38 protein-coding genes (1 of these 38 running past the window's edge) are annotated in these 57,671 nt (G+C 41.9%); 25 read left to right on the top strand and 13 right to left on the bottom strand.

The features are described from left to right. The 16 genes from AC27KT_RS17525 to AC27KT_RS17600 form a co-directional block, all read left to right on the top strand. The coding region (locus AC27KT_RS17525; RefSeq protein WP_487132108.1) for a sulfatase/phosphatase domain-containing protein at positions 1-1,006 on the top strand (1,006 nt) is incomplete at its 5' end. A 164-nt stretch (positions 1,007-1,170) separates the two neighbouring features. Further along, a complete protein-coding gene (locus tag AC27KT_RS17530) occupies positions 1,171-2,136 on the top strand; it encodes a sugar kinase (protein WP_487132110.1) in 966 nt (321 codons plus the stop codon). A gap of 2 nt (positions 2,137-2,138) precedes the next feature. Next, the gene (locus tag AC27KT_RS17535) at positions 2,139-3,134 is read left to right on the top strand and encodes a TRAP transporter substrate-binding protein (protein ID WP_487132112.1); all 996 of its coding nucleotides are present in this window, start codon (positions 2,139-2,141) and stop codon (positions 3,132-3,134) included. Continuing rightward, a complete protein-coding gene (locus AC27KT_RS17540) occupies positions 3,131-3,634 on the top strand; it encodes a TRAP transporter small permease (protein ID WP_487132114.1) in 504 nt (167 codons plus the stop codon). Before AC27KT_RS17535 ends, AC27KT_RS17540 begins: the two co-directional genes overlap by 4 nt. Next, on the top strand, positions 3,631-4,923 hold the full coding sequence (locus AC27KT_RS17545) for a TRAP transporter large permease (RefSeq protein WP_487132116.1): 1,293 nt from the start codon (positions 3,631-3,633) through the stop codon (positions 4,921-4,923). The genes AC27KT_RS17540 and AC27KT_RS17545 overlap by 4 nt, the downstream gene beginning before the upstream one ends. Before the next feature lie 25 nt (positions 4,924-4,948). After that, on the top strand, positions 4,949-5,722 hold the full coding sequence (locus tag AC27KT_RS17550; RefSeq protein WP_487132118.1) for a glucose 1-dehydrogenase: 774 nt from the start codon (positions 4,949-4,951) through the stop codon (positions 5,720-5,722). Positions 5,723-5,766: 44 nt separating this feature from the next. Next, positions 5,767-6,597 carry a 5-dehydro-4-deoxy-D-glucuronate isomerase gene (gene kduI, locus AC27KT_RS17555; protein WP_487132120.1) on the top strand — a complete coding sequence of 277 codons (831 nt, stop codon included), beginning with the start codon at positions 5,767-5,769 and terminating at the stop codon, positions 6,595-6,597. Positions 6,598-6,728: 131 nt separating this feature from the next. Further along, positions 6,729-7,526: a DeoR/GlpR family DNA-binding transcription regulator gene (locus tag AC27KT_RS17560; protein WP_131094859.1), complete on the top strand. Its 798-nt coding sequence runs from the start codon at positions 6,729-6,731 to the stop codon at positions 7,524-7,526. A gap of 358 nt (positions 7,527-7,884) precedes the next feature. After that, complete coding sequence (locus AC27KT_RS17565; protein ID WP_487132123.1) at positions 7,885-9,276, top strand: FGGY-family carbohydrate kinase; 1,392 nt, start codon at positions 7,885-7,887, stop codon at positions 9,274-9,276. A 163-nt stretch (positions 9,277-9,439) separates the two neighbouring features. Continuing rightward, a complete protein-coding gene (locus AC27KT_RS17570; RefSeq protein ID WP_487132125.1) occupies positions 9,440-11,632 on the top strand; it encodes a bifunctional rhamnulose-1-phosphate aldolase/short-chain dehydrogenase in 2,193 nt (730 codons plus the stop codon). Positions 11,633-11,641: 9 nt separating this feature from the next. Continuing rightward, positions 11,642-12,937, top strand: a complete 1,296-nt coding sequence (gene rhaI / locus AC27KT_RS17575) for an L-rhamnose catabolism isomerase (RefSeq protein ID WP_487132127.1) — start codon at positions 11,642-11,644, stop codon at positions 12,935-12,937. 118 nt (positions 12,938-13,055) lie between these two features. Beyond that, entirely contained in the window at positions 13,056-14,201 is a 1,146-nt protein-coding gene (locus tag AC27KT_RS17580; protein ID WP_131137682.1) for an alpha-hydroxy acid oxidase, read from the top strand. Positions 14,202-14,307: 106 nt separating this feature from the next. Beyond that, positions 14,308-15,105, top strand: a complete 798-nt coding sequence (locus tag AC27KT_RS17585) for a hypothetical protein (protein WP_487132130.1) — start codon at positions 14,308-14,310, stop codon at positions 15,103-15,105. A gap of 149 nt (positions 15,106-15,254) precedes the next feature. Beyond that, entirely contained in the window at positions 15,255-15,782 is a 528-nt protein-coding gene (locus AC27KT_RS17590; RefSeq protein WP_487132132.1) for an RNA polymerase sigma factor, read from the top strand. Between the two features lie 52 nt (positions 15,783-15,834). Next, on the top strand, positions 15,835-16,851 hold the full coding sequence (locus AC27KT_RS17595) for a FecR family protein (RefSeq protein ID WP_487132134.1): 1,017 nt from the start codon (positions 15,835-15,837) through the stop codon (positions 16,849-16,851). Positions 16,852-16,905: 54 nt separating this feature from the next. Continuing rightward, the gene (locus tag AC27KT_RS17600; protein WP_487132136.1) at positions 16,906-19,794 is read left to right on the top strand and encodes a TonB-dependent receptor; all 2,889 of its coding nucleotides are present in this window, start codon (positions 16,906-16,908) and stop codon (positions 19,792-19,794) included. A 44-nt stretch (positions 19,795-19,838) separates the two neighbouring features. On the opposite strand, the gene AC27KT_RS17605 is transcribed toward AC27KT_RS17600, so the two are convergent. Both AC27KT_RS17605 and AC27KT_RS17610 read right to left on the bottom strand, forming a co-directional pair. Beyond that, on the bottom strand, positions 19,839-22,583 hold the full coding sequence (locus tag AC27KT_RS17605) for a TonB-dependent receptor (RefSeq protein WP_487132138.1): 2,745 nt from the start codon (positions 22,581-22,583) through the stop codon (positions 19,839-19,841). Positions 22,584-22,594: 11 nt separating this feature from the next. Further along, positions 22,595-23,662 carry a Ca2+-dependent phosphoinositide-specific phospholipase C gene (locus tag AC27KT_RS17610; protein WP_487132140.1) on the bottom strand — a complete coding sequence of 356 codons (1,068 nt, stop codon included), beginning with the start codon at positions 23,660-23,662 and terminating at the stop codon, positions 22,595-22,597. Positions 23,663-23,859: 197 nt separating this feature from the next. Between AC27KT_RS17610 and AC27KT_RS17615 the strand changes: the two genes are divergently transcribed. After that, entirely contained in the window at positions 23,860-25,650 is a 1,791-nt protein-coding gene (locus AC27KT_RS17615) for a metallophosphoesterase family protein (protein WP_487132142.1), read from the top strand. A 178-nt stretch (positions 25,651-25,828) separates the two neighbouring features. Here AC27KT_RS17615 and AC27KT_RS17620 read toward each other — a convergent pair whose 3' ends face one another. After that, positions 25,829-27,088 carry a right-handed parallel beta-helix repeat-containing protein gene (locus tag AC27KT_RS17620; RefSeq protein ID WP_487132144.1) on the bottom strand — a complete coding sequence of 420 codons (1,260 nt, stop codon included), beginning with the start codon at positions 27,086-27,088 and terminating at the stop codon, positions 25,829-25,831. 36 nt (positions 27,089-27,124) lie between these two features. Next, a complete protein-coding gene (locus tag AC27KT_RS17625) occupies positions 27,125-28,306 on the bottom strand; it encodes a glycoside hydrolase family 88/105 protein (RefSeq protein WP_487132146.1) in 1,182 nt (393 codons plus the stop codon). A 476-nt stretch (positions 28,307-28,782) separates the two neighbouring features. On the opposite strand from AC27KT_RS17625, the gene AC27KT_RS17630 reads away from it, so the two are divergent. Further along, on the top strand, positions 28,783-30,291 hold the full coding sequence (locus tag AC27KT_RS17630; protein ID WP_487132148.1) for a sulfatase-like hydrolase/transferase: 1,509 nt from the start codon (positions 28,783-28,785) through the stop codon (positions 30,289-30,291). Positions 30,292-30,644: 353 nt separating this feature from the next. Next, complete coding sequence (locus tag AC27KT_RS17635) at positions 30,645-31,925, top strand: BNR-4 repeat-containing protein (protein ID WP_487132150.1); 1,281 nt, start codon at positions 30,645-30,647, stop codon at positions 31,923-31,925. Between the two features lie 56 nt (positions 31,926-31,981). Here AC27KT_RS17635 and AC27KT_RS17640 read toward each other — a convergent pair whose 3' ends face one another. The 4 genes from AC27KT_RS17640 to AC27KT_RS17655 form a co-directional block, all read right to left on the bottom strand. Next, positions 31,982-33,700 carry a GMC oxidoreductase gene (locus AC27KT_RS17640; protein WP_487132152.1) on the bottom strand — a complete coding sequence of 573 codons (1,719 nt, stop codon included), beginning with the start codon at positions 33,698-33,700 and terminating at the stop codon, positions 31,982-31,984. Next, positions 33,697-34,257 carry a gluconate 2-dehydrogenase subunit 3 family protein gene (locus AC27KT_RS17645; RefSeq protein ID WP_487132154.1) on the bottom strand — a complete coding sequence of 187 codons (561 nt, stop codon included), beginning with the start codon at positions 34,255-34,257 and terminating at the stop codon, positions 33,697-33,699. The genes AC27KT_RS17640 and AC27KT_RS17645 overlap by 4 nt, the downstream gene beginning before the upstream one ends. Before the next feature lie 171 nt (positions 34,258-34,428). Continuing rightward, positions 34,429-36,069: a LamG-like jellyroll fold domain-containing protein gene (locus tag AC27KT_RS17650; protein ID WP_487132156.1), complete on the bottom strand. Its 1,641-nt coding sequence runs from the start codon at positions 36,067-36,069 to the stop codon at positions 34,429-34,431. Further along, the gene (locus AC27KT_RS17655) at positions 36,066-36,581 is read right to left on the bottom strand and encodes a sigma-70 family RNA polymerase sigma factor (RefSeq protein WP_456252767.1); all 516 of its coding nucleotides are present in this window, start codon (positions 36,579-36,581) and stop codon (positions 36,066-36,068) included. Before AC27KT_RS17655 ends, AC27KT_RS17650 begins: the two co-directional genes overlap by 4 nt. A 272-nt stretch (positions 36,582-36,853) precedes the next feature. On the opposite strand from AC27KT_RS17655, the gene AC27KT_RS17660 reads away from it, so the two are divergent. The 4 genes from AC27KT_RS17660 to AC27KT_RS17675 all read left to right on the top strand — a co-directional run bounded on the left by AC27KT_RS17660 (position 36,854) and on the right by AC27KT_RS17675 (position 46,592). Next, entirely contained in the window at positions 36,854-39,697 is a 2,844-nt protein-coding gene (locus AC27KT_RS17660) for an alpha-L-rhamnosidase (protein ID WP_487132158.1), read from the top strand. Between the two features lie 55 nt (positions 39,698-39,752). Further along, positions 39,753-42,110, top strand: a complete 2,358-nt coding sequence (locus tag AC27KT_RS17665; RefSeq protein WP_456252765.1) for an alpha-L-rhamnosidase-related protein — start codon at positions 39,753-39,755, stop codon at positions 42,108-42,110. 15 nt (positions 42,111-42,125) lie between these two features. Further along, positions 42,126-45,173 (top strand): sulfatase, encoded by a 3,048-nt coding sequence (locus AC27KT_RS17670; RefSeq protein ID WP_456252764.1) that lies wholly within the window; start codon positions 42,126-42,128, stop codon positions 45,171-45,173. Between the two features lie 159 nt (positions 45,174-45,332). Further along, complete coding sequence (locus AC27KT_RS17675; protein ID WP_456252763.1) at positions 45,333-46,592, top strand: glycoside hydrolase family 88 protein; 1,260 nt, start codon at positions 45,333-45,335, stop codon at positions 46,590-46,592. Positions 46,593-46,975: 383 nt separating this feature from the next. Here AC27KT_RS17675 and AC27KT_RS17680 read toward each other — a convergent pair whose 3' ends face one another. From AC27KT_RS17680 to AC27KT_RS17695, 4 genes are all read right to left on the bottom strand, one after another. After that, entirely contained in the window at positions 46,976-48,706 is a 1,731-nt protein-coding gene (locus AC27KT_RS17680; protein WP_456252762.1) for a DUF262 domain-containing protein, read from the bottom strand. 270 nt (positions 48,707-48,976) lie between these two features. Beyond that, entirely contained in the window at positions 48,977-50,605 is a 1,629-nt protein-coding gene (gapS1, locus tag AC27KT_RS17685; RefSeq protein WP_456252761.1) for a GapS1 family protein, read from the bottom strand. A gap of 323 nt (positions 50,606-50,928) precedes the next feature. Next, a complete protein-coding gene (locus tag AC27KT_RS17690) occupies positions 50,929-52,350 on the bottom strand; it encodes a cellulase family glycosylhydrolase (RefSeq protein ID WP_456252760.1) in 1,422 nt (473 codons plus the stop codon). 178 nt (positions 52,351-52,528) lie between these two features. Further along, positions 52,529-54,010, bottom strand: a complete 1,482-nt coding sequence (locus AC27KT_RS17695; RefSeq protein WP_456252759.1) for a BNR-4 repeat-containing protein — start codon at positions 54,008-54,010, stop codon at positions 52,529-52,531. A 259-nt stretch (positions 54,011-54,269) separates the two neighbouring features. On the opposite strand from AC27KT_RS17695, the gene AC27KT_RS17700 reads away from it, so the two are divergent. Together AC27KT_RS17700 and AC27KT_RS17705 are read left to right on the top strand one after the other, a co-directional pair. Next, on the top strand, positions 54,270-55,781 hold the full coding sequence (locus AC27KT_RS17700; protein ID WP_456252798.1) for a BNR-4 repeat-containing protein: 1,512 nt from the start codon (positions 54,270-54,272) through the stop codon (positions 55,779-55,781). 79 nt (positions 55,782-55,860) lie between these two features. Beyond that, entirely contained in the window at positions 55,861-57,324 is a 1,464-nt protein-coding gene (locus AC27KT_RS17705) for a tetratricopeptide repeat protein (RefSeq protein ID WP_487132163.1), read from the top strand. Positions 57,325-57,462: 138 nt separating this feature from the next. On the opposite strand, the gene AC27KT_RS17710 is transcribed toward AC27KT_RS17705, so the two are convergent. Then, a protein-coding gene (locus AC27KT_RS17710) for a sulfatase (protein WP_487132165.1) crosses the window boundary here: on the bottom strand, positions 57,463-57,671 show its end. Its footprint extends 1,249 nt past the window's final position; 209 of the gene's 1,458 nt are visible here — the last part of the coding sequence; its start codon lies beyond the right edge, outside the window — the gene reads right to left on this strand; its stop codon occupies positions 57,463-57,465.

The following is a 57,671-nucleotide window of genomic DNA, read 5'->3' on the forward strand; positions in this document are numbered from 1 at the left end:
TTATTTCAAACCTCTTCTTCAGTCGAAAACTAATGAGTGGGATGGTGAGCAAATACCACAAACACATTACATTAGAAATCTTGCGAGTGAATTTATTAAGCAAGCATCAACAGAAGATAAGCCATGGGTGTTGGCAGTAAATTTTTGGAACCCCCATGCGCATGACGTAGATAAAGTAGACCAGTTCCATTATCCGCCAGAATTTGAGCCTATGTACTCGGATGTAGAAATTGAAAAAGCCAATGTTTCTGATGACACAGCTTTTGAAGCGCTCCCTGATTTTCTGAAAACATCTATGGGAAGAATTCGTTGGGAATATCGATTCGCAACCGAAGAAATGTATCAAAGAATAGTGAAACGACATTATCGAGCTATTAGTAGCGTCGATGATGCAGTTGGCTCTTTAAACGAGCTTCTTAAGTCTCTCCACTTGGATGATAACACGATTATTATCTACACTGGGGATAACGGCTACGCACTGAACGAACGCCAATTGGCAGGGAAGTGGTTTGGTTGGGAAGAGGACTTACGAGTCCCCCTCATCATTAAGGACCCTCGCGGTCTGAAGCATAAAGAAATAAGCGAGCTTGCACTAAACATTGATATTGCACCAACAATACTCGACTTTGCTGGTGTATCTATTCCATCTACGTATCAAGGTAATAGTTTAATCCCATTAATTGGAGGAGAGAAAGTTACTGAGTGGCGCGATGAATTTTTCTTTGAGCATATGTATCAACCGAAACGTGCTCCTATTCCGCCCATGTATGGTTTACGAACAGCACATTGGAAATTTGTGAATTTCTATAAAAATGACTATTTGCAACTATACGATCTGGAAAACGATCCGCTAGAAACTACTAATCTTGCGTATGAAGAAAAGTACCAGTACTTAACTAATGGGCTTTTGAAACGAGCAAATGTGTATATAGAAAAGTACGAAAATGCACGAAGTGAAGAAGTTAAATCAAGAAAAAGTTTCGAGAACGCTCACCTGCAAAATTAAATCCTCAATACTTATGGCTCTTCCTCGCTAGTTGGAGGGAGAGCCATCACCTAATAATTTCAAACTTCCCATAACATCAAATTAAACTTGTGTGATTGTTTTTGAGTGTTGATGATTGCTTGATGTTCATATACAATCATTTTACATTTATTTAAAGGCTCTTGATGAGCGTTACAGCCTGTGAATTTCATCGCACAGAGTTTAAGGGATGGAGAGAAAGAGAAGTGAAGTTAGCTATTATTGGCGAATGTATGATTGAGTTATCTAACAGTGATAGTGAGCTTTATAAACTCAATTATGGCGGAGATACACTTAATACCGCTATTTATCTCTCTCGCTGTGGGGGCGACGTCGAGTATGTAACGGCACTGGGCGATGACTCGTTTAGCAGTAAAATGCTTTCGCTTTGGCAAGAGGAAGGAGTCGGCGTTAAGCATGTGAAAATATTGGAAAACAGTGTGCCAGGTTTGTATTTGATTGAAAATGAGCCCAATGGCGAACGTCATTTCCACTATTGGCGTTCTAATTCCCCAGCAAAATACCTATTAGATAAATTTCCAGAAACGTTAGACGAGATTAAAGATTACGACGCTATCTTTTTAAGCGGTATAACGCTTTCAATCTATTCTGAATCAACCCGAAAAGCGCTTTATGATTTTCTCAGTGAATTTCGCATGCGTGGCGGCAAGGTTATTTTTGACAATAATTATCGAGAAAGGAACTGGCTGTCGCTGAGTGAAGCATCAAAAGCGTTTAACCAAATTATGAATCTTACAGATTTGGCCCTTTTGAGTATGGAAGATGAGATAAGCCTACATGGAGAGCACTCAATGGAATATTGTATTGAGCGCTGGCTAAAATGTGGTGTTTCTGAAGTCATTGTTAAAAACGGCGCTAGCGGCATTCTTGCGGCTAATAAAGATGGGAAGTTTGAGTTTGACGTTCCTAACGTTGTAGATCCTGTCGATACTACAGCAGCTGGTGACTCTTTTAACGGTGCATTTCTAGCGGCCAAGGCGAAGGAAGAGAGTCTAGAGAAATGTATCCGTGATGGTCAGTTTTGCGCAGCACAAGTGATCATGCATAAAGGAGCGATAGTTCCTAAAAGCATTTCACTCAAAGGAGCGTAAATATGGCAATAAAGCACTTTCTTAAAATTCTTTTATTGATTCCGTTAGCAGTATTGCAAGGGTGCGGCACTGATACCGAAGACGAAACTTATATTATTCGCTTAGGGCATCAGTTAGATATAAATCATCCTGTACACAAAGGTCTTGTATTTCTAAAAGAGGAACTAGAGCGAAGGTCTAACGGTTCGATGTCTATTGTCATTTATCCTTCATCACAGGTAGGTGACGAAAGGGAGGTGCTAGAACTCATTCAAATAGGGAGTATGGGAATGACGAAGGTTTCTGCGAGTGCGCTAGAAAGCTTTGTGCCTGAAATGAAAGTGTTTAGCCTTCCTTATCTTTTCAATAACCAAGAGCATTATTGGAAAACGTTAAACGGCAATGTTGGTAAAGAGTTACTTGCCGCTGGTCAACCATATCGCTTCAAAGGGCTAGGCTATTTTGACGCCGGTTCTAGAAGCTTCTACACGACGAAGAAGCAAGTGGTTACGCCCGATGATCTACAAGGGCAAAAAATAAGAGTCATGAATAGCCAAACTGCTGTTTCTATGGTCAATACTATGGGCGGTGCGGCCACACCAGTAAGTTGGGGGGAACTGTATACATCGCTCCAGCAGGGGGTGGTGGACGGTGCTGAAAATAACCTCCCGAGTTTTTACTATTCAAAGCACTATGAAGTTAGTCAGTACCTTATTTTAGATGAACACACCTCAATACCTGACGTGATCATCATCGGTACCCATGTCTGGGAACAGCTAAATACTGAACAACAGAAGTGGTTGGAAGAATCTATGTTGGCTGCTACTGACTTTCAACGAGAGCTGTGGGCCGAATCAACACGAGAATCCTTAGAAGTAGTAAAGAAAGCCGGTGTGGAAGTTATTGAGGCCGACAAAAGTGTATTTCAAAAGAGTGTACTCCCTGTCTACGAATCTTTAAAAGGTAGCGATTTGGAAGCGCTTGTTAAGCAGATAAAGTCGTTAGGAGTAGAACAATGAAGACACTCTCAGGAATCATTCCTACGCTAAATAAAGCGTTGCGAGTGTTATTAGCAACAATGATGGCTCTGCTAGTACTAAATGTAACTTGGCAGGTGATAACGCGTTTCGTTTTACCTCACCCAAGCTCCTTCACAGAAGAGCTTGCCCGCTTTTTCTTGATATGGATTAGCTTGCTGGGCAGTGCTTATGCTTTTCATACCCATAGCCATTTGGGGTTCGATTACTTAACTAAAAAGATGCAGAGTAACGCTGCGGTTACAACGGCAAAATTAGGATATGTACTAGTAATATTGTTCGCTGTAGGCGTTCTGGTTATAGGTGGGGTCAATCTTACTTACATCACCTTTCTGCTAAAACAAGAATCCCCTGTACTTGGTATTCCTATGGGGTATGTTTATCTGGTAGTGCCAATTAGTGGGTGTCTGTTTATCTTGTACGGTGTATGGGGGCTTCTTGAAGTAAAAGACCCCCGCAATCTAAGGGAGCATGCACTATGACTTCACTAGTACTTTTTGGGGTGTTTTTCATCCTGCTTTTGATAAACGTACCTATCGCAGTGAGCATCATTGTAGCGACTTTAGCGACTATGCTCTTAACAATTGATACGCTTCCTGCGTTAACTACACTAGCGCAAAGGCTAGCAGTAGGAGTTGATAGCTTTGCATTATTAGCGATTCCTTTTTTTGTCCTATCTGGGTATTTAATGGGTCAAGGTGGGATAGCTGTCAGACTGATTGAATTCGCCAAAGTGTTGGTCGGAAAGCTCCCAGGAGGCCTAGCCTTTGTAAATATTATCTCTTGTGCTCTTTTTGGCTCGATTTCGGGGTCAGCTGTTGCGGCCACATCTGCTGTCGGCGGTTTTATGGTCCCTGCAATGGAAAAAGAGGGCTACAGCAGGCCGTTTAGTACGGCAGTCACTGTAACCGCTGCAACAACAGGCATGCTAATTCCTCCCAGTAACATTCTTATCATCTATTCATTGGCTAGTGGCGGAGTATCAATAGCAGCCCTGTTTATAGCCGGATACTTACCAGGCCTTTTAGTTACAGCTTTTTTAATGATGGGGGCAGCATTTTATATCAAGCGAGCCGGAATTGCCGCGGATAGCAGTATAGAAGTAGGAAAGTTTTGGCCCAGTTTATTCGGCGCTATCCCTTGTTTGTTCTTAATTGTGCTAATCATTGGTGGGATCATTGGAGGCCTATTTACGCCGACGGAGGCTGGGGCCATAGCAGTTTTATACTCCCTGGTGTTGGCCCTTGGTGTATATAAAGAGTTGTCAATAAAAGACCTTTACCCAATTTTATTAAAAACCGTAGGTACAACAGCGATTGTTATGTTTCTAATTGGTGCCTCGGCCTCAATGTCTTGGCTGATGTCCTATGAGGAGATACCGCAAGCTATCAGCAACTCGCTACTATCGGTGTCTGAAAATGCCATCATTATACTTCTAATAATGAACCTTATATTGCTTGCTGTAGGCACATTCATGGATGTCACCCCAGCAGTACTGATATTTACCCCCATATTTTTACCCATTGCGGAAATGCTGAATATATCGCCTCTGCACTTTGGGATTATGATGATTTTAAATTTATCTATTGGCCTGTGCACACCTCCTGTAGGAAGTGTTTTATTCGTGGGATGCAGTATAGGAAAAGTATCTATTAGTGAGATCATGAAACCTATTCTTCCGTTATACGTTGCGATGATTTTTGCACTAGCGCTTACCATTATTTTCCCAGAAATCAGCGAGTTTTTACCTAAGCTTCTGGGTCTCATTTAATTTCAATAAAGTTAGGAGACATGACGTGTCTGATTATTTAAGTAGACAATTTGGCCTACATGGAAAAGTTGCAGTCGTTACTGGTGCGAGCAGAGGGCTAGGGCAGGGCATTGCTTTGGCGCTAGGTGAAGCGGGAGCGACAGTAATTGCGATTGGCTCTTCGACGAAGAGCGTAGAATCTACCATTGACTTGCTGGTAAAGAAAGATGTTGAGTGTGCTGGCTATGGGTGCGATCAATCAGACAACTCCCAAATTATCGATACCGTAAATAAGATTATTGAAAATCATGGTCGAATTGACGTTTTAGTTAATAACGCTGGGACAATTAAGCGTTCACCTGCGCACGAGTTTTCCGATGAAGATTGGAATGAAGTAATAAATGTTAACTTAAATGGCGTATTCACATTTTGTCGAGAAGCAGGCAAGCAGATGCTTAAGCAAGGCAGCGGGAAGATAATTAACATTGCATCATTACTGAGTTTCTCTGGTGGAATAACAGTACCAGCCTATGCAGCAAGTAAAGGCGGCGTGGCTCAGTTGACAAAAGCACTTGCTAATGAGTGGGCTAACCAAAACATCCAAGTTAATGCAATTGCCCCCGGCTATTTTGAAACAGACAATACTTTTAATATTCGTCAAGACAAAGATAGGTTTGAAAGTATTAGTAGCCGAATTCCTGCGGATAAATGGGGGCAACCAGATGATCTGGCAGGTGCAGCCATTTTCCTTTCCTCAAAAGCGTCATCATATGTTAACGGGCACGTATTGCTTGTTGACGGTGGCTGGATGGCTCGCTAAAGCGAGCCCATTCAAATTTTCACCTCACGATAAAAAGGTATCGCATGAATTTTCTTTTCTCTACAAATAAACGCAGCTACCCCAGCATGACTAATGAAGAGCTTAGAGAGGCTTTCTTAACTGAACCTCTTTTCGTTCCTGGTGAGCTTTCACTTACGTACACAGATGTTGATCGGGCTGTTATTGGTGGCGCGATGCCGACAGGCTCACCTATTGAGTTACCTACACATAAAGAGTTAGCGGCCGATTATTTTTGTGAAAGGCGAGAACTTGGCATCATTAACATCGGTGGTAAAGGCGCTGTTAAAGTTGATGGCAATGATTACACGATGGCGCAAAAAGATAGCTTATACGTGTCGAGAGGAAGTAAAAAAGTTACTTTGTCATCGGATGACCCAAATGAGCCTGCAAAATTTTATATGGTTTCATACCCAGCACACCGTGTAACTAAAACAGTTCACGTACCTAAAGCCGACGCAAAACACATCGAGCTTGGTTCTCAGGAAACATCGAATGAAAGAACGATTTTTCAATCAATCCGCCCTGGGATAGTGGATAGTTGTCAGTTAGTGATGGGGATTACAGAGTTAAAAACAGGCAGTGTCTGGAATACTAAACCGCCTCATACACATTTTCGTAGAACTGAAATATATATGTACTTCGACCTCGACCAAAGTGAACGAGTATTTCACATGCTTGGTGAGCCTAAAGAAGTCAAAACTCTACCTTTAGCCCCTGAAGTTGCAATTGCATCACCCAGCTGGTCTATTCATAGTGGAGTTGGTACGAAAAACTATAGCTTTATTTGGGCGATGGGCGGTGAGAATCAGGAATTTGATGACATGGACCATATCGAAATTTCTTCTCTAAGCTAGATAATCTACTGAAAATAGCTATCAAGTATGTAAATTATATCAAAATCAATCACGAAATGAGTTTTTTGATTGATTTTGGTTACTTGGAACCCTATATTAATATTCATAACGCTAAATAGGACAGAAAAGTAATGCTTGAAAAGCAGCGACAGCAGTTAATTCTAGAGATATTGGAAGAGTCAACATTTGCGAGTGTACCTGAGTTGTGTAGTCAACTTGGAGCATCTGAAGCAACTATCAGGCGAGACTTAAAAAAACTATCTGCGCAGAAAAAGATTAAAAAAATTCGCGGCGGCGCACAAGTAATAGATAGTGGCTCCACTTCAAACTTCTATCTTTCTGGAAACGCTTTTCTAATCGATAAAGAGAAAAACGCAGACATAAAACGCGCTATCGCTAAAACCGCATGCGAACTTTGCAATGACGGTGAATCAATCATTATAAATGGCGGTAGTTCGACATTTATGATGGCAGAATTTTTAAGAGATAAGCGACTCAATGTACTCACCAACTCGTTTGTTCTTGCCCAAGACTTAGTGGAAAACAGCCAAAATCAGGTGACGTTACCTGGCGGCGAGGTCTACCGAAAACAAAGTATAATTCTGAGTTCGTTTGAAAATGATACAACTCAGAACTACCGTGGAACTATGATGTTCATGGGCACACCAGGAATTAGCAAGTATGGTGTGATGGAGTCTGACCCCCTCTTAATTTTGGCGGAAAAGAAATTGCGTAAGCAAGCTGATAAGTTAGTTGTATTAGCTGACAGCAGTAAAATTGGTTTACAGAGCAATCTGGTTTTCTGCGATTTAGATGCGGTTGACATAGTGATTACAGATAATCGCGCGGACAAAGCACAGCTTGATGAAATCAAAAGTTACGGTATTGAAGTAATCGTCGTTGATGTGGAAACTCTCGCTGCTGCGTAACTATTATTATTATCCCCCTGAACTAATAATCTGGTAAGCGGAAGTTAGTTTCCATCAACACTCATGTAATTTGCTACTTATAAGAGGTTTCCTGCAATTTGAAACCTCTATTCATCAGTCCTTTCAAAAAGTATCTCCATAATCCTAATAACCGTTGAAGTGGTGTACTTAATTATCATTAACTTGATAGTTATTGGTCAAAAGCTTTCAATTTCAGTCACTATTTGGTATACATAGTGTTAACAACTGGGGATACCGAATAACTACTTAAAAGTTTGAATGAATACGCCATGGCTTTTGTTGGTGTTGCTATTTGTCGGTATCACCGTCATCTCAGAAAACTGGAGTTAGCGTAAGAGTGAAAGCTGTTTTAGATATTGGTAAGACTCATATAAAACTATTATTTGTAGCGAATCATGAGCAGGTGGCTAGCTTTAGCTGTAAAAACGCTCCTATAGCTGGCCAATATCCTCAAGCTGATGTTGATAATATATGGGATTGGATCGTTGAAACGCTTAAGTCATGTACGCATACCAAAAATGTTGAAGGGTTTGTTGTTACGACTCACGGTGCAACTGCAGCGTTAATTAATAGCGATGTAACAGATAAGTCTAAAGCGCTTGCGCTTCCAATTTTAGATTATGAATATCAAGGTATCGAAGAGTGCGCCGAACAATATAAAGTAGAACGCCCTTCCTTTAGAGAGACCTACTCGCCCTATCTTCCTGCGGGATTGAATCTAGCCAAGCAGTTCTACTGGTTACAAGACAAATATCCACAACAATTTTCAAAAGCCGATACGATCCTTCTGTACCCGCAGTACTGGGCATGGAGGTTAGGTGCTGAGCTAAGCTCTGAAGTAACTTCATTGGGTTGTCATACGGACTTGTGGAAGCCAATAGAAAATACATTCTCCTCTCTAGCAATGAAAAAAGGATGGGCGAACTTATTCCCTCCTTTGAAAAGGGCATGGGATTGTATTGGTGAAGTGAGCACAGATGTATCTAGCCAAACATCTCTCCCTACATCATGCAAGATCTATTGTGGCATACACGATAGTAATGCGAGTTTCCTGAGGTATTTGAACAAAGATAATGAATCAAGTGGCCCTTTCACAGTTATTTCTACAGGAACTTGGACGATATTAATGCAGTCAGGTGGTGCTGTTAGCTCTCTTTACGATAAAACAGATACCCTAGCCAATGTTGATATCAACGGTAACCCAGTTTCATGTGCGAGGTTTATGGGAGGACGAGAGTACGAGAGGATTTGTACTACCTTGGGCGGAAACATCAAGATGAACCCAACAGAGACTGAAATTCAAGAAGCAGTCAGTAATTTTTGGCTGGTTACTCCAGATTTTAGCGAAGGAAACGGGCCGTTTCCGGGTATTAAACCTCGCTTGCTATGCCCAGAAAAACCAAGCTCACCGCAAGCTATTGCTACTCTTTATTGTGCATTATTGATTAATCAACGCTTGAGCGACTTGAATGCTGAAGGGCCAGTTTATATTGAGGGAGCTTTTTTAAAGAACCCGTTACTTTGCCAACTTGTCGCTCAATTAAGACCAAATCAGCCAATATTGGCTTCATCAGACAATACTGGAACAGTTTTAGGCGCCGCTGCACTCGTTGATTACAGTCGAGAAGAACAAATGCTTGAACTAGAGAAAGTGGAACCGTCTAACTTCGTAGGGCTCAATGCGTACGTTAGAGAATGGTTAAGAACAATCAAAGGCGCACAAATATAAACAAATATATATTTAGTTGCACGTTTTTTAAACGTAACACGTCACATTTCAATCATGTGTGATTGAAATTGATTGACAAGGATTGGAAGTGGCGTGTATTGTGGATGTATTAATCGATGGTCACATTTGTGAACATATCTAACTAATAACTTAGGACTCGACCATGGCTTTTAACCCAAGCGAATTCAAGCATGTTAACTATCTTTGGAGCGACGAAGAAGCTAGCAAACTATCCCCAGTTGAAAATTTGGTATATCGCTCAAACATTCTTGGTGATGACCAAAGAATTACGAATACCGGTGGTGGTAATACATCAGCAAAAATCATTGAAAAAGATCCACTTTCAGGAGAGGAAGTAGAGGTTCTTTGGGTAAAAGGTTCTGGTGGCGATCTTAGGACGTCAAAAGTAGAAAACTTTTCGTCGCTTTACATGGATAAATTGATTGCTCTGCAAGATATCTATCACTCTGCTGATGAAGTGGGTGTAAAAACGCAAATTGAAGATGACATGGTGGCTATGTATAAGCACGCTACGTTCAATCTTAATCCGCGAGCAACCTCTATCGATACGCCTTTACACGCGTTTATTCCTTTCAAGCATGTTGACCACATGCACCCTAACTCAGTTATTGCAGTCGCGGCTAGCAAAAATTGTAAGGCGCTAACCCAAGAAATTTTTGGCGACGAGTTAGTATGGACTGAGTGGCAACGCCCGGGCTTTGACCTTGGTCTTAAGCTTCAACAGATTTGCAGAGACTATCCAGATGCAAAAGGTGTAATTCTCGCTGGTCACGGCGTGATTAACTGGGCGAACGATAGCAAAGAGTGCTATCAGTTGAGCTTAGACATCATAGAAAAAGCAGCGCGCTACATTGAGAGTCACGACAAAGGCGAAATGACCTTTGGCGGTCAAAAGTACGCGAAGTTGGAGAAAGAAAAGCGCGACACAGTTCTTGCGGAAGTACTACCTTATCTACGTGGTTTGGTTTCAGGCGAGAACAAACTAATCGGTACAGTACAGGACGATGATGATGTACTTCGCTTCGTAAACAGTGAAGACGCAGCTCGTCTAGCTGATCTTGGCACATCATGTCCTGACCACTTCTTACGCACAAAGATCAAGCCTTTATATGTGGATTGGAATCCTGAAACGGATTCAATCGATACGCTTAAGACTTTATTAGAAGAGGGTGTAGCAAAATACAAAGAGGACTACAGCGCCTACTACGAAGCCTGTAAACACGACAATTCACCAGCGCAACGTGCTTCTTCACCTTCTATTTGCTTAATTCCAGGTGTTGGTATGGTCGCGTGGGGCAAGAATAAATCTGAGTCCCGTGTAACAGCTGAATTCTACAACTGTGCGATTGAGGTTATGCGTGGTGCGGAGGCGATTGATGAATATGTTGCGCTTCCACAGCAAGAAGCTTTTGATATCGAATATTGGTTGCTAGAAGAAGCAAAATTACAGCGCATGCCTAAAGAAGCGCCACTAGCAAGAGACGTAGTCGTAGTTATCGGTGCCGGTGATGGCATTGGCAAAGCTACTGCTCACCGAGTAGCTAAAGAAGGCGCCCATGTTGTATGTGCTGACCTGCGACTAGAGAATGCTAAAGCGACTGCTGAAGAATTAGAGGCCATCTACGGAAAAGGTATCGGAGTTGCTGGTACGGGGATTTCTTCGTGCGGTCCGGCAATAGCACTTGAGGTAGACATTACTAAACGTGAGACAGTAGAAGCGCTATTCAAGAATGTTGCGCTGGCATACGGCGGTATCGATAACGTTATCGTTACGGCTGGTGTTTTCATTGCAGAAGGTGCTGATTTGGCCAAAAACGATGAAGTTTTTGAGCTAAGCTTTAATGTTAACGTTAAAGGTGGTTATGTTGTTGCCTCTGAAGCTCAAAAGCTTTGGGAGAAGCAAGGGCTTAAAGGCAAAATGGTTTTAACTACAAGTGTGAATGGAGCTGTATCGAAGAAAGGTTCACTTGCTTACGATACAAGTAAGTCTGCAGCAAACCACTTAGTACGCGAGCTTGCTGTAACACTAGCACCACTTGTGAATGTTAACGCGTTGGCACCTGCGACTGTTGTACAGGGTAGTAGCATGTTCCCACGCGACCGCGTTATATCTTCGCTAACAAAGTATGATATTCCGTTCCAAGAAACAGACTCGACTGAGGAACTTCGTACACGTTTGGCAGAATTCTACGCGCAGAGAACACTTACGAAGTCGCCTATTACGCCTGAGGATCAAGCAGAGGCAGCCTATCTTCTTGTATCTGGTCAGCTTAATAAAACCACAGGCCAAATTATTAGTGTAGACGGCGGTTTGCACGAAGCCTTCCTACGCTAGGAGTAAATTATGTTACGTAGAATAGATTCAGCTTTAATAAGCGAAAAAAACGAAGAGCTATATAGCAACCTTAAAACTGACTATGACGCACTTGCTGAGAAGCTAGCACGTGATGGTATTGATATCGAGAAGTTCACCAAGGCTGCTGAAGACTTTCAAATTGCTGTTCCTTCGTGGGGAACTGGTACAGGCGGTACAAGGTTTGCCCGTTTTCCTTTACAGGGTGAACCTCGCAACATTTTTGAGAAACTCGAAGACTGCGCGGTGATTAATGAACTTTCTGGCTGTACAGATAGTGTGTCTCCTCACTTTCCTTGGGACAAAGTGGACGACTTCAGCGAATTGAAACAAGCGTCTGACGAATATGGGATAAAGTGGGTTTCTGTTAACTCGAATACATTCCAAGATCAGAAAGGTCAGACAGCGTCTTATAAATACGGTAGTTTAAGCAATACGCAAGAAGCATCTCGTGAGTTGGCCATTCAACACAATCTAGACTGTATAGAGTACGGTAAAGCGCTAGATGCCAAAAGTCTTACGGTGTGGGTCGGTGATGGCTCTAACCATCCTGGTCAACAGCATTTCCAACGTGCGTTTGAACGCTATTTGTCTAGCATGGAAAAAATCTATGCAGGACTTCCAGACGACTGGGAAATGCACATCGAACACAAAATGTTTGAACCCGCATTTTACTCAACAGTAATTCAAGACTGGGGCTCGAATATTCTTGCTGCTATGCACTTAGGTCCAAAGTGTAAATCACTTGTTGACCTAGGCCACCATGCACCGAATACAAACATTGAAATGATTGTTTCTCGCCTGATTCAGTTTAAGAAACTTGGCGGTTTCCATTTCAATGATAGTAAGTATGGCGATGACGATCTAGATAGTGGTTCACTGCATCCATATCAACAATTCCTAATTTTTAATGAATTAGTCGATGCTGAATATCGTCAGCAGGCAGAGTTCAATCCATCTTATATGTTGGACCAATCACATAATGTTACTGATCCTATCGAAAGCTTGATTATTTCTGCAATCGAAGTGCAACGTTCTTACGTTAAAGCACTACTAGTGGACAGAGAAGCGCTATACGGTTATCAAGAAGATAATGATGCGATGATGGCCTCGCTTGAGCTTAAGAAAGCATTTAACGTTGATGTTACGCCTATCTTGGCCATGGCTCGCTATCGTCAATCAGCGGCGATTAACCCTATCGGCGCTTACCGCTCTGTCGACTACAGAGAAAGAATGGATAAAAAACGTCCGCGTGACCCTAATGCCACTGGCTCAGGGATTGTGTAGGTAAAAATTGGTAGCCGCTTTCTACCTGTACTCTACAAAAAAGCGATTGAAGAAGAATAAAAAAGAATAAGAATAATATAAGTAGCTGTTGTCAAACTATCGGAATAAGAAAACGCATATGTTATTGAGTAATTGTCATAACTATCATGATTTTAGAAAGTTAGCGCAAAAAAGGCTTCCTGGTCCTATATTCAATTATATCGACGGGGGAGCTGACGACGAGGTAACTATGCGTCGTAACTCTGAAGCCTTTCAGAGTTGCGATCTTATTCCAAACGTTCTGACTGGGGTAAAAGACATTGATTTAAGTGTTGAGGTGATGGGGCAGAAGTTGGCTCTTCCCGTTTATTTATCTCCTACGGCGCTACAACGCTTGTTTCATCACCAAGGTGAGCGCGCGACCGCAGGAGCAGCGGAAAAATTTGGAACGATGTTTGGGGTTTCTTCTCTTGGTACAGTGAGCATGGAAGAAATCGCTAAAAAATATAACACACCGCAAGTTTATCAGTTCTATTTCCACAAGGATCGTGGCTTAAACAGAGCTATGATGGAAAGAGCTAAAGAATCTAATATTGAAGTTATGATGCTAACAGTCGATTCTATCACTGGTGGCAACAGAGAGCGCGATCTACGGACAGGTTTTGCTATTCCCTTTCGACTCAACCTCAAAGGTTTATGGCAATTCGCAACACGTCCAATGTGGGGGATCAACTATGTTACCCACGAGAAATTTTCACTTCCTCAGTTGGACGCCCACATCGATATGGGAGGCGGTGCTAGCTCAATAGGTGACTATTTCACTAATATGTTGGACCCCTCGATGAATTGGAAAGATGTTGAAGAGATGGTCAGGTTCTGGGATGGCCAGTTTTGCTTGAAGGGCATAATGAGTGTCGAAGATGCAAAGCGAGCTGTGGATATCGGTTGCACAGGAATCGTTATTTCTAATCATGGTGGTCGTCAGTTAGATGGTTCGAGAAGTTCGTTTGATCATCTGGCTGAAATTGTTGACGCAGTCGGCGATAAAATAGATGTTATATTTGATAGTGGTGCTCAAAGAGGCACTCACGTTTTAAAAGCATTAGCGCTTGGAGCAAAAGCTGTTGGCTTAGGGCGTTATTATCTATTTGCTTTAGCCGCGGCGGGCCAAAAAGGTGTAGAAAGAGCGATGCAATTAATGGTTGCGGAAATTGAGCGCGATATGCGACTAATGGGCTGTTCAAAAATTAGTGACCTTAACCGCGATCATATTCGATTTAGATAAGTTCTAATTTCACGTACTATTTTCGTCCCCGTCTTGATAAATCATTAGTCTTCATAGTTGTAGTTTTAAATTAACTGCGAACTAACTTAACCTGATTGGATTAACTATGAAGACTATCGCTGCATTAATTATAGCTAGCTTATCTTTTCCATCTTTAGCTAGTACTTCAGAAGTACAGGATTTTAGGCCTGTTTTTAAACTAAGAAACGATCTACAGTGCTGGCCAACTGAACCCGCTCAGGGGCTTAACTCTGGTAATTGCAATAGCAAATCGTCATTTCAGGTGTCACCTCCTTCTGTTTATGTGGAAAGCTATTCCGAACTAGTAGGCGGAAATAGTCATTCACTCATTACTTACTGGGCTTACTACGGTAATCAAAATGGTTGTACTACTTTTGACAGTGGTCACTCAGATGATTGGGAGCCAGTAACTGTGCACACTGTAAATGGCTCTATAAAGCACGTCACTTACTGGCAGCACAATGGTAGATACACCAAACCTGTCTCAGAAATCGAAACCGATGGTAGTCACCCTGTGGTTTATGTAGGAAAGTACTCTCACGGTAATTATCACGACCAGCGTAGTAGGGCATCTTTTGACAGTTGGGCATTTGGGACGGGGAATTACTGCTATTATTGGAAAGATCCAAGAGGGCCTGGTCAATCATGGGCTCCGGGAGTTCAAGAACTTTCTAGTATTGGACAAAATAGTGTTTTCCCTGGTTCTACAAACCCAATGAACAGAGATCTTAGGCCGCATGAAAGAACAGTGTGCAGAACTGATGGAGGGAGGGTTTTAGCTGGAATAATTGACGGAACAGAAAATACGTGTGACCGAAACCCTTCTTATTTAAAAGATGAAAACATGTTGCTCAAAGATATGTTTTATATAGATATCTATTAATTTCCAGTGAGGTGAATTTTCTCACCTCATTTCATTTAGTATTTGAGGCGTACAGCTAGATTTTAGATGAAGTTACGTGGCTTCTGAAATCATAGTGTCATACAAAAGATATATGATAATTTCACGAAATTTCAGTAAATTAACTAACAATGAAACCATCGGCAGATTTACATTGGGATGAGTTAGAAAATAACGACGTAAAAGACTTACTCACGTCGCTTAAGGCATTCATCCGAAGCTTAACAGTCGATCAAAGCCAAGCTGACGATATCTTTCAAGAGACAGTGTTAAGGACGAAGAGGAGCAAGCAGTTATCTGAGTTAGAGTCTCCACTTGCCTATATGATCACTGTGTCGAAAACAGTCTTATACGATCTTCAGAAAAAAAGTGTTCCGCAGTACGTCGAAATTGAAGAAGTAAGTATTCAATCTGATGACTATTCGCCAAGTAATACTTATCTTAATCAACAGAAACTGGCGCTGGTAGACAATATACTCCTGAACATGTCACCTATCAGAAGAGAAATTTTTCTGCTTCGAAGAGTAGAAGGCTTGGCGCGAGATGACATCGCTAGAAGGTTAGGTGTAAGTGTTGAGGTGGTCAAAAAGCATTTAACAAGAGCGATGGTAGAAATCACTGTGAAACTTGAAGAAGCTGGATGGCTTGAGGATAACTAAAGATGAAATTCTACCTCTTGGTTTTACTGTACAGGGTTAACGGCGCAATAAGATGACATCAATAGTTTTAGAGGAAGCAGCAGACTGGTTTGATCGTATTGATGAATTAAGCGAAAAAGAGCAGAGTGATTTCGCGAACTGGCTTGCTATAGAAGGAAACAAGGCTGCGTTTCGCAAGATAGCTACCGCAATGGGGCAACCCGAGCTCGCTGCACGGTCTATCGCTCTCTCAACACAAATCACAACAAATATCACGCTACCACCACAAAATGATCTAACTGAAAATAAAAATGCAGAGCGTAAGGTGGCGCGCAGTCGCATAGCTACTTATTGGTCAATTGCTTCGGCGGCCTGTATTGCATGTGCTGTCGTGTTTTTTACTTCGAGTTATGTCAGTTTAACAGCGAACTCTGAGGAGCAACTGTCTGCCCTTGCTGACTATGAAACCAGTAGTTTTACCGTTATTTCAACTTCTACAACAGAAGAAAAGTCCAACGTATTAAATGATGGCTCAATTGTTTATCAAGGTGGTGATAGTCAAATAAGCGTAGCGTTTAGTGCTGAAAAGAGAGAGGTTAAACTCACTAAGGGGCAGGCATATTTTGACGTAACGCATGCGCCACAAAGACCGTTTATTGTCGATTTAGATAAAGCAACAATCACAGTTGTAGGAACTGCTTTCGACATTGATAGGCTAGAAGGTCAGACTATTGTAAAAGTTTACGAGGGTACGGTAAGAGTCAGCGCCGACCGCGAAATTCTCTTAAATAGAGGTCAAGAAATTACGCTCGAAAACGGGGTTATTACATCAAACTCGGCATTTACGCCACAGCAGCTCCCAAGTTGGAGGATGGGGTGGTTAAGTATTGAAGACACACCTATAAACGAGGTGATAGCAAGATTGAACCGTTATTCATCACGACACGTCAACTATATTGGCGACCCAGATGTAATAATCTCAGGGCGGTTTAGTTTACGCAATATTAGTGAGTCTCTAAACTTACTCTCTTCAATGCAAGAATTCTCTGTCGAACGAACGAGTTCAGATTACATAGTGAGACAAATATAGTAGCCACTCATCATGCTTAAACACGTCTCGTGTAGATGTAGAGTAGTATTTGTTTTGTCACTATTTGTCAGTGACATGAGCGCTTTCACTTATGCATCTACCGTTGACCGTGAGAGACTAGAAAGTATAACGCTGACTTCAACATCACTGAGTCAAAGCTTAGCGTTTATTGCAGAAAAGTTTGGTGTCGGTTATATCGCATCGCCCTCCCTGATTAAAGAAGTAATGTCGCCTGCTATTTCTGGCAGATATACGCTTGAAACCGCGATACAAAAAGTGCTAGACGGAACAGGATTAACTTATAGCATTACGAGTAGTGGGGTAGTCATCCGAAAGCCTGAAAGTAAAATCGACGAAACCGTTATAGAAGAAATAAACGTTAACGGGATTCGGGGCTCACTAAACCTGTCTAGACAAGAAAAGCGCAACGAGAAGCAGGTCGCAGATGTTATCGTCGCTCAAGACATTTCAAGATACCCAGACAGAAATCTTGCAGAATCGATGCAACGAATTCCAGGAATGAGCATAACGAGGGAAGCAGGTGAGGGGCGGCAGGTGGTGCTTCGAGGTCTAGACCCCGACTTTACCTTGGTAACGATTAATGGAATGCCTGTACTTTCAAACAATGACTCTCCTATGGATAGCAGGACACAGAGAGATAGAGATCGTTCCTTTGACCTCAACTTGTTTACTTCAGAACTTTTTAATCAGATTAAAGTTTTTAAAAGCTACTCTGTAGGGCAACCAAGCGGCGGCGTAGCTGGTATTGCCGCACTAACCACAGCAAAACCTTTCGATTCACCAGGACTACATTGGAACGTTTCTCATCAAATCGATACGAACCAATATGCTGAAGGTCTTTCAAACCGTTCTTCATTTACTCTGTCTTCAACCAACCAGCATTGGGGCATGTTGATTTCTGCGGCCTACGGACAAAGGTCGTATCATGAGCAAGGCGCAAATACCTTTAGATGGAGGCGACTTGCTCCCGAAGGGGCGAATGTCTCTGCTTTAGAGCCTGAATTGGTTGAAGATTGGCAGAATCAAGAAATTAGGGTTCCAAGGGGAAATCGTTATTCCGTGTGGCGAGGAGACATGGACCGCCTGGGTATCGGGGCGACTATAGAGTATCAAACTGACCCTAGTCACTTCACATTCGACTGGATCTACGGCCGACTCGATAGCCAACGACAAGAGAATCACCTTTACCCACGGGGTTTTCAGTCTACGCCAATTATCGAGGGCAAAACTTTTTTAACTGATGCAGAGGTTAACTCAAAGAACGAACTCGTTTATGCGGATTACCGAAATGCTCGTGTTGGAACAGAAAGCCGTCATCAGGAGGTATCAACACACTTTCAACAAACCGTGCTGAACTTTGAGCATAGACTGTCGAGCAGTCTTGTATTTGATGGCGTGCTAGGTATGCAAAGTGCTACTTATAGAATGCCTCAGAGTATTCGAGCTTACATGAGAGGAGAAAGTGATGTTTCTGTCGACTACAGAGGCGATTATTACTTCCCCAATATAAAATATAGTGCGGAGTTGACTCAACCCGATATGTGGCAAATGAACGAACTCGACTCTGAGCAGTTTATCTCTACCTCTGATTTTACTTACGCGAAAGGTCAAATACAGGTAAATACAAGCCACCGAAGTAGTTGGGAGCTGGGTTTGGAATTTGTGCAGTTTGAAAATACGGCCAAATATACGGATATTCAAAACATCCTAAAAGAACGCTGGTCGTCTACACGAGAATCAGTACCTCAAAGCACAGCCTATGTTTTTGATAGTCATCAGCATTTAAATTGGTTAGCCCTTAGACCAGAAGAGGTATTCTCTCTTTACGACAAACCCTCTTCGGTGGATTCACTGTTACTGTCTTATGCTCCCGATAGAGTTATTGACAACCTGATAAAAGAAAAAAGAACGTCTTTCTTTACTCAATACTCTGTCGAAGGTAATGATTGGACATTCGATGTGGGACTGCGAGCAGAGCGTGATGCGTCTTCTGTTTCGGTGTTTCAGTCTAGTCTTATAAATCGCTATGACTTAAGCAATATTGCGTTTCTCCCCTCAATACAATTTAACTACAGAAAAGGTGAGCAAGTAGTTAGAGTTGGAATGAGCAGAACGATAGGTCACCAAGAATTGGATACTTTGACAAGAAGTATTCAGCTTATCGAAGACGAAAATGTATTCATTCTTCCCAATGATAGGCTTAAGCCTATAAGTGCTTACAATCTCGATCTAAGCTTTGAAACCTATCCGGGAGAAACCGATAGATACTCAGCTAATATATTTGGTAAATGGATAAAAAACAGTTTAGCTTCCACTAGTCAACGCTTGCTTTTAAGTGATGTAGCTAGCGATTATCCTGAACTATTCTCTAGTGATTTTGACCGTGTCTACATAGATGTTGTAACTCCAACGAACCAAAGCACTTATTTTTTATATGGCGTAGAAGGGAGTGTGCAATTAGAGTGGTCACTGGGCGACTATATGTCGCGCCTTAACGTGTTTCACTTTGGGGTAGTGGCAAATGCTAGTTATACATTTGGAAATGTTCAGTATTACAACACTAATACTGGTGACCGCCTAGATAAAAAGACTGCGCCTTATCTTTCTCCGCTATTGGCCAATCTTACCGCCTATCTTGAGGGATACGCATTGAGCCTAAGGCTTTCAGCCACCTATCGCGATGAGTATATTGCAAGAGTAGATGGAGGAACCTTAGTTGATGAAAATGAGACAGGATTTCTATCAACGCTATATATGGATGCGGTAGTCGCTTATCAAATATCGGACAGTGTAGAGCTAAAGATTGAAGCAACTAATCTCACTGATGAACGAGAAATTCAGTACTCCGATTCTTCTTATCGTCCATACAATACTACGGTAAGTGGTCGTAATTACTCTCTTGCCATTTCTTATCGCTATTAAAAGCTCGAAGGGCTTATTCTTATAGGCCCTTCGAGCACATTCATTTACATTGAATAAGTAAAACCTAAGTAAAAGGTTCTTCCACTTACCGTTGTGTTGTACAAACGGTCATCCGAATCGCTGTATTGCTCTTCGCGCTCATCAGAAAGGTTGATTCCTTCTAGTGTCACCTTTAGGTTATCATTTACATTATAAAATGCTGAGAAGTCCCAGTAAGTGGTGCCGTGAAAGCCCGCCTCATCTTGGTCACTGCTCGACGTTTCAACCTGCGTTAGGTAATCATCACGATAGGCTGCAGAAACGCGCATTCCCCAATTATCAGTCTCGTAATACATCGTTGCATTGTAGATATTTTCAGACAATCCATAAAAGGGGCGGTAAACCTCCACGCTTTCACCATCGACTAAAATGTTGTGTAAAGATTCGCCATCAGAATAGGTATAGTTAATAATAGCGCCAAGATTATCGAACGGTGCTGGCAGAAAATCGAAATCACGCTGGAACGCTATTTCCCAGCCTGAAAAGTCGCTTTCTGCTAGATTTTGAGGCTGTGAAAATGTGTACAGTGTATCTGGTGTTTGAGCATTTCCATTTTCGTCTACCATGCCTTCGATTAACGAAAGCGGATATCCTGTATCACCATAGGCTATTGGAGAAACATTAGTGGCGATAAAATTATCTATTTCTTTTTGGAAGTAAGTGATAGAGGCATAACCGACTTCATCAAAGTAGTACTCAACAGCTGCCTCCATATTGATTGTTTCAAAAGGCTGAAGACCAGGATTACCTGCATTGATACTCAAACCACTTGAACCAAATAATGGGTCAGTATTTACCGTACCTGATACAGATAAGCTTCCCAATGTAGGTCGCGTTACGTTTTTCCCTGCGCTCGCTCTTAACACAAGGCTCTCAGTGGCATACCATGCAACATTTAGCGTGGGCAACAGTCCATCATAGTCCCTCTCTACAGTGACGTATTCACTACCATTTACTATGCCACTCGATTGAATGTCGGTATCAAAATAGCGTAAACCAAAACTAACTCTTAGCTCAGAATCAGGCAAAAGAAAGTCATATTCATATGTTGCGTATAGCGCCATGGTCTCTTCTACCACTTCATTAGGCGCATCGCTATACATGATGTCGCGCTCAACATCGAACGCATTTAGTACAGCCCCAACGTCAGTACTTAGCCAATCTTGTTTCTTGTGAATTGAGTTTACATAAACAAATTCAGGATTAATCACATCGCTTACTTCGCCACTTTGCCATTCACTCCTTAATGCATTGCCGACTTGTTCTCTGTTGTTGCTATGTTCGAACTTTTTAAATGAGCCACCAAGTTTCAAAGAAGCGTTATCAGACAGCAAGTAATCCGCATCAAGCTTAGCGATATCAAAGCTATTTTCTACTTCGTCCTCTTGAAGGTCTATCTCGTGATAACGGAACTCATTGATATCTGTTGGATCAAAACCGTTGATGTAAGAATTGGTACCGTAAAAGCGGTCTTCTCTGAAATCTATGGTCATATCCGCGAAAGATTCTAGGTAGACTTTTGCACTATTACTTTCGTATTCACTTTCCATATGCCCGAGTAAGCCTGAAACCGTGAATGCATCGGTTACTCGCCACTGTGCGTTCAACACCAACTGTGAAATGTCTGTCGTTGCTTCTTGGTCGCGACTTTCTGAGTGCAGAGCGGTATTTTCCCACGACGAATAGATAACTTCGTTGTTTTGGTTATATTCTATTTCAGTCAAGGCAGAGCAAAAATTGCGTGCCCCTTGATAATCCGCACCTGTGCAGCCAAGTGCGGTAGAACTAGAGCCTCTGCTTTGTAAGTGAAACTCTCCGCGATCGTTATCAAGTGTGCCGTATAGCGCATCAAGACCAAGTGAAAATGCATCAGACGGTCTGTATTGGAGCGCTAACGTGGCGCCAACCCTGGTTTGTTCACTATTAAATTGGGAGTATCTACTGCCTCGTGAGAAGCGCAGGTTGCCGCTATTTACAGCATCTTGATCTGCTTGTGATAGTGAAGATATATCTGTGCCTTGGGCATTGCGAGGTCGCCAACGATAGGTGTTATAACCTTGTTCAGCCGTATCACGCTTGCTAAGTGCTAGTGAGACAAGAGCGCCGAAATCACCCCATGTGTTTGAAACTAAGGCTGCGACTCTCGGGGCTACGTCGTTTGTTAACGAATTATCGCCTGCTTGCGCACTTATTACACTTTTGAAGCCATCATAATCAAATGGCTTTGCGGTATAGAGTTTGACGGTGCCGCCTATGCCGCCTTCATCCATTTCTGCAGAATAACTCTTCTGAACGTCTATTTGATTAAATAGCTCAGATGCAAAAATGTTAAAGTCGAAAGAGCGAGATAGGTTAGTTGTACCTCTACTGTCCATTGCAGGTGAGGATGTACCCAGTGCTTCCATGCCGTTTAATTGCACTTGAGTAAAATCTGCGTTTAGGCCCCGTAGAGATATTTGTCTACCTTCACCAGCTTCACGAGTTATGGTTACGCCTGGTATTCTTTGAATAGACTCGGCTAAATTGAGGCTTGGGAAGTCAGCAATATCTTCAGCAAGGATTGAATCTTGCGAACCTAGCGCGTCCTTTTTTAAATCTTTAGCTTTTATCAGCGAGCCACGAAAACCACTCACTACAATTTGTTCTATCATTTCATCTTCAGTCTGCTGTGCTTGAGCAGGAAATTGCGTCATGCAGGTGGCTGATAGGACAGCTGTAGCTAAGAGTGTTTTTTTAAAGTTAGTATGCATAGGTTTACCTTTTAATTGATTAAATTTTGATGTGTAAAAGCGTTAAATCTTTTCAAGCAATCATTCTCGAAAGACACTGAATGACTACGATTAGCGGATTGAGGAGACTGCTTATAGAAATCGCTAGAGATGAACTGAGCCCCACTGGCAAAAGCCGCATCTCTTTGCTCTCGCAAACTTTCTGTCGAAGCCGATAAATCAGCATCTGCGCGTGTTCTCACTAGAAAGCCATCTTTGACTAGCGCTTGAATTTCTTGTTGATTTTTAACTGGATCATTTCGAATGAATATTGCGGCAGCGTCGGAATTTCTGGGTACAGAGAGAAACATGCTTTTCTTTTGAAGGGTTGAACCCTGTTGAAGATATATCTCTTTTTGAGCTTCATTAGCATCGAATAAAAATAAGAACTTACCTCGAAGTGCCTCAACACTTGGCCAGCCAGCCTCCGCTATTGCTGCCCTTAACGTGTGGTAACGACCCCGAACGCGATCTGGCGTAATTAACTTACTCCCAAATAAACGCGCAATTTCATTGTCTAAGCGTTTGTAGTCTGAAAAGGAAAAAGCGACGGGGGCAGCCTTATTTACAAACGATGGCTGAGATTCTTTCGCATTCAAAAGAATGGTAATAGGGAAATGGTTAGGGTTCGCTTCTGACCACTCTAGAAGTTGTCTTGCGCAAAGCTGCAGTGTCGAACAGTGCGTCATTACATCGACGTGTGGAATATGTAGAACCTTAAACCCAGGTTCTGCCAACACTTGACGTTCGCTCTTTGTAAACCAGTTGCTATTGGAAAGCGTTTCTATTTCTGGTGTGTCATATTGATGTCCATTCGGATCGTTAACCACATCAATTTCAATTTGGCGAATTCCTAAATTCAACTGTTCTTGAAGCGAGGGATGACTATAAGAAATCTTCTTTAAAAGTTCAGGTGACGTACCTGCTAAGAATTGCTCTGCCTCTGGTGGTAGCGCCTTTTTGTAGCTATTGTGAGAACCAATAATTTGATACCGGTTCAGTGATTTCGCGCAAGATATAGCGCTAAAAACCAGAGTTAAAGAAAGTAAGAAATAACGCATAGGTACACATTCAAAGACTATTTTTAAGGGTAGAGCGGTGTTGTTTGCAAAAGGGGACAGGAAATTTTTGCGAAGCGCTAAACTTCACAAAAGTGTAATACTCCAAAACGTTTTAAATTATATTTTGTGAACCACTGTCCCCGCTGAGTGCGAAGCGCAGTTATTACTATTAGTGACTTGCTGAACAGGACTGCGTTGTGGCTAAAAATGAAAAGAGAGCTAAAGAAATAAGAGTATCTGACGCTAGCATATTGAATGTATTGTCTGGCGCGTTGCTAGTTATTTGTTACTCCTTTGCACTTATTTCTACTAGTATCGTTGCCCAAAACGACATTCCGCCGGTAAAAATCGCCTTCATAGCAGATATCCATCTTCACGCACCTGAAGCCGCTGCAGCAAGGCTTCCCAAAAATGCCTTGCCAAAAGACCCTGTAAGCCACGCTCCAATATTACTGAGAAGTATGCGGGCTCAATTGGGTTCTACTCGACTGTTTAATGAAAATATTATTGTGTTTAAAGAGGCGCTTGATGATGTAGTAGAAAAAAATATCAAGTTAGTAGCGTTACCGGGGGATTTTACAGACGATGGTCAGCCAGTAAACATCCATGCATTAAAGGAAATACTAGACGAATACCGACATAAGTACGGACTACGTTTTTTCGCTATCAACGGAAACCACGATCCAGTCAGGCCTTTCACGCAACCAGGTGGTAAACGCGACTTTATAAACCGTGAAGGTGCAGAAATCAGTGTTATGAGCCCATCACATCAAGAGTGTATATCTGGGAAAAGTGATTTTTGCTCAGAACTACTGGAAGAATGGGGATATAAAGAGATTGCACAATCACTATCTGAACATGGTTTCTTACCTTCGCCTACAGACAAGTTGTTCGAAACGCCATTTAATACAGCGAACTTAGATGAGCGCCACTGGGAATGGTGTGACGCGGAAGAATTTTGTGTGGACATGCCTGATATGAGCTATTTAGTAGAGCCAGTGGAAGGCCTTTGGCTCTTGGCGATAGATGCCAATGTTTACAGGCCAAAAGGTAGCCTGAAGGACAAGCAGTTTTATGGGTCGAGCAATGCTGGCTACAATGCGCTGGTAAAGTACAAGCCAGAACTGTTGGATTGGATTAAAGATGTTGTTATACGCGCTAAAAAGCAGAACAAAAAATTAGTCAGTTTTAGCCATTTTCCTATGGCTGAATTCTCAGACCAACAGACACAAAGTATTGCTGAACTACTTGGCGAAAATTCACTGCAAATGTCACGTCAACCAAGTGAAGATACTACAGCTGTACTAGCGGCAACAGGTTTGAAACTGCATCTTGGTGGTCACATGCATCTTTTTGATGTAAGCCAATCTTCAAAGCACGGTTTAACCAACGTTCAGGTGCCATCTTTGGCTGCTTACCAGCCTGGCTATTCAATTGTGACAATTAATACAGAGGGGCATTCACTAGTAGAGACAGTCATCGTTCGTGAGGTTAAGAATTTTTCAAAATGGTTTTCGATTTACGAAAGGGAGTGGGGCTTTCTTCATAGAAGTCAGCAAGCTACGTGGGACAACAGTATTTTGTCGTCAGAAAATTATTTGGATTTCACCGACCAGCATCTACAGCAAGTGGTCAACGGTAGATATTTAGATGAGTGGCCTTCAGACTTAGTAGAGCAACTCTCGTCAAATAAGGTAAAAGAGATCGTTGACCTCTGCCATTGCGCTCCAAGTTTCAAGAGTATGGAAGATAGTAGTGAGCTTAATGCGACGAACCTCGTTATAGATTTCTACAGAGCAAGAAATGCGGGAAGTTTTGCCCGTTTAGCTTTACCCCGTAACTTCTATGATCAACTTTCGCTTTGCTTAAAGAGCCATGCTCCACAAACTTTAGACGACAGCGACGCTCTAAAAAAAGCATTGGTCTTAATAACTAACGCGATCTTGTCCTCGCGTGAGGACAAGGCTGCCATTAGTCTCGTGTTATGACCAATTTAGCTAAGCAAAGTTAAAATGCTGAGTGTAAGTTGAAGAGCTAGTATTTCTAATACAATCGATTTAAATCGATGGCTGCCGGATATAGCTTGTCCATGTTAGGGTAAAATGAGAGCAACGAAGGCCAGCTTTAAAAACACCGTGCCTTCGATAGCTTAATGGGTCAAAGCAGTTAGAGGTACTTGCTCCACTTGTCTAAATTTGAAAATCTATTATTAGTTTTATTAATGTTTTTAGTATCGCGGCCTTCATAGCTGCGATGAACAATCCCCCACGTGGTAGTGGTTCCTTCTCTCGAGCTACCGGTAACGCCTCTGATTTTATTATTTCTTATAGTATTTGTTCCTTGAACGCCATTAAGCGCAATGCCTTCAAAAGTGTCGCCGTAAGCATTGAAATTAGCCTTGCTGGTTGAAGTTTGGCCTGCAACCACATTTCCCAGTTTGTTTATTTCGTTGTCTTCAACCTTTACATTGTTCGTGGTTTCAAGGCTGATTGCGCGCATGGCGTTATCGATAGTGTTATCTAAAATCTTCACGTTTGTAGCTTGCCAGCCTGGATAAACACTTTTTGTGCTGAGCCCAACTACAACATCTTCCAGTACGTTATTACGCATAACTATGTTGTCAGCTCCTCTTTTTGAAGTAAAACCATCAAATGCTCGTTCTACATAATTGTCATGAATGGTAAAGTGGTCGCCAAACTGACCCTTATCCCCGCCTGCAGATAAGTAAACTGCAGCGTCGCGAACCCCATAAAAATTGTTATACCTTATCGTCGCTTTTAGTGCGCCTGTCATTAAAATACCACTGTCACCACCTGCTTTGTAGAAAGGGTCACTATTATTACGAGTACCATGAAAATTTATGTATTCGATAACGAGTTCGTTTAGTTTGTGATAGTTAGTTGTATTTACGACACCTCGAATAGAAAGTGCATCGGCAGTTTTGTCTTTACCTTCTCTCCCCGCAGGAGTTAAGCGTGTGATAGGTACAACAGTAGATACTTTCGCGCGGGACATATCGAAATCACCGCCTTTCCATGTAAAATCAGCAAGTTGACCTTTGTTCCCACAAACGTTGTCATTATTCTTTGTGTCGAAGCTAAACAAGTCACCATCTAAATCAGCCTTTGCGATAAAACGAGCGCCCGTGGCATCTACTATTAAGTCTTTCCGCAATGTTACAGTTATACCTTTGAGAATGGTTTTCCCATCTGATGCATCTTTATCGCTACCAATATAGTAGGTACCAGTCAACCTAAGTGGCTTGCCGGTATTGGTAGCTTGCTGTAACGCGTTTTGCAGCTTAGATGCTTTACCGTTTGGATTTGCTGGGGTACTGCTGCAGTCTGCTGCGAGACCCTGACCAGCAAAAATAATAGCGCCACAAGCGGTAAATAGTCGTAACGAGGTTTTTATATTTCTTTTCACATTTATTTCCTGTTTTTACACCAAAATAGATAAACACTATTGAGCTTCTAAAAGGTCATACATAGCACTTCCCGCAAGTAAAAACGCACCCACGCCAAAGAGCTGAGAGTCATCTTTTGTTACTACATCGGGCTTTTCATTGACTCCCTGTACCCACCCAAACTTTCCATCAGGATGTACGGCTGAAGAAAGTACCTTCCATCCTTTTTTTACGTTAGGTAGATATGTGTTTTTATCTAGTAAGCCGTTATTAATTCCCCATGCAATTCCATAAGTGAAAAAGGCCGTTCCACTGGTTTCTGGCTCAGCATACTTTTCTCCTGCCAGCAGTGACATAGGCCAAGCGCCATCTTGTTTTTGCAGCTCTACGATAGCTAATGTGAGCTCTTCGTAGAGCGATTCATAATAAGAACGGTATTGGTGATCGCGAGGGAGGTTTTCCAAAACATGTACAACGCCTGCGTATACCCAGCCCATTCCTCTAGACCAGAAAATTTGTTCACCAAACTTCCCCTGTTTGTCAAAATAACGAGAATCTCGGAAAAGTAATTTGGATTTCGGATCTTGCAGATAGGCGATGGTTGCTTGGAACTCTTTGTGAGCGTAATCAGCGTATTTGGGATCGCCTGTAATAGCAGAAAGTTCGAATAGTACGGGCGGCCCCATAAACAAGGCGTCAGCCCAACACCATCTCCATTGGCAGTTGTGTACGTTATCTTTATTTCTCCCTGCGACGAACTCAAGGCTGTTGTCTGGCGCTTTCTCAATGATCCAGTCAAACGTATCTTTTACTGGCGCAAGCGCTTCTTCGTTTTTGTGTCTGCGATAATACCAAAGGTTGGTTTGTCCAATCACATGGTCATCGGCAAAGTATTTAACTTTACCCATTTTCCAGTTGTGTGCATTTCCCACGTACCCAATCCAAGTTTCGTAAAAGGGGTTATCTGATCGCTCGGCAAGTTTAGTGAGGCCCTTATAGAAGGCGCCTTGAATCCATCGTCCATACGCTTCAGAGCCAGCACGAGATCGGCCGACATGAGTCATATGTTGAGTGCGCGCAACTTGCCAATTTGCGACTTTTTCCATTTGTACCATCACGTGCTCTTGTGTTGGCAACACGGCCTTAGCTTGTAATGAAGTTAGTGGGATATAAGCAATAGCGAACAAGCACATTCTTATTCCGATGAACCGACTTATTTTGCGTATGTGGGTTTCCATCGAGCATCCTTTAAGTTAATTGATTTAACGAAATATAGGTAGTGAGAGACTTAACTGTGAGCCTGATAGGTATTCAATGTTACATTGAAGTGAATTACTAATACAATCATATTAATTCACATTTGATCTTTATTGTGCTTATATTTGTCGTCAATTTCGTATTCTAAGTATCACACATTATCTATGTGGAAAATGAATTTAATATTGATTTTAAAGGTTTTTATGCGTGACCTTTAACGACGTTGTTGACAATTTTTGATATGTAAAATATTTGTTTAAAAATTGCAATGGAGCTTTAATGGTCAAATTCAATCATTGTTAGGTTATGAACTGTTTCTCATATCTGGCGAGTTTGAAATGCGAGTATGTGTACTTGCCATCTGTTAAGAGTTTGGAAAACGTAAAGCAGCTCAATGCTCTTGATTTTCTCAAGCAGGCATCACCAATAAGTGCTGATTTTGGAAGGGAAAAAGAAAATGCTGGTTTACTTATTGCGACTTTTGGCGTTAAGCATACTGATTTGGAGCGGTTGCGGGAATGTAAGTGGTGAGACTGTTTCAGTAAGGGACATCACGCACGAAAGCGAAAGTATAGGCCCGAACATTCTTTTCATTTATACAGACGACCAAGCACCATGGGCTATTGGAGGCAAAAGCCCTAATGCCGTTACGCCTAACCTAAATGCGTTAGCAGAACAGGGAATGTCGTTTCCAAATGCCTATACCACCACGCCAGTTTGTAGTCCTTCCCGAGCAGGCTTACTCACTTCGCGCTATGGCTTTGAAGTGGGTATTGACGATTGGATAAATGACCACCTTAAAAGTAAGACCCTAACAGGGCATCAATTAGACTTAGGACTTTCAGCAGAACTGGATTCCTGGCCCAAAAGATTGCAAGAAAACGGCTATTACAATGGTTTGATCGGTAAGTGGCATTTAGGAAAGCAACCTGAACATCACCCTAAAAATTTCGGCTACGACGAGTTTACGGGCTTTCTAGGAGGCGGAACTTCACCCATAGACCCTCAACTTCTAGTAAATGGTGCCCCGAGGAATGAAAAGGGATTAACCATGGACCTTCTCACTGACCATGCCATGGACTTTTTAAGTAGGAATAAACACAGGAAGTTTGCTTTATCACTGCACTATAGGGCACCTCACTATCCATTTGAGCCTGTTTCAGAGAGTGATTTAGATGCTATTAGTAAAGATGTAGATTTAATACATCCTGATTACCCGGATTTAAATACAGAAAGAGCGAAGAAATTATTACGCGGCTACTTAGCTTCTGTGAAAGGTGTAGATAGAAATGTCGGAAGATTGTTGGGTCATCTAGACGAGTTGGGGCTATCTGAAAATACTGTCGTCATTTTTACGTCTGACCATGGATACGTTATTGGACAGAACGGTATTTGGCATAAAGGCAATGGCTTTTGGTTGTTGAACACTCCACCTAAAGGCACTGAAACCATACCCAAAGGCCAGCGCCCAAATCTATATGATGCGGTGCTTAAGGTACCTCTTATTGTTCGTTGGCCAGGTAAGGTGCCGGCAGGGACAGAAAATGCCTCTACCGTATCAAATCTTGATTTCTTCCCTACTCTTATGGATATCGCCAAACTGGATTTACCTAGTGAAGCAGTCATTAGAGGGCAAAGTGTAATCAAAGCGTTAAAAGATGAAGATTTAGTAGTGAGTACTGACTATTTTGCCGCTTATTCAACGCTGCATCAGTCAATCACGGGTATGAGAATGTACAGCGATGGTCAATACAAATTAGTCCGAGATTTCAAAAACAAAGAACGAGACGAGTTTTATCACTTAGTTGTCGATCCTCGTGAGACTCACAACCTGCTTGAGAGAGAATTGACAGCTGCTGAAAAGATGACGTTGAAAAGGCTAGATGACACTATCAAAAAGAAAATGCTCGATTTGGACGACCCACTTTCAACGAGCTTTACCCCAGTGACTTTTAAAACGCCTTAAAGCTTGGTGCTTCTCATAAGAAATTGAGCAGTCAAATATTGACTAAACAGGTTTACGGAGTCGATAGACAAGCGGTCTTCCAAGCGAACAAAATATGGAACACAGAAACATGAAAAATAAGCTGCTTTTAGCTTTTTTTAATTGCATACCTATTTGGCTGCACTTTTTTTGCGAATGATAAAGAAGCTTCAATACGTCAAGATACGCAGGCCTCCGTCGCTTCGTTGTCTCTCCACTCGACGCCAATTTTGTTGGGGAGTAGTCTTTTGGTTGATAAATCTCATACTTCAGATGGCTCAGATCGTGCGCAAAATGGTAAGCCTCTCTTTGCGGGTGTTATGGGGGCTTAAGCAGTGACCTATAAAGGTTATCAATATGTGATTTATTACACAGCAAAAGACAGGGGAGGTTACGGTGACCTTTTTGCTGAAGTTGTCGTCGCACGTAGAAAAGTAACAGGGCACGACTGGCAACACGCCACTTTGCCGGTATATCGACTGACTTCTGATGACGCACATAACCGCCAAGCCATCGAAATATCAAAAGGCGACGGCGCCATTCATATTTCCTTTGATCATCACAACTTAGATCGCATCAACTACGCACGCACTGCTTCGGGAGTCGCAGATCACCCAGAAACCATAGATTGGAATGATGAAGTTTTTAAGTTTCAGCGTAATCTAGGTTTTCCTAACGACGCGGTAGAGCGCGTTATTTACCCAAAATTTTATTCGTTAGAAAGCGGTAATGTACTTATGTATTTTCGGGAGGGTGGGGCAGCAAAAGGTGAAATGCAGCTTGCTCTTTATGATGCCAAGAATAGTGAGTGGCAGTATATTCGCAATATATCGTCAAGCGAGGGTGTCTATGCTCAAAATGTAAACGGTAACAAAGAACCTTCAACTCGAGGCCCGTATTTAGCCGGTGGCGGACCCAAATTTGATGCTAATGGTCGTATGCATATTAGCTGGGTATTTAGAGAGCGGCCTGTCAATTGCAACCCTGGTAAGATTAACGGTTTCGACTGCAACCACGGCATCTACTATACCTACAGCGATGATGAGGGACTCACTTGGTACAACAATGCGGGTAATCTAGTAGCTGATACTCGAAAAGGAGAGGTTTTGTCTGTTGAAACACCCGGGTTAGAAGCTGTCCATGTGCCTACAACACTAAGGCCATCTAATGTTTCTCATAACTCCGTCATAGACACAAAAACAGGTGACTACCACCTTTTACTTAGTCATAACACATCCTCAGAAGGCCCTGCTCGCGTGCATCACTATGTACGTGATATCTTAGGTAATTGGCAAAAACGTGTCTCTGGCTTTACCGCTTCAAACGTTACGTTGACGTTTTTAGGGGACAGGCTGTTTGCTTTTGCCGGAAGAGAAAACGCCGCTATTTACTATTCTGATAGAGCCGACAACTTTACCGAGTGGCATGAAGTCGAAATGCCGAATGTGGATAGTAAGTTTGGCAAAATCGAGGGCGGTTACATTACATGGGATCTCAGCTTACTGAGCCAAGGTATTGCAAGTATCATTTGGCAACATGCCCCAGCGTCAAATGGTAAGCCTAGTCCCATTTACGTTTATGATTTTGAGCTAGGAAAAAGCGAAACCGATAAGTAGGGCGTCAAGTCCTCACTGTTTCTTACATGGTCAATTTTTAACGAAGCATAATAGCCTTAAATAACATTGTCTCTAATAAGCTTGGCCGCGTAGTCTGCAGCTCTTGCGGTTATCGCCATATATGTTAACGATGGGTTTTGCGTAGCGCTAGACGCCATACAGGCGCCGTCGGTAACAAACAAATTAGGTACATCGTGTGCTTGCCCCCAGCCATTGAGGACTGATGATTCTGGGTTGCTCCCCATACATGCACCGCCCATTTCATGAACTTGCTTACCCATTGGGATATGCATATTTTCTGGTGTTGCCTTTACCTCAATGTTGGTGCAACCACCCGCCTCTAGTATTTCACGAATGTCTTTTGCCGCTTGCTTAATCATTTTTCTTTCGTTGGCTTTTATTTCAGCATCGATATGGAGTAATGGCATGCCCCATTCGTCTTTTTTTGTAGGATGGAGACTGGCCACATTCTCATAGTAAGGTAACACTTCACCGTACATAAATGCTCTAAAACGCCATGTTCCTGCTTTACCAACGCCTTGCTTAGCAATAATACCGATACCTTTTTCTTTGGCATTGGGTCGTGAAAAAGTTCGGTTTTGAGCCGTTGTTTGAAACCCGAATCCTCTTTCAAAGTTCGCATCTTCTCGTTTTTCATGTCGATAGTTCGGGATATAGGTAGCAATAGGGCGTCGGCCGAATGCATATTTCTCTTCACCTACGGGCACATCAGCATTTGCGACTACGCCAGTGACATGACCAAGAATGTAGTGACCCAGCATACCGCTGCTATTCGCAATTCCATTTGGGAATGTTTTAGATGTAGAGTTTAGCATTACTTGTACCGTGCCCAATGCCGATGCACACATAAAAACAACGCGACTCTTGTATTGCCTTCGTTCCTTCGTATTTGCATCAATGACAGAAACACCGGATACTTTCTTGTTGTCGTCGTCGTAATTAATTCGCTCAACAATAGAGTCTGTAACTACAGTTAGATTTCCTGTTTTATGAGCAGCAGGTAACGTGGCAGACTGAGTGCTAAAATAGGCGCCAAAGCTACAGCCTCTACGGCAATACGAACGCGCTAGGCATTTACCTCTGCCCAATGCTATTTGTTCTTCAGTGGGCGACGTAAGATTTGCGGCTCTTCCAATAATGAGGTGTCTATCAGAATATTTTTTGGCAATATTATTGGAAATGTATTGTTCCGCATAACTCATTTCCCATGGTGTCTGAAACTCGCCATCGGGTAACGTTTTTAAGCCGTCTTTATTGGCCGAAACCCCTATAAACTTCTCAACATAGCTATACCATGGCGCCAAGTCATCGTAACCAATAGGCCATGGAATTCCATGGCCATCTCTAGCATTAGCCTGAAAATCCATAGGGCTCCATCGCAATACCTGCCGCCCCCATGTTAATGAACGACCACCGAGTTGATATCCCCGTGTCCACATAAATGGCTTTTCTTCAGGATAGCTGTAAGGATGCTTCTTATCGTCGACAAAAAAGTGTAGCGCGTCGGTTTTATATAAGTGTCCTTTTTTTCTGAGTGTTGCATAGTGACCATTTTCAGCGAGAGTCTCATCTGGCATTCCTCGGTTTTGTAAGTCCCAAGGTGCTTGAAAATCTTTGTACTCAGGTCCGCGGTGATCAACTTTTCTACCACGCTCTATAACCAGTGTTTTAAACCCTCGCTCGCAAAACTCCTTTGCTGCCCAGCCGCCCGTAATGCCTGAACCGACAATAATAACGTCATAGTCGTTGTTCATAAGTATTTTCTCTCGTAGATAACGTTAAGCTCATCCTGTGTAAGACTCCCTCGATAGCCACCAGGTACAAGAAAGAAATTGGGGTTAGCGATTTCAGATGAGTAGTGAACATGAAAAATGAGGGCTTTTAATCGTTTATATGCAACCGAAAAATCGCTTTTATCTGTCTCGAAAGCGGTTTCGTCAATTTGCTCTATAAAGGCTTGTCGCTTCTCTTTACTAAGTGAGAGGTAGTTTGCATTGAATGCCGATTTTGCTTGTTGTAAAAATTTTGACAAGAACAAAGTGAATTGCTGCTGGGTAGAAGGTGCTGCCCAAGATATCATTAATTCATCAAGTACCTGTGCGGTGTGAGAGTCTACACAACCTGGAGTATCTGTACTGGGGATCATAATATCCGCAATATCGAAAACCAACGTAAATTGTTCAGCATTAAAAAAAACTGCATCCGATTCAAAGACAGTAAGCTGAAGCGCCTTTCTTAGCTGCGACGGTAGAACAGATGCTGAAACCACGTACAGCATGGAACCTAAGAATATTCGTCTGTTAATTTCCACGTTATTCTTTTCCAATTATTTGGTCGTATAATATGCTTTGATAATACTTATAAAAATAAACCAAAATCAATCATTATTTGTCAAATTCATTTACAAAAATTTGACATGGCTGGGTTTGTCATTTTCTTAAAATCGGGGCAGATGCTTTTAAGCCGTCTATTTGTCGTGCTTTTAAAGATCACCCCTGGGTAAGCCTGTGGTGTTGTCTAATATAAACTTTTTATCAGGGGCGAGCTCTATATAGCTTTTTAGCGGTAACGCTTCTGGGGATGGCTGGCTTCCATAATAGTTAAGGCCCTTTAAGACATTGTTATAGTGAAGTGCTACCATAAAAGGCGTGAGTGCAAAATCATAAAAAGCGACTTCATCTATAGTCCCCGCATAGGCTTCAGCGGCATGCCCTTGAGCGTTGGGGGAGTTTCCGATATTAGCTAATCCAGCTCCACCGCTCAGAACTTTGGAGCCAGGTGGATATTGATAAAGCGCACCCACTTTACCATCTATATAAATAGCTTTGAGGCCGCTTCTAACATCATACGTCGCCGCTACATGGTGAAAATTACCATCTTTTAACTGCTGAAGCGTAGGCCTTCCATTTTTGCCGTCTAGAGGGAGCTTTAGCTCATGATAGCCTTGACCTAAAATATACAAACCAAAGCTTAGCGACTCTGCATAGTTGCCGGACGGCATCAGTATTGATTTATTACGATCGTTTTGAAAGCTAAGCAGCATTCTGTGATCTTTATCACTCTGATCTTTGCGAAAAATTTCATCGATTTCCCCATATCGTCCTCTAACAGGGCCGTTTCCGTTATAAAGAGGCCTGATTAACGCCTCTACAGTGACACCATCAATGACGGAAAAAGAGCCAGTCGCCGGTACACTTCCGCCTCCACTGCCAACGTTAATTCTTGCATCCTTACCGTTATCAAAATAAAACGCGCCTCGTCCGACAAGCCCATTTATACGTTTAGCCCCATCACCTGTAATACCGACAGCGTGTCCTGCAAAGTCCATCACTCTGTCACCAGCATCATCGAAGTTCCAAAAGTGTTTAGGTCTCCATGCTTTTGGAATGATCCTAGCGTTGGTATCAGTAGAGACTGTACTTGTATCACTTTCTATATTGGCGGTTAATTTGCCCGAATGCGTCTCAATATCAAAGGCATCAGTTGAAATAGTAACATTGTTACTCGAATGTGAGATAACGATAATCTCTCCGCTTTTCATCTCTACTTCGGTAAAATTGAAGAGTTTGAAATGTGAATTAGCAGAGAGCCTCAAGCTGTCGCCAGAACGCAACTCAAGCTCGACGGGTCGTTCGGTTTTGTATACACCAGGATAAACGAGATTGTTTTTAACGTTACCATTTCCGTCAATCAACAGGTCCCCGCTAACTATGGTTCCTATGAAAGGGTCATTGGGGAGTATTGTGTCTTGAGTAACTAGATGTGCCATTAACATGCACAACACCGTTAAGAGCCCCAGCAAATAAAATTTACGGTTTTTTCTCGCCGTACTCTTTTTAAAGATGGCTTCATGAGGCTGGCTTTGGAGAGGCAAATTTGAAACGTGCATGGGACGCACAATAACTTCATCAACGAAGGTTTTTCGTCTTACAATTTCTAAATCTGGAACAGCATCTGACTTCAACTGAACATGAAACTCGACGTAATCGATATAAAACCGTTGAGCCTGCTCATCATTAGATAACAGTGCTTCAAGTTTTTGCAGTTGGACCGGTGTGATAGTGCCTGCGCAAATATCATCTGCTATGGCGCGAACTTCACTAAATCTCTCTGAGCGATTCAATTGTCGTGTTCCGCTCTTACTTTATCGACACAGTCGAAGAGTTTGCGGCGAAGCAGGTGGATAGATTTACGAATGCCAAAAATCGATCGCCCAGTTTTGTCTGCAAGTGCCTGTGCACTCAGGTTTTCTATAAAAAAGCCATAATATAATTGGTGTGCGGAAGCAGATAGTTGGGACACGCATTGTTGCAGCATGCACCATTTTTGATCTGTATTATCTTGATGGGAAGCTACTGCTGATAGCTGCTCTAGCAACTCATCACTCAAACCTGAGACGAGTTTTTTGTGTTGTCTTCGGTACGTTCTTACACAGTTAAACACAATGGCATTTGACCACTTTCTAAAACTCGTTCCCTGTTCAAAGGTGTCGAACTCTTTCCACAAGATGACGCTTGTCTCCTGAAAAATATCATCTGCGGCTGCTTTATCTAAAACGAAAGCATAGATGTAGGCATATAACCGCCGTTTCTCCTCTTCAAACAAAGCTGCAAATGTGTCAGAGGTTGTATTCAAACAACCTCTATTAGAATGTATCGATGGCATGCTTTGAAACACCATATCCTCTCTTTTACGACGTGAACATCAAATTCATCGCGACAGTTCAATACTCATGTCAGCAGCGTTATCAATAAACAAAAAACTAATGCGTAATCACGTGCCAATTTACGCAAATTTAACATTTAAGACATTGTTTGACTATATTTGATTGAATTTAAATTCTAAGGGTATCAATCTCACAATTCGGTGCCTTTTCTAACTACATAAAGTCTGATTTGAGCCAATCAATGTCATATTATCGTTACTCATTTTTCTGCTTACTTGCTATTTTCGTTGTTGCCTGCGAGCAAGTAGAGCCTGTCTCCATCAATGACAATAAGTCATCATTAATAGCTCCTCCCATTGGACTTACGGTGGGAGAAGGGATGGTAAATCCCATCGGCCACTACGAGATCGTGCCACGTTTTAGTTGGCAGGTTGATGCTGAGTCTCCTCAGTTAGCTCAACATAGCTACCAACTTCAAGTTGCCACTCACGTTTCATTCGACCCTGAGCAGATTATTTGGGATAGCGGAAGAGTAGTCTCATCTGAAAGCGCGTGGATAAGGCCTGAAGGCCTCACTTTGGAATCGAGGCAACGCACATTTTGGCGAGTTAGAACGTGGGATGCAGCGAGCAATAGCTCACAATGGAGTGAAACGCAGACACTGGAAACGGGTTTATTAAGAAATGAAGATTGGCAAGCTAAGTGGATAGGGCATCCAGACACCGATAAGCGTACCGAAGAACTTAGTCCCAACGCTATTGAGCAACCAGGCAACCAATATTACCCGCCACAGTATTTACGCAAAAACTTTGAGCTTAATAAGCCGATTAAGCGGGCTCGTCTTTATATCACAGCAAAGGGCGTTTTTAAGCCATTCATCAATGGCCAAGCTGTGAGTGAAGATGTTATGACTCCGGGTTGGACCCCATATCATAAACGCATCGAGACGCTGACTTACGATGTAACTAATCTATTACAAAAAGGCGCTAATGCAATTGGTGCTGCATTGGCAGAGGGGTGGCAAGGTCGTATATTCCATCCTACAAAACAGGATTATGTAACACCATTGCGCCTTATTGCGCAGCTTGAGGTCACCTTTGAAGACGGTACCACATCGCGTGTCGTAACGGATGATAGCTGGCTATCAACGGACCAAGGCCCTATTCGCACTGCGGGGAATTATGATGGCGAGCGTTATGATGCCAATTTCGAAATGCCTGGTTGGAATACTCCAGAATTTGATAGTGAGGGCTGGAAGCGTGTTTACTCCGAGCCACATGAACCTGCGATTAAGCTTCAGCCGAAGCGCCATGCCCCAGTAAGGGTAACAAAAACAATTCCAGCAATCACAATTGTGAGTATTAAAGATGATGTAGCCATCTTTGATATGGGCCAAAATATGGTAGGCGTGCCCGAAGTATCGCTACCGGTGAAAAAGGGCCAAACAGTAAAAATTCGCTTTTCTGAAGCACTGCATGGAGAAGAGTTTTATGTTAAAAATTTACGCTCGGCCAAAAGTACCGATTGGTACATTCCTAAATCTGACGGCTTAATTACCTATCAACCAACATTTACCTTTCATGGCTACCGTTACGTCGAAGTGTCGGGTTATGACAAAACCGCAACGCCAACGCTGGATTGGGTAACAGGAAAGGTGCTGCATTCTGACTTTGATGTATATGACAACTTTTCCACCAATCACAGCAAACTCAATACGTTGTCGAACAATGTATCGTGGGGGTTACGGGGTAATTTTCTTGATATTCCAACTGACTGTCCGCAGCGTGATGAACGCTTAGGCTGGACAGGTGATGCCCAAGTTTTTGTGCGTACATCCATGTACAAAGCAGACGTTTATGCATTTTGGTCATCATGGCTAGAGAGCATGCGAGAAGAGCAGGGCATTGATGGAATGATTCCCCAATTTGTACCTTTTCGCCCGTTTCTAACTGAGGGAACAGCGGCTGCCTGGGGAGATGCAGCAACCATTGTTCCGTGGGAGTTGTATCAACATACGGGGGACATTGCTGTTCTAGCTGAAAATTACGCGATGATGAAGCGGTGGGTAAAATACATTGAATTCAATAGCTTCGACTATATTTCCAATATTGGTACCTACGGCGATTGGTTACAGCCGTTTACAGAAAACGAGCGAGCTTCAGGCGATACGCACCCTGATTTGATTGCTACTGCCTATTACGCACGCTCAGTCGACATTTTGGCCCAAACTGCGCAATTATTAGGCTATGAATCTGACGCAAATCAATATCGACGCCTGTTCAATAACATTAAGCAAAAATTCAGAACCTTCTTCTTCGATGATTTTCTTAATGTCGTGAATTCAACGACCAAGCAAATTATGCGGGAAAAAGGGAAGCGCCTGAAGTCGCCAAAAATTATAAAGCTCAACCTCAAAACTACTCAAACAAGCTATTTGCTACCGCTGGCGTTTGGATTGTTTTCAGAGGATGAACAAGCAACAGCAGTTCAGAAGCTATTAGCCTTGTTAGAAAAAAGCGAGCGGCATCTACGTACCGGATTCTTGGGCACGCCAATGCTTCATCAGGTGCTACAGAAGTATGGTCATAGTGAACTAATGTATGACATTTTGCTGCAGGAAACCTATCCGTCGTGGTTTTATTCAATTAACAATGGCGCAACGATGACTTGGGAGCGCTGGAACTCATACTCTCTTGAAGACGGTTTCAACAAAGCAAATATGAATTCACTTAACCATTACGCTTATGGTGCGGTAGCTGAGTGGTTCTACACTGGCATACTTGGAATTCAGTCACTGGAGCCAGGCTTTAAAACCTTTCAAATTAACCCGCAGTTCACTACCAGATTAAATAACGTGCAAGGTACAGTGCCAACGATTTATGGCGACATTAACATGGCTTGGTCTGTTACTGCTAACCAATTATTAATGACCATAACAGTACCGAAAAACACCCGTGCTGAATTAAAACTACCCTCTATTTCTAGATTAAACCTGATTCATAATGGTGAATCTTTGGCAGATACGGACTTATGGCTTGAGCCCGGTTCTTATGAGGTCTCTGGCATCATTAAGATGCCAGAGTAATGTGTTTTAGGTTATAAAATTTCACTTCTTTAAAAGCTTAAATGGATAGTAAAATATGCGAATAAGACAAATGATAATCGCAAGCTTCGTGCTATTTGGTCCACTTTTACCTCTTCCTGCACTTGCTGTTGAGTGGACGGCAGAATGGATTTGGGCAAAAGAACGATTTACCGATCCAAATAGCTGGATGGCATTTCGTAAACAAATCAGCTTGGACGAAAAGCCGCAAGACAGTATCGCTTATATAAGTGCTGATACGAAATACTGGTTGTGGATAAATGGAGAGCTTGTAGTTTTTGAGGGAAGTTATACAGGAGGACCATCTCCGGTAACACCTGCGCCGCGCACTGACTTTTTTCCAATTGCATCGAATAAATATTACGACCAAGTTGATATTAGCCAATATCTGACTGCAGGCACTAACACTATTGCTGCTTTAGTTTGGTATTACGGCGACAATGGTCAAAAGGGCACGCATATTTCGTCCAATAAGGGAGGCTTTATTTTTCAGGCTGATGTTGGCAATACCCAAATTTTGTCTAACGACTCATGGAAAGTAATTCCACATTCAGCCTACAAGACTAAAGTGACCAAGCAATCGCCCTATCGCGTCGCAGCATGGAACATTGACTACGATGCCAGAAATAGCATGGGAGACTGGACGGATGGTGCTTGGTATAAGCCACAATACGATGATACATCATGGCCACAAGCAAAAAGCCTGCATCGCCCGCCACGAGAACCTTTTAATGCGCTTTTTCCAAGTGAAATCCCGATCCTCAACAATTATGGATTGGCCTATTGCGACAATTATCCAGCCAGCAAATTTCCTTTCGTAAGTAACGGCGAAACCATTAAATGTGTGCTTGATTTTAATAAGAATGTTACGCCTTATTTTGATATTGAGGCAGAGCAAGGCCTAAAGGTACACATTGATTCCAACATGCGACTCAACACCATTGAGACCGAGTACACTACAAAAGCAGGTAGGCAGCAGTTTGAGTCATACTCATGGTTTAACGCACGTACGATAGAATACACTTTTCCGAAAGGTACCACTGTATATGGTTTAAAATATCGTTGGACTGGGGTTGGTTCAACGCCCGGACATTTTGAAGCGGACGACAGCTGGTTTACACGTATTTGGCAGATGGCCGAGAATACGTTGTATATATGTGCCCGCGATAATTTTATGGATACGCCAGACCGAGAACGCGGTTTGTGGATTGGCGATGTCGCTGACCAAGCAAGCTATCTGTTTTACTCAATGGATAAGCCTGGACGGGACCTACTCAAAAAAGCGATTAAGGTAACACTTGCCTTTAGCGATAGCGAAACCGGTATTTTTGCAGGCTTGGGGCCTGGCCGATTCAGAGAGTTGCCAGCACAGAGCCTACAATTCATCGAACAAGGTATTTGGCACTATTATTACAACACCGGCGATATTGAAACGCTTGAGTTCGCCTATCCTTATGTGCACAAATACCTCACGCTGTGGGGCACCCGCGAGAATGGCCTTGCTACGTTTAGAAGTGGCGCTTGGAAATGGACTGATTGGGGCCCACAAGACACCATAGATTATGACGTTATTCAGAATGCGCTTTATTACAGTGCACTGGTATCAGCGCGAAAGATGGCAATGTCACTGGGTGACGATACCCACCTAAGTTTTTATGATAGCCGCATCAAAGCGTTAAAAAAGGCATTTAAAACTACTTTTTGGCAGGATGGTTTTTACAGCAGTGCTCCTGCGCAGTTTAAGGATGATCGCGCAAATGCCGTTGCTATCTTGTTCGGATTAGCCGACGAGTCACAATACGACGCGATAGTTGACAATGTATTAATACCAAACCACTTTGCCAGTCCGCACTTTGAATGGATGGTTTATAACGCTATGGCAATGGCTGGGCGTTACGATGAAGCACTGTCAAGAATGAAAGAGCGTTATGGCAAGCAGGTGGCAAATCCGGTGAGATCTACGCTGACCGAATACATGAATGGCGGTGGTACGGAAAATCATGCCTGGAACGCACCTAGCACGGTATTGAGTAAATACATTGCTGGCATAGCGCCTGCCTCTGTGGCTTGGGAAACATATCAAGTTTTACCCAACATGGCACACATGAAACGGATTGAACAACGTGTGCCCAGTGTGCGAGGTAATATTGACTACACAATTTCACGCACGTCAGACTCAGTTATTGTCCAACTTCATTCTCCAAGTGGTACTAAGGCTTTAGTTGGTGTACCAAAAGAATTCTTTGATATCAGTAAAATTTCAGTTAATGGCAAAATTGCGTGGCAAAACGGACAAGCTAAAAGCACTATCAGGGGCGTGAAGTTTGTTTCAGAGACATCGAAATACATCAATTTTGAGGTTGTCCCAGGCACTTGGAAAATAATCGCAAATTGAGTTTAAGAGGTTGAAATGAAATTATTATTTAAATACATAGTTGCGCTTACGCTCGTGCCTTTAGGTATGCTTTTCAGCGCAATGACTTATGCAAGTCAATCTGATAAATCCCCAAACATCCTAGTATTTCTCGTCGACGATCTTCGGCCTGACTTGGGCATTTATGATCAAGCTCAGGTGCGCACTCCCAACATCGATCAGTTGGCCAACGAGGGCGTGAAGTTTACCCACGCCTATGCGCAACAAGCTATTTGTGGCCCTTCACGTGTGAGTATTATGACAGGTTTGCGTCCTGAAACGACAGGGCTGTATACCATTAGACAAGATGGACGACTTCGACCTAATCAGCCTAATGTTATGTCGATGCCGCAGCTGTTTAAGGCTAATGGGTATAAGACCGTTAGTATTGGGAAGGTTTACCACAGTACAACAGATGATGCAGAAAACTGGTCTACTCATATCAAAAAGCTCGATAACTTTTACGCCATTGACGGCAATAAAGAGAAGCGATTTGCGTATGAAGCGGGCGAGGTAGATGACGACTTTTACAAAGACGGTAAAGTGGCCAGTGATGCCATAGATACATTGAAAGGGTTAAAAGACGATAAGTTTTTGATGTTCGTTGGCCTTAGTAAGCCTCACCTTCCTTTTAACGCTCCGAAGCGTTACTGGGACTTGTATAATAGCAACGAATTTGCTGTGCCAAGCCGAAATAAGCCTGAAAACATGTACCGCCTTGCACTTACGAACTGGGGGGAACTTCGTATGTACGGTGGCATCCCTAAAGAAGGTAATGTTGATGATGAACTGACCAAAAAGCTCATACACGGATATTACGCATCGGTTAGTTATATGGACGCCCAAGTGGGCAGAGTAATGCAGGCTCTAGAAGAAATGGACCTGCGAGAAAATACCATGGTTGTGTTGATGAGCGACCATGGTTACAAGCTTGGTGAGTATGGTGCGTGGAACAAGCATACCAACATGGAGCTGGATACTCGGGTGCCTCTGATTATTAGTCGAGAATTTTCTCATACTACGCGAGTAGCGAATAAAACCTCTGATGCCTTGGTGGAAAATATCGATATTTTTCCGACACTCTCCGAAGCTGCAGGTCTTACTATGCCTGAAGTGGACGGGGAAAGTATACTGTCTGTTGTAGACAACCCCAACCATTCATTCAAGCCTGCCGCCTATAGCCTCTTTAATCGAGGCAAGATAATGGGTGTTACAGTTACAGACGGACAATGGCGATATACACAGTGGCGAGATGCCGCGACACAGGAGATAAAGTTTACTGAACTATATGATCACACCGCATCTGATGTTGCAAGGGTCAATGAATCTGGAAAGCCAGCGTTGCAAAAAATAGAAGCAAAGCTACGTGAACTACTGCAGGCAAAGTTTCCTCTCAATGCGCCATCGTTTTATCAAAAGCGAAACGTTAATAATACGAATATACCAGTAACGTTGGCTGCGGATTTCACGGATAATCTTTCACAAATAGGCGAAGTGTATGATTTTTTCGACGTTGCTGTGAGAACGGAAAGGGGGAGCCCAAATTCAAAACCAGCAACGTTTGGCCGCAAGCCAAAGGTGAATACAGTCAGAATGTTAGGTGGCTGGTTTAACCAAGATTTATCGGGCGATACCTATTTATGGGATGGCGAAAAATATACCTATAACTTTGAGGCAGCATTCGCCAAGCTCGATAGTTGGTTAGATGGTGACTGGGATATATTTCAGATTGTACTAGACAATCCCCCTTGGGCGTTTCAGCGTGGTTATAAATTTGTTAAAGAGCCTGATGGAGAACACTACTTATTGAAAGATAAAGTGGGGGTGTATGGAAACGGGCTACCGCCGAACGATGCGACAGCATGGAATAGTTATATACGCGCTTTTATAACTAAACTGGTTGAACGTTATGGCAAAGAAAGAGTGCTTAACTGGCGATTCAGAGTAGGGTCTGAAATAGATACCCGACCGCAGCACTGGGCGGCTACTCGTGAAGAGTTTTTTGAACATTACCGCAATACAGTAGCAGCAATTAAATCTGTTCTTCCGAGTGTAAAAGTAGGGGCTCACTTCAGAGAAGCCTCTCATGAAAGCCAATATGTTGATTACACAGGTAACACAGAAAAGGCTTATGCACCGCATTTCGTCACCTGGGCCAAAGAAAATAATGTGCCCTATGATTTCCTAGCAATTTCCTACTATCCACACATAACCCACCCTCATGAAATGGATATGGATAAGGTTTATGCTAGCCAAATCGCACCTATCGTAGGCCACCCGGATTATAACCCAGCCGCTAGCTTTGAAATTCATGAGTATAAATTCATTGTGAAAATGAAGCGTGCAGGGTTTGTTAGTGTCGCGACTTCGCACAATTCAGCGTTTTTTGCCATGCTCGCTAAAATGATGTTAACCCACAACATTAAAGAAGTTTTTCAGTGGGGAAATGTTCAAGAAGGGTCATACAGTCCCGAGGCAATGACACAGTTGGCACTGTTTTCAATGGTGGGAAACACGCTATATGAAAATACCTCGAGCGTCTCTAAAACGCCTTTTGGAAACACGGTAAACGGAATATTTACTAAAAGAGAATCAGATGAAGGAATTGACGTACTTGTCTTCAATTTTAACAACGAAAACATGGATACTCTAATGCCTGAATTACTTCAGCTCCGTGTTCACGTCGATAAGCCCGCTGGCACGAGGTTCCAGTACCGCGTGGCGCAAATTGATGGCGAAACTAATATTGAGCAGCAGTTCTTAAATGATTTTCCTAAAGCCATGCTTATGGAAAGTGAAGGCGGATGGCGTAAAGCCGATGCTCATCCTACCGCATCTGTGCGCGATGCTTTAAACGAAACGGGGCAAAATATTTTTCGCGAACAGCGAGCGAAGTATGGAAATCTCACCTCTTTAAAATGGAATGACTGGATACAGGGAACGACAAAAGAAAGCGGCGAAGCATCGACCGTTTCAATCAAAGCGTCAATACCCTCATTTTCCGTGCAGAAGTATGAGGTGCGGTGGGTATCGGAAGAAATATAAAAATTACGAACTGCATAAAAACAATGTTTGAGCGAGACTTGGCTAAACTAAGCTGTAACGAAAAGATTTAATTTGATTAAATGTGATTGTTAATGGTGAAATTGGATGGGTTTTTGTTTATTCTGCAAAGATAGATTAGTTACTAACGGTATGTATAGGATGAACAAAAAACAACAAGCGATCTTCTCTATTCTAGCTGCTTGCATTTTATCAGCTTGCAGCGCAACAGATGAGCAAGCCAGCGCACCGGCAGTTAAAGAAAAAGTGCCCAACACAGTTACTTATTCTAAAAAGATTGATTGGCCGGAAAACAACGCTAAATTTTGCGATGCAGCGTTAGATCATGCCACTATTCAGTATGACGGGTTTAGAAAAGCATATACTGACCCTAAAAAGGTGCCTAGGTCATATAGCCAAGGAAAACCAAGGTTAGAGCCAATGTTAGGGTGGACGACCGGGTTTGTTGCTGGCAGTTTCTGGAATTTATATGAACATAATCAAAATCAAAGTTGGTTAGATACGGCAAACGAGTGGACTATTGCACTAGAGAAAAATCAGTTTAATCGTAAAACCCATGATATTGGATTTATCATCTATGACAGTTTCGGAAATGGCCTTCGCTTAACAGATAACAAAGAGTACGAAACTGTTATTGTGAACGCGGCAAAAACATTAATGGAACGTTACAACCCCAAAATTGGTGTAACCTATTCTTGGAGTTGGGGAACATGGGAGTTCCCAGTCATTATCGACAATATGATGAATTTGGAACTGCTGTACCGCGCATCAGAAATAACCGGTGACCCAGTTTACCGCAATGCTGCCATCAGTCATGCAACCGTCACTATGGAGCATCACTTCCGTGACGATTACAGTTCGTTCCACTTAGTCAATTACAATAGAGATACCGGTAAACCTAACTGGAAACAAACCTTCCAAGGCATTGCTGACGATTCTTCATGGTCACGGGGACAAGGTTGGGGGCTATATGGCTACACCATGTCGTATCGATTTACTCAAGATGAAAAGTTCTTAGCGCATGCTCAAGGTATCGCAAACTATATTCTTAACCACCAGAATATGCCAGACGACCTAGTGCCTTATTTTGATTACGATGCACCAAAACACGAGGGGACAACGCTATACCGAGATTCGTCTGCTGCTTCGTTGGTTGCAAGTGCGTTACTAGAGTTATCAACGTTTGTTGAAGGGGCCGAGTCAGAGCGTTATTACGATGCTGCTATGAAAATGTTACGGACATTATCTTCACCTGCTTATTTGGCTGATATAGGTGAAAACGGCCACTTCTTGTTAAAACAGGCAACAGGTAATTTTCCTGCAAATGATGAGTTAAACTCGGCGTTAAATTACGGTGATTATTATTACCTGCAAGCTTTGAATCGCTGTAAGGCAATGTAGCATTACGAGCTTTAATTAATGCCACCAAGCCCGTGCGTTAGCGCGGGTTGTACGAGCCCTACTTAATTTAATCAGTAGTGATTGAAAAAGCTCTATCAAAGCCGGGTGTTCATTAGGTGAAAGTAGCTGCCGTTCACGCGCTAGCATTTAAATGGCAGCAATGTACGTACAGCGGCCGTTGGCTCATTCAGAATTTAATGGCATCTATGAGCGAATATCGGAAATAATATAGCCAGATAGAGCTTGCCCATTAAATACACAGGCGTTCAGACTTATACCAATGCAATTCAGCCAATATGCCAGTTGCTACAACTTAATCACTTTACAGAGACAAAAGCTCAAGACCATCGGAAGCACACTTTGAAGCGTCATTAGTTTAGGGGCTAATTCCAAACATCGGTATACGCGCGAAGAGCGAGTGTATTTGTGCGAGTAATTATATTTTCTGGTGTCCAATTATCTTGTGTTTCTGATGCTAAGAATTCCTCCACAATTCGATAATCAGAATTCTGATAAATTTGCTTTTTAATAGAAAAGTCACTGACATTTGCTTGACCATTCAAACTTTGACCCAGCGGCAGTAAGTTACCTATAGAGCCTATTATTTCTTTATCTATGTTAGATGTAGATTGGCTCAAAATATGTTCTATTGATAAATCACTTGGTTCAAACTCATTACTGTTCCTCAATGACCGCTCAAATTTAATAAATATATATTGAATCAGCTTTTTATGGGAGGTGTTCCCGTTAACAAACTGTAATTTACTAAATTTATCTATGAAGTTTTCTTGAGTCGGTTTCTTCTGACTTAAGGTGGTTAAAAGTTCATCAATCGTTTCTCTGGCTTCTCGGCTATCTACTGTGTTTGATAGTTTTCGTGCTGACTTGGCATATGTTCCTTCTATACCAGATGGTCTCAAGCTACAAATTGAATTAAACATGAAGTGGAAATTTTCAATTTTTTTCAGAGTATCAATGAACTTAGCTTGTTTTAGTATACCTCTTTTGCGTGCCTTAAACAGTGACAATAGAAATGACCGCATGATGCTTACGTTAAACACTCTTAAAGCGCTTAGTGAATTGAAAATATCCCTTTGATCAGCTTGCGGCCAATCAGTCGATAATGGAGAAACTATTTTTATATAACTCAGGCAGTCATCATGCAGTTCTTGCAGATAATCCTCAGCTATTAAGTTACCCCCATCCCACTGCTTCTTGAACGCCTTATATAAATTTCGCTTACTAGTATAAGCAAATTTTGTCGTCCAATGATGAATTGTGTACTCTTCTAACCCTACCGAAATTTCTCTCGAAGATAAGGTGCTTACAATTCCATTCCACCTATCTTTTGCAAAATCAATTGGGTATGTTGTCCCCCATTCTTGCAATACTTTATTTTTTATAAGGTCTACTGGGCTCAGATTTATTCCGCGAGCGTTGAGTATTTCAAAAATAGTGTAGGCGTCATCGCTATTCAGCACATTTACTCGAATAACTTTCAAGTGGTCAACAATTAAATCTAAAAGTAAGTTAAGGATTTCTATATATTTCTCGTTACTAACCTTGCCAGTTAAACCAAATAGTTTTTTTAAAGAGGGCTTACCTACAAGTTTAGCAATTTGCTCAAAGGCATTTTTAACGAGGGTATCTTCTTCAGATTGGGGTGAACATCGATGTGGCTCTAGGTCTTGGACTAACAACTGAAAGTAGTTCGTAGAAGATCGCTTGTCTAGCTTTGCAAACTCGTTTCCTCTTCGGTCTGAGCCTTTTATGTAAGTTTCAAATGTAGATTGCGCAGCTCGAACTACACCTATGCTATTCAGTGCTCTACACAAAGCAGAGATTAACATAGTGATTACGGTTAACCTTTGTTGTCCGTCTACAATTTCTATCTCGAAGCTGTCATCGGGGCCAGCCAAGACTAACGTTCCGATAAAGTATTCTTCACATTCATAGCCTGATTCAGTTTTGATTATAGAATTAATCAAATCAGACCATAGCTCATCAATGTTTTCTTTTGTCCAAGAAAACTCTCTTTGGTATCTAGGGATAAAATATTGTTTACTAACTGACAATAGCGCATTTATTGTCACTGGCTCAGCTTGAAAATTCATATAATTCCCTTAAACATAATTCGGGGGCGTATTGTGGAGCGGCTAAAAAGCTTACCCGTTTAAGTCGTCTAACATCCAACGTATCAAAATTCGAGGCATATGTCCGCTTTTAAACCAAAAGCTGCCGTTCAAATATTTGTAATTGAACGGCAGAAGAATACGTGATGCGGACCTTCACGACTTAGTATTCTAGTTTCAACTTTGAACGAGCAGCGGACTTGTCGAGATTTTGATTTTAGCTTGAAAATTCTATCCAGAATAGCAACCAAATTACGCCATAACCTTCTTTAAATACGTATTTTCAATAAGGTTTTTTCTGCATTTAAGAAAATGCATGATTCCATTATCTCTACCTTTTCTACCAATCATTCTCCAGTAATCGCTATTGTGGTTTAATACTGTTAGTGAACTTTCGAACATAGTTTCCTTCTCAGCTAATATTGAAGAGCACCCGTTAGGTAAATTTAATCCACAAACCTCGATGCAGAATGACTCAACATATTGTTCCATCATCATTTTCATCGTTTTACTATCAGACTCGCAGTTACTCACATACTTCAAAAATTCAGCTATAGAACGTTCACTTTCATTGGTTACACAAAGTAGCTTTTCGTATTGCTCGATAGTCAAAAAATGGATGTTGCGAAAAGAAATAAGGTCTTTAGCTAAAGTCTCTAATTCAGTGCTTAGCTTTTCAGGTAAAAAACTTAATATCCTTTCCCCTGTTCCTAAGAAAAACTCCTGATGTGTAACTACAAGTCCATACCTATCATCGATACATTCGATATTTTCGAAACCGTTAGATGATAGAACATCGACCGTATCAATGATTTGCCTTATAGCCTTTAAATGTTGATCGTTTATTCTTCTTGAAATTCGATATCTGGAGGTCGCTGAAAGAACAGGGTTTGTTGGATCAACTCCTTTAGCGTCAATAAAAATAGTAGCTCCTGTTTCTTGAACAAGGAAATCTACGACTAACCTGTCACTGTTACCACTTTTTGCATAAAACTCTCTCAATCCGTCTTCTCGAATTGCCGATACAGAAAGTTCTTTATGAATTTGATCTATATACTCTTCAAAACATCTTGTGAATATATTTCTATTATTTGAGTTTTCTCTAATAAAACAACGAACTAACGACTCAGAAATCCCTATCATTACCATAGTAGGGTGAATAACCAATAATCCTTTATCGGTTAATAGAAAAGGTGAGTTAAGAAATACAGACTCCTTAAAGTATTCGTTATCAGCAACAACTCTATCTGGTTCACTTGATGCTTCATCAACAAACTCTGTTATTGTTTTTGATAATATATTGATAACTTTAGAAATGCATTCCAAACTATAATGTGGCGTAAAGTTGCTGGCTAAAGTTGAAAAATCAAAAAATTTGGTCTTTTCGGTCATGCAATAAATACACAATAAAAAAGCTAACTCATAAAACTCTTCAAGTTCGAGTTCATACCTCTTCTTAAATGCATTTCTGAATTTTTTTCTGTTTGAAGGGTCTGCGTCTATTATTTTTTTAATTCTCAAAAAAGAGTAGGCTAAGTCTCGACTATTCTTCTGGAATATGACTTGAGGTGCTAGCAAAGCCCTTATTTGAACGGAAAGCGGTGATGTATCAACCCCTACTGCAATATGTTGCGTGCGCCAAATTCCATTCAAGATATATTGTACATCTTTCTGTGAAGCGGTCTGTTTACCTGATTTAGGATGAAGTTCTAAGACCCAGTCGATAGCTAATAGAACAACCCAAGGAGCTGAGATTTCACCTGCTTTTTTCATATTAGGTGTTTGTTGTAAGTATGAAATCAACTCGCCAAATAAAGAAATAGTATTGAATTTGCAGATTCTTGATCTGATAGGCATTGCTGCTTCTTCAAAAGTTTTCATTCGCCTGTCTCTAACTCCTTACTAAAATTCGCTACATCTCATCCGTAATAATGATGCAACTAGCATAAAGATGAAGTGCAAAAATTGAAAGGTATGAAACTATTTTCAATAGTAGCGATCCTCCTCGTTATCTTTTAGCTGTAGCATTTTCGTTTTGACCAATATCAGAAGTAGAAAATCACAACATTGAATGTCCGTTGTTTATCTGAAGCGGACCTCTTTGTCTCAACCAAAGAAGATCCACCTTACGCTCATAGCTATCTGTTAGCTGAAGTGCAACCTTCCCGCCCCAGACTGCAAAAATAACCAATGAACTACCTTAATTAATTCTTTGCCGCCGGATCTGGCTCTCTGTAAACCCCTGGCTCTATCCTTACATTCACTATCTCATCGTTTGCGGGCCATGCGAGTACAACCAGCTGCTGTCTATCAGCATCCCAAATAAAGTCGCTGGGTTTCGTATTGGCTTTAGATGAATACACACGAAAACCAGTTTTAATCGGACTGTGCGTAAGAATTAAATCCTCGCCGATGTGAACGGAGAATCCATCAGGGTAGTGGCGATCTGCGCCCACAAAAATTCTTGATGCACCTTTGCTATTATTTGTTTTTATATTGAGGTTTAGCGTGCGGGTAGCGAAATGAAACATAAAGTTTTTAATATCGCCAGCAATATATTGCGGATAGGGGCGGGCGATAATATCGGTGATATATTTTCGCTCTACAGTTCCGTCGGCTTGTTTATCAGAGAAAATAGCCCAAGTCGATTCACCGCCTGGCAAGAAATTTTGGTAGCTACGGTTGCCTAGAAACCAAGCTTTAATTGAACCGACACCCATTTGGTCAAAAATTTCTGCAGTACGAATATAAAACTTTATATAGTGCAACTGTTCCTCTACTGATTTGTCGGTAGTAAGTAGCGTGGGAAAGCCCCATTCGCCTACTAAAATTGGCGCTTGAAGTAAGTCCGCTTCTTTATCAAACCGTTCCATAGTCGGTGCGATGTAGTCAATATACTCTTGGTAAATGTGTGGTGCGAAAACGATGTTTTTGCGGTTTACCCTTTTCTTAATTTCCGCGTATTGATTTTTGTTTATTGCTTCACCTTTGTTCATAAAAATAGTTTGAATTAAGAACAACTTTTCGTCGCTGTAGGGCAGTGCGGCATCGATGATTTTTTCGTAGAGCGGAATTAAATAATCGCTAGTTAGCTCATCATAAGACTGTGTTAGCTCTTTTTTTCTCGGCTCGTTTACCAAGTCGTAGCCGATAACTGCATCGTTGTCTTTAAACGCATCCCAAATATGTCGCCATGCGCTAATGTACTTTTCTTGAGCATTATTTTGGTTGAAGTATAAATCTGGCCATGAAAAACCTTTGGCGCCGTATACCGTTAACTTAAACACGGTTTTAATACCGGCTTCTCTTCCAAGGCGAACAGCACGTTTTAAACGGGCCAAGTATTCTGGTTGCAACTTTGAATTGCCGAATGTACTCAATTTACCTAGTTCTAACCTAACAACTTGTACATTGGCGCCCATTCGCACCATGCGCACATAATCTTCTTGTGAAAAGTTAACATCTCCACCCGCATCGTTAGTGTTTACTACAAAGCCGCGCGGAATCATATGCCGACCTGCTTCATCGCGAAGGCCATGCTTAATGTCTTGTGCAAGTACCACGTTATTTGCAAAAAGTGGAAGCAGCAAAGTAATTAGCAGTGTTCTCAATAGTGATTGTGTCATCTAAAAAACCTCTTGTTGTTCCTATTAGTTTCACAACGGCAGAGCGCAAATGAATGGGTTGTTTTCCATGTGAGCGATAGTATCTGTAATGAATGTTACTTTTCGCCTCAAAAGAGTCTGGTTTTCTGTTCATAACACCACTGCGCGGTGAACTTTGAAACGTAATTACCCAGCGTTATTACAACGAAAATACTTGTAAATATAAACTACGCGCATCGCCTGTACCTTCCGCGTCTTTCAGAAAGTAGTAGGCCTTATTGTCTTTAATAAAGACCACGGCCTTATCGAATGCCGGACCTTGCTTGTGCTCGTAGATAGTAGTGAAAGTTTCTGAGGTATCCTCAGCCTTTGCGATAGCCACATGGCCATTTTTCAACCCAGTAAGATAAACATCATCCCCGTTACTAAACAGTTGCCCACCAAACGGTACCTGAACGGTAGTAAAGCTTTTTTGACCGAATTTACGGAATGTGTGCAGGTTTTTCTCTTCATTGAATTCAAGGTCTACTACTTTACTTATGAAGTGCTCATCGCCACTGTTTGTCACTGTGAAGTCAAACCCGTGAACAATAGATACTTGGTTCTTTTTATGTGTTTTAGCCCAGTCTCCAGGCTCTTCAATTTGGATGTGCTCAGAAATAGCTAATGGAATTTCAATTGGTTCAGCGTACGCATTTTTCCAATCCGAGACGCCGTGCGGGTCGTCAGAATAAGCGTAGTAAATACCGTTTTGATATAGGTATTTATCTGAAGTGTTTTTAGAACGTCGTTGAAACGCTATGCGAAACTTACCGCCTGTGAATTTGAAATCGCCATAAAGCCCCCAGTTATGCTCGCTTCCATGTTCTGAAGCTAAAACACTATTGAAATCATAATACCCATGCCATTTTTTACCGTCATACCGTGCAAAAAGCATTTTTCCATTCGCTGAAAAACCGTAGCGCATTTTCATAAACAAATTTCCATCCTCTCCAGTGAAAAAAGCCGGGTAGGTGAGGAGTTTCGTCGTATCGATCTCACTAATTCCATCGAAAGCTAAATGCTTGTAGTGGCCCGCGCTTGAATTGACAAATTGTTCCAAAGTAAATTTGTCGTCTGGCACTGTGGCTGCGCCCTCTAGAGAATAAGAGTATCGCAGATAGTCTTCAGAAAACGCTTCTACTCTGCCATTGCGATGCATGTCGTATAGCAAGTGAATGGTATCGTTTATTGGGCTGATACCCACCGCAATCGTATTGTGTGTTTCACCCAACCACCATTTGCCTTTGAACCCTGTATGCTGGTGAGGAAACTGAATAGTTTTAACAACGCCAGTTTTGGTGTTAAACCTAGAAAGCATTACATGTCGATTGTTTTTGCCTCCTTGGTACCACGTCATAAATACAAAGTGCTTATATACCTTAATACAGTCACCGTGAGGAGATAATGCATTGCCGAAAATATAATCATAACCTTCAGGATTATTGGCTGTATGAGAGCCTTTGACCTTATTACCACTAAAAAAAAGTGCGTTGTCAGTGATGAGCAATTCAGTATCTAACTCGACAGAAGCGTAGGTAATAATACTGAATGATAGAAAACAAATAAGAAATAGTAGTGCAAGGTTGCTCTTAACGTAAATACCTAAATTTTTTTGTTTTTTCGCACGATGTAATAGCAATTTCCGGCCCCCTCTATAAAACTTATATTTGTTCTAAGCTTAATGACTTTACGTTATATGATTAATTTCCAGTCTTTCCCCTTATGCCTACACTGATGCTGATATGACTGAAAATGGTTATTAATGAGTGAAAGTGGTTTTAATTAAATGTACACTGCTTGTAAGTGTTTAGCGAGTAAATCAAATGAAATTAAAACTAAAAATGCGTGGTCTAGCGCTGCAAATTAGCTTACCTGTTAAAGTTTTGGCCGTGCTTTCAATGTTAACAGCCTGTGAATCGAGCGATACTGTAGGTGTATCTTCAAGCGCAAACAAAGCAAGTGGGGTATTTCTAGAGAGCAGTACAAAAATAACAAATGGCGCGCTTCATTTTGATGGTAAAAAGCTCAATCACAAAACCTTCGAAAACCCTTCAACAGGACCCGAGTACGATTACTTTTTTGGAAGAAATATTTCGGCTCATGGCGATGCGGTCAAACCTTATAAGCACTATGTTTTCATGACGTGGTACAAGGGCGGAAAAGAAGAACGCAATGTTATGCTTTCTAGGTTTAACACTAAAACGGGCGTTGTAAAAACTGTTCAGTTTCCCCATCGACACACAGGGTTTCGAGGAAATCCGTTAGTAGGGGAGTCACATAACACCATAGGTTTAGCCGTGAGCCCGAAAAATGGCACTATTCATATGGTGTACGATATGCACGCCTATGTTGATGATGATGAAAACGGCAGATTTAAGGGGCGGTTTGTAGACGATTTCTTCCGTTATTCTTATTCATTGACTGGTGCTGCGGACGTACCGGATGAGGAATTCACATTAGCGCAGTTTGTCAAAGATACCAGCATAGTTAGTCAGGGCGCCGATGACTATAAACATTTGACCATGACAGGTAACTTGGAAGACAAGCAAAACTTTTCTGCACTGACTTATCCAAAATTTTATAAGAGTAAAGAGGGCGAACTCCTGCATTACATGCGATGGGGCGGCAACAACAATGGTGCTTATTATTTCAATAAGTACGACGCTGAAAAACAAGTGTGGACTCGCTTTACACCTTTCAATCATAAAGACCAACAAACTCATGGAAATGCGTACAACTGGGGTTTATATGGTCAGATGAAGTATATAAACGGTAAGTTACGTGTAGGGTTTCAACAACGCAGTGCGAATAATAATGACCGCTATAAGTACCAGAATGGTGTTTACTATGCGTACTCTGATCATCCTGATGGTTTAGGTGAATGGAAAAATGTAGATGGCGAGGACATGACCTGGCCCCTAGTTAACTCTGATGAAATAAAAATCTTCGAGCCTGGCGATTATATCGATCATCAAGAGTCGAATTCTGTCCACATTGTAACGGGATTTGATTGGACGGTGACTGAGAATGATGACCTCCATTTTATCACTCACGTTCGCTCTACAGATACAAAGCGAAGTGATTACAAAGAGGTGTCGATACACGCCTTTAAACCAGCCAACGCAGAGAGCTTTACAGTTACGACTGATTTCACCGGTGCAGATTCAATTTATACGTCGGGCGATAGTATTTTCATAATCGGCCTTAAAAATGGTTATCCGTTCGTTGAAAAAGCGAAGGGGGGGACGAACGATTTTGAGGTAGTTTACCAGCAAAATACGGGCGTTAAATTTGACCATGGCACTATTCACATTGAAAACGGCAAAGCCTACTACTATTTGATGGAGAAAGGCGCAGGTAACGCCCTACCGCTTCATCTACAAGTCATTGATTTGGGTGTGTCTGGGTAAGTTTACAGCCAATGTAATGTGTAATAGCTTTACCCTGTATTGAGTAGTGTTGTGAGCGTTTCAATAACGGAGAGTCACTATGTTCTGCCTAAAAAAGTATTCTACCGCTTTATTAGCGGGCGTTTTGAGCTTCAATTGTTATGCTGTTGATGTGTTAAAAGCCAATACTGAATTCAAAAGGCAAAACTACACCGCTGCTTTACCATTGTATGAAGAAGGCGCTAAATTGGGCAATGCACATGCTCAATATCAACTTGGTGTAATGTACCTAAAAGGACTTGGGATAGAGCCAAGTACGGTATCGTCGATGATCTACTTATCGTTGGCGGCCGAGCAACGCTACTACAATGCTCAAAGTATTATTGAGCAAATGCGCTCATCGTTAGATGAACAGGAGCTTTCTCTGCTGGATAACGCCATAAAGGAACAGCGAGTTGTTCATCAAAACTATCAGCACCAGTTTTTACCAGAGCTGAATCAAAATAACATTGATAAGAAAGTAGCTTTCGATGGAGAGAATGCGTTAACGCAAAAAGTGTATTTTGAAGAATTGGTCGAGTTTCAAAACTTCGATGATGATTTTCAAAATTCCGGTAGTGGGCTTGACGATTTGGACGATGATGTCTCATTAGATACAGCAATTGTTGTTAGTAATCCCGGCTTCTTGGTGGTAGAAAACGATGTGGCTTGCGACGGCTCTGTGCGGTTCGTTCGCGAAATTCAAAAGTCTGGAAATACGAGACGTTTTCTCGACGCTTATAAGCTATTCCCGCTAGGACAGCCTAAACTAGGTGGTGAGTCGACTGAGTTTGTCCATCGAGCATATTTAGGAGCGGCGGTTAATGATCAATTTTATCTCAACGATAACCTGCCTCAATTATACAAAGAGACGCGCCGTGTCTTACGCGCCGCAAAAAAAGAACCAACACTTGAGTCACTTTACGAATATGCTATGGCGATGATCATTTTTCCTTGGATGGAGAGTGAAGGCAACGGAGCTGAAAAATTGCTTAAGCAGCTTGCCGAAAAAGGGCATCCAGGAGCTATGTATGAATATGGCTTACAGTTGTACATTAAGCAAAAAGACATAGCTGAAGCAATAAAGTGGATAGCTCAAGCGAGTAAATATGGTCTTTCTCGAGCAGAATATCGTTTGGGTAAACTTTTACTTTCCAGTCCTTGGGTAATTAATGACGAGAAAAAAGCGCTGTTTTGGTTTGAATCAGCTGCACAGAAGGGGGATGAAGCAGCAGCCCTCCATGTAGCAAAGATAAAGCTGACAACAAAAAACAAAACGTTAATAGATGTTACTGGCGCGATACAGTATTTGGACGCTATTTCAAGTTCTCAAAACCTAAATCCAGAATATCAATATTTGCTTTCTATCTCTTATAGACTGCGCCCACAGCGTGACTTCAAAAAATCAGTTGAGCTGTTAGAAAAAGCTATCTCAATGGGAATGCGCACCAACTGGGACACTTCCGAATGGCAGGCTTTGCTAGCCAAAATGCTACAAGGCAATATCACGGTAACAGACTTTTAACTGAAGTAAGGTGAGTGATGATCGGCTAGGCCCTTCTGAGTAGAGAGGGCCTTTTCGACATTCCCGAGAATCTATTCCATGAAAATATCCACTCGTTCATCGAAACAATTTTTTAATGACCGCTGATAAATCAGACTGCTAGTTAACCAACACTTTGTTAATTAGCTGCTGATTTAGTACAGGATCATATTCAGGGTTGAGTTTGGTGGGAATATCTGCATCCGTTTGCTGTTGCCATGCTTTGAGTTTTGCTTTTAATTCTGCAAGCTTCTGCGGATTCCTGTTCGCTAAATTATTCTTCTCTGCTAAATCATTTTCCAAGTTATACAGTTCAAACTCGTTGTTTT

The sequence above is a fragment of the Alteromonas sp. 5NW40-0090 genome, assembly GCF_057552975.1.

What these genes read in the sequence shown, in the direction of transcription:
- AC27KT_RS17530 (WP_487132110.1), top strand. Translation starts at nt 1,171, where the DNA reads ATGAGCGTTACAGCCTGTGAATTTCATCGCACAGAGTTTAAGGGATGG.
- AC27KT_RS17535 (WP_487132112.1), top strand. Translation starts at nt 2,139, where the DNA reads ATGGCAATAAAGCACTTTCTTAAAATTCTTTTATTGATTCCGTTAGCA.
- AC27KT_RS17540 (WP_487132114.1), top strand. Translation starts at nt 3,131, where the DNA reads ATGAAGACACTCTCAGGAATCATTCCTACGCTAAATAAAGCGTTGCGA.
- AC27KT_RS17545 (WP_487132116.1), top strand. Translation starts at nt 3,631, where the DNA reads ATGACTTCACTAGTACTTTTTGGGGTGTTTTTCATCCTGCTTTTGATA.
- kduI (WP_487132120.1), top strand. Translation starts at nt 5,767, where the DNA reads ATGAATTTTCTTTTCTCTACAAATAAACGCAGCTACCCCAGCATGACT.
- AC27KT_RS17560 (WP_131094859.1), top strand. Translation starts at nt 6,729, where the DNA reads ATGCTTGAAAAGCAGCGACAGCAGTTAATTCTAGAGATATTGGAAGAG.
- AC27KT_RS17570 (WP_487132125.1), top strand. Translation starts at nt 9,440, where the DNA reads ATGGCTTTTAACCCAAGCGAATTCAAGCATGTTAACTATCTTTGGAGC.
- rhaI (WP_487132127.1), top strand. Translation starts at nt 11,642, where the DNA reads ATGTTACGTAGAATAGATTCAGCTTTAATAAGCGAAAAAAACGAAGAG.
- AC27KT_RS17580 (WP_131137682.1), top strand. Translation starts at nt 13,056, where the DNA reads ATGTTATTGAGTAATTGTCATAACTATCATGATTTTAGAAAGTTAGCG.
- AC27KT_RS17585 (WP_487132130.1), top strand. Translation starts at nt 14,308, where the DNA reads ATGAAGACTATCGCTGCATTAATTATAGCTAGCTTATCTTTTCCATCT.
- AC27KT_RS17590 (WP_487132132.1), top strand. Translation starts at nt 15,255, where the DNA reads ATGAAACCATCGGCAGATTTACATTGGGATGAGTTAGAAAATAACGAC.
- AC27KT_RS17595 (WP_487132134.1), top strand. Translation starts at nt 15,835, where the DNA reads ATGACATCAATAGTTTTAGAGGAAGCAGCAGACTGGTTTGATCGTATT.
- AC27KT_RS17605 (WP_487132138.1), bottom strand. Translation starts at nt 22,583, where the DNA reads ATGCATACTAACTTTAAAAAAACACTCTTAGCTACAGCTGTCCTATCA.
- AC27KT_RS17610 (WP_487132140.1), bottom strand. Translation starts at nt 23,662, where the DNA reads ATGCGTTATTTCTTACTTTCTTTAACTCTGGTTTTTAGCGCTATATCT.
- AC27KT_RS17625 (WP_487132146.1), bottom strand. Translation starts at nt 28,306, where the DNA reads ATGGAAACCCACATACGCAAAATAAGTCGGTTCATCGGAATAAGAATG.
- AC27KT_RS17630 (WP_487132148.1), top strand. Translation starts at nt 28,783, where the DNA reads ATGCTGGTTTACTTATTGCGACTTTTGGCGTTAAGCATACTGATTTGG.
- AC27KT_RS17640 (WP_487132152.1), bottom strand. Translation starts at nt 33,700, where the DNA reads ATGAACAACGACTATGACGTTATTATTGTCGGTTCAGGCATTACGGGC.
- AC27KT_RS17660 (WP_487132158.1), top strand. Translation starts at nt 36,854, where the DNA reads ATGTCATATTATCGTTACTCATTTTTCTGCTTACTTGCTATTTTCGTT.
- AC27KT_RS17665 (WP_456252765.1), top strand. Translation starts at nt 39,753, where the DNA reads ATGCGAATAAGACAAATGATAATCGCAAGCTTCGTGCTATTTGGTCCA.
- AC27KT_RS17670 (WP_456252764.1), top strand. Translation starts at nt 42,126, where the DNA reads ATGAAATTATTATTTAAATACATAGTTGCGCTTACGCTCGTGCCTTTA.
- AC27KT_RS17675 (WP_456252763.1), top strand. Translation starts at nt 45,333, where the DNA reads ATGAACAAAAAACAACAAGCGATCTTCTCTATTCTAGCTGCTTGCATT.
- AC27KT_RS17680 (WP_456252762.1), bottom strand. Translation starts at nt 48,706, where the DNA reads ATGAATTTTCAAGCTGAGCCAGTGACAATAAATGCGCTATTGTCAGTT.
- gapS1 (WP_456252761.1), bottom strand. Translation starts at nt 50,605, where the DNA reads ATGAAAACTTTTGAAGAAGCAGCAATGCCTATCAGATCAAGAATCTGC.
- AC27KT_RS17690 (WP_456252760.1), bottom strand. Translation starts at nt 52,350, where the DNA reads ATGACACAATCACTATTGAGAACACTGCTAATTACTTTGCTGCTTCCA.
- AC27KT_RS17700 (WP_456252798.1), top strand. Translation starts at nt 54,270, where the DNA reads ATGTTAACAGCCTGTGAATCGAGCGATACTGTAGGTGTATCTTCAAGC.
- AC27KT_RS17705 (WP_487132163.1), top strand. Translation starts at nt 55,861, where the DNA reads ATGTTCTGCCTAAAAAAGTATTCTACCGCTTTATTAGCGGGCGTTTTG.